At 66.7% G+C, this 48,480-nt stretch carries 50 protein-coding genes, 1 tRNA gene and 2 pseudogenes; 26 read left to right on the top strand and 27 right to left on the bottom strand.

Features of this window, described 5'->3' with window-relative positions; genetic code table 11:
• Positions 1-91 precede the first annotated feature (91 nt).
• The 6 genes from AC3A46_RS15210 to AC3A46_RS15185 are packed head-to-tail and all read left to right on the top strand — an operon-like array spanning position 92 to position 6,230.
• Positions 92-1,702, top strand: coding sequence for a hypothetical protein (locus tag AC3A46_RS15210; RefSeq protein ID WP_487665948.1), 1,611 nt, complete (start codon positions 92-94; stop codon positions 1,700-1,702).
• 2 nt (positions 1,703-1,704) lie between these two features.
• Positions 1,705-3,021: a MinD/ParA family ATP-binding protein gene (locus AC3A46_RS15205; RefSeq protein WP_487665947.1), complete on the top strand. Its 1,317-nt coding sequence runs from the start codon at positions 1,705-1,707 to the stop codon at positions 3,019-3,021.
• 14 nt (positions 3,022-3,035) lie between these two features.
• A complete protein-coding gene (locus AC3A46_RS15200; protein WP_487665946.1) occupies positions 3,036-4,877 on the top strand; it encodes a type IV secretory system conjugative DNA transfer family protein in 1,842 nt (613 codons plus the stop codon).
• Complete coding sequence (locus AC3A46_RS15195) at positions 4,874-5,269, top strand: hypothetical protein (protein WP_487665945.1); 396 nt, start codon at positions 4,874-4,876, stop codon at positions 5,267-5,269. Before AC3A46_RS15200 ends, AC3A46_RS15195 begins: the two co-directional genes overlap by 4 nt.
• Entirely contained in the window at positions 5,266-5,787 is a 522-nt protein-coding gene (locus tag AC3A46_RS15190) for a hypothetical protein (protein ID WP_487665944.1), read from the top strand. Before AC3A46_RS15195 ends, AC3A46_RS15190 begins: the two co-directional genes overlap by 4 nt.
• Positions 5,784-6,230 (top strand): single-stranded DNA-binding protein, encoded by a 447-nt coding sequence (locus AC3A46_RS15185; RefSeq protein WP_487665943.1) that lies wholly within the window; start codon positions 5,784-5,786, stop codon positions 6,228-6,230. The genes AC3A46_RS15190 and AC3A46_RS15185 overlap by 4 nt, the downstream gene beginning before the upstream one ends.
• 393 nt (positions 6,231-6,623) lie before the next feature.
• On the opposite strand, the gene AC3A46_RS15180 is transcribed toward AC3A46_RS15185, so the two are convergent.
• Entirely contained in the window at positions 6,624-7,148 is a 525-nt protein-coding gene (locus AC3A46_RS15180) for a VOC family protein (RefSeq protein ID WP_487665942.1), read from the bottom strand.
• 14 nt (positions 7,149-7,162) lie between these two features.
• On the opposite strand from AC3A46_RS15180, the gene AC3A46_RS15175 reads away from it, so the two are divergent.
• Complete coding sequence (locus AC3A46_RS15175; protein ID WP_487665941.1) at positions 7,163-8,356, top strand: Gfo/Idh/MocA family protein; 1,194 nt, start codon at positions 7,163-7,165, stop codon at positions 8,354-8,356.
• Between the two features lie 55 nt (positions 8,357-8,411).
• On the opposite strand, the gene AC3A46_RS15170 is transcribed toward AC3A46_RS15175, so the two are convergent.
• Entirely contained in the window at positions 8,412-9,056 is a 645-nt protein-coding gene (locus tag AC3A46_RS15170) for a TetR/AcrR family transcriptional regulator (protein WP_487665940.1), read from the bottom strand.
• Between the two features lie 234 nt (positions 9,057-9,290).
• Here AC3A46_RS15170 and AC3A46_RS15165 point away from each other — a divergent pair, with 234 nt between their 5' ends.
• From AC3A46_RS15165 to AC3A46_RS15145, 5 genes and pseudogenes are all read left to right on the top strand, one after another.
• A complete protein-coding gene (locus AC3A46_RS15165; RefSeq protein ID WP_487665939.1) occupies positions 9,291-10,595 on the top strand; it encodes an ABC transporter substrate-binding protein in 1,305 nt (434 codons plus the stop codon).
• Positions 10,596-10,749: 154 nt separating this feature from the next.
• Positions 10,750-11,658 (top strand): carbohydrate ABC transporter permease, encoded by a 909-nt coding sequence (locus AC3A46_RS15160; RefSeq protein WP_487665938.1) that lies wholly within the window; start codon positions 10,750-10,752, stop codon positions 11,656-11,658.
• On the top strand, positions 11,651-12,493 hold the full coding sequence (locus tag AC3A46_RS15155; RefSeq protein ID WP_487665937.1) for a carbohydrate ABC transporter permease: 843 nt from the start codon (positions 11,651-11,653) through the stop codon (positions 12,491-12,493). Before AC3A46_RS15160 ends, AC3A46_RS15155 begins: the two co-directional genes overlap by 8 nt.
• Before the next feature lie 114 nt (positions 12,494-12,607).
• Positions 12,608-12,865 (top strand): annotated as a pseudogene (locus AC3A46_RS15150) (IS30 family transposase); the annotation flags it as partial.
• Between the two features lie 332 nt (positions 12,866-13,197).
• Positions 13,198-13,800 (top strand): IS30 family transposase, encoded by a 603-nt coding sequence (locus AC3A46_RS15145; protein ID WP_487665951.1) that lies wholly within the window; start codon positions 13,198-13,200, stop codon positions 13,798-13,800.
• On the opposite strand, the gene AC3A46_RS15140 is transcribed toward AC3A46_RS15145, so the two are convergent.
• A complete protein-coding gene (locus tag AC3A46_RS15140) occupies positions 13,760-16,906 on the bottom strand; it encodes an AAA family ATPase (protein ID WP_487665936.1) in 3,147 nt (1,048 codons plus the stop codon). The two genes, AC3A46_RS15145 and AC3A46_RS15140, sit on opposite strands and share 41 nt — an antisense overlap.
• A 358-nt stretch (positions 16,907-17,264) precedes the next feature.
• Between AC3A46_RS15140 and AC3A46_RS15135 the strand changes: the two genes are divergently transcribed.
• Positions 17,265-17,669 (top strand): RidA family protein, encoded by a 405-nt coding sequence (locus tag AC3A46_RS15135; protein WP_487665935.1) that lies wholly within the window; start codon positions 17,265-17,267, stop codon positions 17,667-17,669.
• On the opposite strand, the pseudogene AC3A46_RS15130 reads toward AC3A46_RS15135, so the two are convergent.
• From AC3A46_RS15130 to AC3A46_RS15110, 5 genes and pseudogenes are all read right to left on the bottom strand, one after another.
• A pseudogene (locus AC3A46_RS15130) lies at positions 17,604-17,924 on the bottom strand (restriction endonuclease); the annotation flags it as partial. The gene AC3A46_RS15135 and the pseudogene AC3A46_RS15130 overlap by 66 nt on opposite strands.
• Positions 17,925-18,328: 404 nt before the next feature.
• The gene (locus AC3A46_RS15125; protein ID WP_487665934.1) at positions 18,329-19,288 is read right to left on the bottom strand and encodes a hypothetical protein; all 960 of its coding nucleotides are present in this window, start codon (positions 19,286-19,288) and stop codon (positions 18,329-18,331) included.
• A 156-nt stretch (positions 19,289-19,444) separates the two neighbouring features.
• Positions 19,445-21,415 carry a hypothetical protein gene (locus AC3A46_RS15120; protein WP_487665933.1) on the bottom strand — a complete coding sequence of 657 codons (1,971 nt, stop codon included), beginning with the start codon at positions 21,413-21,415 and terminating at the stop codon, positions 19,445-19,447.
• Positions 21,412-21,978: a hypothetical protein gene (locus AC3A46_RS15115; protein ID WP_487665932.1), complete on the bottom strand. Its 567-nt coding sequence runs from the start codon at positions 21,976-21,978 to the stop codon at positions 21,412-21,414. Before AC3A46_RS15115 ends, AC3A46_RS15120 begins: the two co-directional genes overlap by 4 nt.
• Entirely contained in the window at positions 21,965-22,957 is a 993-nt protein-coding gene (locus AC3A46_RS15110) for a hypothetical protein (protein ID WP_487665931.1), read from the bottom strand. Before AC3A46_RS15110 ends, AC3A46_RS15115 begins: the two co-directional genes overlap by 14 nt.
• 334 nt (positions 22,958-23,291) lie before the next feature.
• Here AC3A46_RS15110 and AC3A46_RS15105 point away from each other — a divergent pair, with 334 nt between their 5' ends.
• The 3 genes from AC3A46_RS15105 (at position 23,292) to AC3A46_RS15095 (ending at position 25,475) form a co-directional block, all read left to right on the top strand.
• Complete coding sequence (locus AC3A46_RS15105; protein ID WP_487665930.1) at positions 23,292-23,687, top strand: hypothetical protein; 396 nt, start codon at positions 23,292-23,294, stop codon at positions 23,685-23,687.
• 719 nt (positions 23,688-24,406) lie between these two features.
• A complete protein-coding gene (locus tag AC3A46_RS15100; RefSeq protein ID WP_487665929.1) occupies positions 24,407-24,808 on the top strand; it encodes a hypothetical protein in 402 nt (133 codons plus the stop codon).
• 1 nt (position 24,809) lies between these two features.
• Entirely contained in the window at positions 24,810-25,475 is a 666-nt protein-coding gene (locus AC3A46_RS15095) for an RES family NAD+ phosphorylase (RefSeq protein WP_487665950.1), read from the top strand.
• A gap of 218 nt (positions 25,476-25,693) precedes the next feature.
• Here AC3A46_RS15095 and AC3A46_RS15090 read toward each other — a convergent pair whose 3' ends face one another.
• Positions 25,694-26,194, bottom strand: a complete 501-nt coding sequence (locus AC3A46_RS15090) for a hypothetical protein (RefSeq protein ID WP_487665928.1) — start codon at positions 26,192-26,194, stop codon at positions 25,694-25,696.
• A gap of 207 nt (positions 26,195-26,401) precedes the next feature.
• Between AC3A46_RS15090 and AC3A46_RS15085 the strand changes: the two genes are divergently transcribed.
• A complete protein-coding gene (locus AC3A46_RS15085) occupies positions 26,402-27,100 on the top strand; it encodes a hypothetical protein (RefSeq protein ID WP_487665927.1) in 699 nt (232 codons plus the stop codon).
• 150 nt (positions 27,101-27,250) lie between these two features.
• On the opposite strand, the gene AC3A46_RS15080 is transcribed toward AC3A46_RS15085, so the two are convergent.
• From AC3A46_RS15080 to AC3A46_RS15060, 5 genes are all read right to left on the bottom strand, one after another.
• Positions 27,251-28,897 (bottom strand): SNIPE associated domain-containing protein, encoded by a 1,647-nt coding sequence (locus tag AC3A46_RS15080; protein ID WP_487665926.1) that lies wholly within the window; start codon positions 28,895-28,897, stop codon positions 27,251-27,253.
• 177 nt (positions 28,898-29,074) lie between these two features.
• Positions 29,075-29,365 (bottom strand): hypothetical protein, encoded by a 291-nt coding sequence (locus AC3A46_RS15075; protein WP_487665925.1) that lies wholly within the window; start codon positions 29,363-29,365, stop codon positions 29,075-29,077.
• Positions 29,347-29,715, bottom strand: a complete 369-nt coding sequence (locus AC3A46_RS15070; RefSeq protein WP_487665924.1) for a hypothetical protein — start codon at positions 29,713-29,715, stop codon at positions 29,347-29,349. The genes AC3A46_RS15075 and AC3A46_RS15070 overlap by 19 nt, the downstream gene beginning before the upstream one ends.
• On the bottom strand, positions 29,712-29,951 hold the full coding sequence (locus tag AC3A46_RS15065) for a glutaredoxin family protein (protein WP_487665923.1): 240 nt from the start codon (positions 29,949-29,951) through the stop codon (positions 29,712-29,714). The genes AC3A46_RS15070 and AC3A46_RS15065 overlap by 4 nt, the downstream gene beginning before the upstream one ends.
• 74 nt (positions 29,952-30,025) lie before the next feature.
• Entirely contained in the window at positions 30,026-31,402 is a 1,377-nt protein-coding gene (locus AC3A46_RS15060; protein ID WP_487665922.1) for a ParB/RepB/Spo0J family partition protein, read from the bottom strand.
• A gap of 344 nt (positions 31,403-31,746) precedes the next feature.
• On the opposite strand from AC3A46_RS15060, the gene AC3A46_RS15055 reads away from it, so the two are divergent.
• The 3 genes from AC3A46_RS15055 to AC3A46_RS15045 are packed head-to-tail and all read left to right on the top strand — an operon-like array spanning position 31,747 to position 33,571.
• On the top strand, positions 31,747-32,001 hold the full coding sequence (locus tag AC3A46_RS15055) for a hypothetical protein (protein ID WP_487665921.1): 255 nt from the start codon (positions 31,747-31,749) through the stop codon (positions 31,999-32,001).
• Positions 31,998-32,993: a zeta toxin family protein gene (locus tag AC3A46_RS15050; protein WP_487665920.1), complete on the top strand. Its 996-nt coding sequence runs from the start codon at positions 31,998-32,000 to the stop codon at positions 32,991-32,993. The genes AC3A46_RS15055 and AC3A46_RS15050 overlap by 4 nt, the downstream gene beginning before the upstream one ends.
• A gap of 5 nt (positions 32,994-32,998) precedes the next feature.
• A complete protein-coding gene (locus AC3A46_RS15045; RefSeq protein WP_487665919.1) occupies positions 32,999-33,571 on the top strand; it encodes a recombinase family protein in 573 nt (190 codons plus the stop codon).
• On the opposite strand, the gene AC3A46_RS15040 is transcribed toward AC3A46_RS15045, so the two are convergent.
• The 5 genes from AC3A46_RS15040 to AC3A46_RS15020 all read right to left on the bottom strand — a co-directional run bounded on the left by AC3A46_RS15040 (position 33,568) and on the right by AC3A46_RS15020 (position 36,924).
• Complete coding sequence (locus AC3A46_RS15040) at positions 33,568-33,912, bottom strand: hypothetical protein (protein WP_487665918.1); 345 nt, start codon at positions 33,910-33,912, stop codon at positions 33,568-33,570. The two genes, AC3A46_RS15045 and AC3A46_RS15040, sit on opposite strands and share 4 nt — an antisense overlap.
• Positions 33,913-34,156: 244 nt before the next feature.
• The gene (locus AC3A46_RS15035; RefSeq protein ID WP_487665917.1) at positions 34,157-34,366 is read right to left on the bottom strand and encodes a hypothetical protein; all 210 of its coding nucleotides are present in this window, start codon (positions 34,364-34,366) and stop codon (positions 34,157-34,159) included.
• 29 nt (positions 34,367-34,395) lie between these two features.
• On the bottom strand, positions 34,396-34,695 hold the full coding sequence (locus AC3A46_RS15030; protein ID WP_487665916.1) for a hypothetical protein: 300 nt from the start codon (positions 34,693-34,695) through the stop codon (positions 34,396-34,398).
• Positions 34,692-35,774 carry a hypothetical protein gene (locus AC3A46_RS15025; RefSeq protein ID WP_487665915.1) on the bottom strand — a complete coding sequence of 361 codons (1,083 nt, stop codon included), beginning with the start codon at positions 35,772-35,774 and terminating at the stop codon, positions 34,692-34,694. The genes AC3A46_RS15030 and AC3A46_RS15025 overlap by 4 nt, the downstream gene beginning before the upstream one ends.
• 490 nt (positions 35,775-36,264) lie before the next feature.
• A complete protein-coding gene (locus tag AC3A46_RS15020; RefSeq protein ID WP_487665949.1) occupies positions 36,265-36,924 on the bottom strand; it encodes a ParA family protein in 660 nt (219 codons plus the stop codon).
• Between the two features lie 121 nt (positions 36,925-37,045).
• Here AC3A46_RS15020 and AC3A46_RS15015 point away from each other — a divergent pair, with 121 nt between their 5' ends.
• From AC3A46_RS15015 to AC3A46_RS15000, 4 genes are all read left to right on the top strand, one after another.
• A complete protein-coding gene (locus AC3A46_RS15015; protein WP_487665914.1) occupies positions 37,046-37,636 on the top strand; it encodes a hypothetical protein in 591 nt (196 codons plus the stop codon).
• The gene (locus tag AC3A46_RS15010) at positions 37,633-37,851 is read left to right on the top strand and encodes a helix-turn-helix domain-containing protein (protein ID WP_487665913.1); all 219 of its coding nucleotides are present in this window, start codon (positions 37,633-37,635) and stop codon (positions 37,849-37,851) included. Before AC3A46_RS15015 ends, AC3A46_RS15010 begins: the two co-directional genes overlap by 4 nt.
• Before the next feature lie 6 nt (positions 37,852-37,857).
• Positions 37,858-39,075: a tyrosine-type recombinase/integrase gene (locus tag AC3A46_RS15005; RefSeq protein ID WP_487665912.1), complete on the top strand. Its 1,218-nt coding sequence runs from the start codon at positions 37,858-37,860 to the stop codon at positions 39,073-39,075.
• A gap of 197 nt (positions 39,076-39,272) precedes the next feature.
• The gene (locus AC3A46_RS15000; protein WP_487665911.1) at positions 39,273-40,205 is read left to right on the top strand and encodes an IS481 family transposase; all 933 of its coding nucleotides are present in this window, start codon (positions 39,273-39,275) and stop codon (positions 40,203-40,205) included.
• Positions 40,206-40,390: 185 nt separating this feature from the next.
• Here AC3A46_RS15000 and AC3A46_RS14995 read toward each other — a convergent pair.
• The 3 genes from AC3A46_RS14995 to AC3A46_RS14985 form a co-directional block, all read right to left on the bottom strand.
• Positions 40,391-40,463 (bottom strand) — tRNA-Arg (locus AC3A46_RS14995).
• 113 nt (positions 40,464-40,576) lie between these two features.
• Complete coding sequence (locus AC3A46_RS14990; protein WP_487665910.1) at positions 40,577-40,969, bottom strand: MmcQ/YjbR family DNA-binding protein; 393 nt, start codon at positions 40,967-40,969, stop codon at positions 40,577-40,579.
• A 32-nt stretch (positions 40,970-41,001) separates the two neighbouring features.
• A complete protein-coding gene (locus tag AC3A46_RS14985; protein WP_487665909.1) occupies positions 41,002-41,631 on the bottom strand; it encodes an asparagine synthase in 630 nt (209 codons plus the stop codon).
• A gap of 101 nt (positions 41,632-41,732) precedes the next feature.
• Between AC3A46_RS14985 and AC3A46_RS14980 the strand changes: the two genes are divergently transcribed.
• Complete coding sequence (locus AC3A46_RS14980; protein ID WP_487665908.1) at positions 41,733-42,581, top strand: SDR family NAD(P)-dependent oxidoreductase; 849 nt, start codon at positions 41,733-41,735, stop codon at positions 42,579-42,581.
• Positions 42,582-42,733: 152 nt separating this feature from the next.
• Complete coding sequence (locus AC3A46_RS14975; RefSeq protein ID WP_056368652.1) at positions 42,734-42,931, top strand: hypothetical protein; 198 nt, start codon at positions 42,734-42,736, stop codon at positions 42,929-42,931.
• A 69-nt stretch (positions 42,932-43,000) separates the two neighbouring features.
• On the opposite strand, the gene AC3A46_RS14970 is transcribed toward AC3A46_RS14975, so the two are convergent.
• The 5 genes from AC3A46_RS14970 to AC3A46_RS14950 form a co-directional block, all read right to left on the bottom strand.
• Positions 43,001-43,945 carry an aldose 1-epimerase family protein gene (locus tag AC3A46_RS14970; RefSeq protein ID WP_487665907.1) on the bottom strand — a complete coding sequence of 315 codons (945 nt, stop codon included), beginning with the start codon at positions 43,943-43,945 and terminating at the stop codon, positions 43,001-43,003.
• Between the two features lie 152 nt (positions 43,946-44,097).
• Positions 44,098-45,609 carry an L-arabinose isomerase gene (gene araA, locus AC3A46_RS14965; RefSeq protein ID WP_487665906.1) on the bottom strand — a complete coding sequence of 504 codons (1,512 nt, stop codon included), beginning with the start codon at positions 45,607-45,609 and terminating at the stop codon, positions 44,098-44,100.
• Positions 45,610-45,626: 17 nt separating this feature from the next.
• Positions 45,627-47,249 carry a xylulokinase gene (locus AC3A46_RS14960; protein ID WP_487665905.1) on the bottom strand — a complete coding sequence of 541 codons (1,623 nt, stop codon included), beginning with the start codon at positions 47,247-47,249 and terminating at the stop codon, positions 45,627-45,629.
• Positions 47,246-47,989, bottom strand: a complete 744-nt coding sequence (locus AC3A46_RS14955) for an L-ribulose-5-phosphate 4-epimerase (protein WP_487665904.1) — start codon at positions 47,987-47,989, stop codon at positions 47,246-47,248. Before AC3A46_RS14955 ends, AC3A46_RS14960 begins: the two co-directional genes overlap by 4 nt.
• Before the next feature lie 108 nt (positions 47,990-48,097).
• Positions 48,098-48,480: substrate-binding domain-containing protein (locus tag AC3A46_RS14950; RefSeq protein WP_487665903.1), on the bottom strand; the 383-nt coding region annotated here is incomplete at its 5' end.

Here is a 48,480-nt window from a genome sequence, read left to right as displayed (position 1 = left end):
CGCGGGCGGGCATGGAGGCGCAGATCCTGTACTGCCAGCAGGCCGAAGCGCTGATGGTGAACGCGATCCCGGTCGGGTTGGGGATGAAGTGATGACCCGCCACGCCGCCACCTTCACCCCCACCGGCCTCACCCGTAAGGAGCGCCGCGACCTGCAGAAACAGATCGCCGACGCGCAGCAGGAGGAGAAGCCGGCCGCCTCGTCGCGGCGGGATCGGAATCTGCCGGAGCCGGCGGTGCCGGGACCGTTCGGGCCGGGGATCACGCAGGGCGGGTACTGGAACGTCGCGAAGGCGTGGATCCCGACGCATCAGGCGACCTCGCAGCACATCGCCGGGATCTACCCGTTCGTCGCCGACTCCGGGCTCGGGCACCGCGGACCCATCCTCGGGGTCGACCTCAACGCCGACGCGTTGTGGCACTTCTCGCCGTGGGAGGCGTACGTCGACGCCACCGAACGCGGCACGTTCTCGACCAACATCCTGGTGCTCGGGGCGTACCGGGGCGGGAAGTCCGCGACCGTGAAGACGCTCGTCACCCGCTCCATCGCGTTCGGCCACCAAGTCGTCGTCCCCTCAGACCCGAAGGGCGAATGGGTGACCGTTGCGGAGGCGATCCCCGGTGGCCGGGTGATCCGTCTCGGTGGTGGCACCGGCACCCGCCTCAACCCGCTCGACCGGGGCCCGCGGCGCACCGGGGCGTCGGATGAACAGCACGAGCAGATGGTGAAGCAGCGCCGCATCGGCACCCTCATCGCCCTCATCGAAATGACCCTCGGCAACCGGCTCACCGCCGTCGAGCACGCCGCCATCCTCGACGCCCTCGACCGCTGCATCACCCGCACCGGCGATCGCCCCACCCTCCGCGGCGTCTATGAGGAGCTCGGGCATCTGGCCGGCGACACCACGGCGGCGTTCCGCGCCGCGGACGGTGCCATCCAGCCGCGGTTCGTGCTGCGCCGGTTCGTGGAAGGCGACCTGTCCGGTCTGTTTGAGGACGAATCGACGGTGGAGTTCGACCAGGACGCCCCCATCGTCGTTACCGACACCTCCGAGCTCTTCGCCCGCGGAGACTTGGCGGCGCAGCTGACGCAGGTGTGCTCGACCGCGTGGATCCAGGCGGTGATCTCGGATCGTGCGGCGCGGCGGACCCGGTATGTGGTGCGGGAGGAGGGGTGGCGGGACATGACGTCGCTGGCGTCGTTGCAGATGTTCCAGCAGTGGCTGAAGCTGTCGAGGCATTACGGGATCAGCAACATCGTCATCCTGCACAAGATGGGCGACCTCGACGCGGTTGGCGAAGAGGGATCGTTGGAACGCTCGCTGGCGTACTCGATCGTCGGGGACATTGAGAACAAGTTCATCTTCCGCGTGAACCACCAAGAACAGACTGCGCTGCGCACCCGGCTGAACCTGCCGGCCCCGCATGTGGAGATGGCGAGGCAGCTGCGGAAGGGCGAGTTCCTCGCGTACGTCGGCCAGTACTCCTACCTGGTGGACTGCTTCGCCACCTCCACGCCGTGGGAGTACGAGCTGTTCGCCACCGACGACGCCGTCAACCCCGCCGACCGCGACGACGCCACCGTCCGGGTCATCGACACCGGCGCGCTCGACGACTACTGGCCCCAGCCCGCAGACCCAGCCGACAGCACCGTGGACGGCTGGCTGACCGCGGAGAGCCGCGACCTGACCGAGGAGCTGTGATCATGACTACCGTCGCTCACCCCCGCACCTATGCGACCGTCACCGGTCCGACCGCGACCTTCATCGCCACCGACGGACACACCGAACCGGTCACCGCCACAGGGGACGAAGACATCCGCCACGCGGTGATCCGTCGCGCCAGTGACGAGGCTCGCCGCACCGGCACCCCGGTCGAGCTCGTGACCTCCGGCGACCGCGGGCAGCACCGCCTGCTCGTCGACCCCGCCGGCGACCTCACCCTCCTCCCCACGACAGCAGAAGTCGAGCCCGGCGACGACGAAGGGTTGGACCTGGGGCCGTATCAGGACATCGACGACACCATCGCGACGGAACGTGGAGAGGAGGTGAGGGAACAGGCTTCGCAGCCGGAAGCACTCCTCGCAGGTTCCGCGCCGGCTGCGGAGTCCCCCCGCCCCACCTTCCTCACCCCCACCACCGACACGCCACCCCACCCCACCGGGTGGCGTGGTGTGCTCGCCGGCCTCGGCATCACCGTCCGCCCCTCCGCCGCCGAGACGCGGCGGGCGGAGGAGCGGGTGCTGGTGGCGCGGCAGTGGGCGGGGTGCCGCACCCTCGCTGTCGTGAACGGCAAGGGCGGGGTCGGTAAGACCATGACCACCACGATGCTCGCCGCCGTCTACGCCCGGGAGGGTGGCGGGAATGTGTTGGCGTGGGATAACAACGACACCCGCGGCACTCTCGGCTGGCGCACCGAGCAAGGCCTGTACGACACCACGCTCCGCGACCTGCTCCCCGCAGCCCCCGGACTCCTCACGCCCGCGGCGGGGGTGTCGGACATCAGCCGGTTCGTACACCACCAGGCCGCGGACCGGTACGACGTGCTCCGCTCCAACCCGGAACTGCTCGCCACCGACCAGCGGATCGGCGCCACCGATTTCGACTTGTTGATGCAGGTCGCGGCCCGGTTCTACCGGATGGTGATCTTCGATTCCGGCAACGACGAATCCGCCGAACGCTGGTTGCGGATGATCGACTCCTCCTACCAACTCGTCCTGCCCACCCTCGCCAACCCAGAATCCGCCGAATCCGCCGCCCTCCTCCTCGACGCGCTCCGTGGCCGGGACGACCGCTCCGCCGCCCTCGCCGACCGTGCCGTCGTCCTCGTCACCCAATCCGAACCCACCGGCACCACCGCAGCCCGCCGCATCGCCGACGGGTTCACCGGGCACGTCCGCGCCGTCCACACCATCCCGTTCGACCCGGCCCTCAAAGCCGGACCACTCCGGTTCGACACCCTCCGACCCCGCACCCGCGATGCGTGGCTCAGTGCTGCCGCGTCCGCCGCCGAAGGCCTCTAAAGGCGGGGTGACCGGTGAATCAGAGCATCCTTGGCAAGGCGGCCGCGATCCTGATAGTGGCAGCGATGCTGCTCGCGCTCGCGTTCGGGTTCATCGCCGAAGCCACCACCTGGCTCACCTGTGGGACCCGGCCTGCCCCGGTGAACCTGTTCTCCGGTCTGGCGCTCGCCGTCACCGGCAACCCCGACAGCTACATCCCACCCGCCGGATGCACCCTGCCGGTCGCGATCATCCGCATCGCTGATGTGGTGGCGGTGTTGCTGATCGGCGGGCTGGCGGTGTGGGGGCTGGTGGCGGTGCGGCGGTACCGGGAGTCGGATCGGGCGTTCATCACCGACCTGCGCACCAGGCCGGGGTTCGCCACCGCCTCCGAGATCCGGGATCACCTCTCCGCCAAGGCCGTCCTCCGCCGCGCGCACCAGCTCCGTCCCGATATTCCGAAGCCGACCGCCACCGACGTCGGCTGGCGCGTCGGCAGGTCCCGGGGGCAGGACGTGTACGTGTCCATCGAGGACTCCGTCGCGCTCGAGGGTCCGCCCCGATCAGGGAAGGGGTACCGGGTGCTGATCTCGGCGATCCTGGACTGGTCCGGCCCGCTCATCACCACGTCGACCACGAACGACAACCTCACCGCGACGATGCGGATGCGGCAGACCCGCGGCCAGGTGCACGTGTTCGACCCGCAAGGACTCTCCGGCATCCGCCACCCCCTCCGCATCTCCCCCATCACCGGCTGCGAAGACCCCCTCGTCGCCATGCAACGCGGCACCGCGATCATCACCGGCACCGCCCTGGGCGCCTCGCGGACCAACGAGGAGTGGGCGCAAGCCTCCGGCGTCGTCCTCGGCCGGCTGCTGCACGCCGCCGCCGTCGGCGACAAGACGATCGCCGAACTGTACGACTGGGGCACCAGTCCGGCGCAGACCCGAGCCGCCGTCGACATCCTCAGAACCGACGGCACCCCCGGCTGGGGCGACAGCCTCGACGCCACCATCTCCGCCGACGAGAAACTGGTCTCCTCCATCTGGTTCGGAGTCCAAGGCGCCGTCGCCCCACTCGCTGTCCCGCAGATCCGCGACGCCCTCCTCCCCCGCCCCGGCGATGAGGTGTTCGACCCGCGCGAGTTCCTCGACAGCGCCAACACCCTGTACTTGATCGGGTCGTCGTCCGGGGCCTCGGCGATGGGCGGGTGGCTGGGCGCGGTGCTGGATGACATCGTCGAGGTCGCCCGCACCACCGCTCTCGCCTCCCCCGGCTCCCGGCTCCCGCACCCGCTCGGGCTCATCCTGGATGAGATCGCGAACATGTTCCGGTGGGGGAACCTGCCCCGCATCATGGCCGACGGTGGCGGCCGCGGGATCTGCACCTTCATCGTGCTGCAGGCGCTCTCCCAGGCGGAGACGTCTTGGTCCCGTGCGGAAGCGGACACCATCTGGGCCGCCGCGACCGCGAAGGTGCTTCTTGGTGGTGCCAGCCATGTCGGTCATCTCCGCGACATCGAGTCGCTGCTCGGCACTCGCGACACCCGCCGTGAGCAGCGGTCCTGGTCGACCCGGGAGACCGGGCATTCGACCAGTGAGCATCTTGAGCGCCGCGCGCTGATGTCGGTCGATGAGATCCGCCGGCTGCCGCCGAGCGTCGGGCTGCTGGCGTACCGGAACCGCCGCAGTGTGCTGCTCGACCTGGCCGGGTGGGACGAACGCCGCGACGCGCACATCGTCCAGTCCGGCAAGCGGGCGACCGAGCAGGAGCAGCGGGCCGTGTTCGACACGAATGCCCGGGTTCCGAACTCCCGGACCTCCGACGTTCCGGAGTTCGAGAGTGCGGAGCCGGTGGAGGGGGTGACAGAGGCATGAGCAACCGTCGCCGCCCGGCGCTGTTCAATCTGTATCGGAACGAGTTCCTGCGCTCGAAGGCGTGGTTCGCTCGCCGCGACCGCTGGTTCACACACCACGCCACCACCGGGCAGCCACTCACCTGTGCCGGCTGCGGGCGGGCGGCCACTCGCGGCCAGCTCGAGCTGCACCACCTCGACTACCGCGGGGTGAGACTTCTCGACGGCGCCTGGAGCGCCGGGGAGGCGGACGAGGACCTGGTGGCGATGCACCCGTACTGCCACGACTTATTGCACCGGCTCATCGACCGCGACGCCGTCCTCGCCCGCAACCGCACCCGCCGCACCGCCTCCCATCTCGCGCTCACCCGGCTGCGGCAGAAGCTGCAGCCCGACCACGGGGATGCGGCATGACCGATCTGCCCCCGCCGCCGGACTACGACGACGCTGTCGCGAACGACGTCTCCGGGTACGACCCGAACCAGCGGTACGGGCCCTCCGACCCGCTCGGCGCGCACATCATCGACTGGCGCACCCTCCCCGACCACAAGGCCGCCGACGCCTGGGACGCGCTGCGGGACTGGGTGGAATGGTTCACCGTGCGGTACCGGATCTCCGAATCCGTCGTCCCGGCCTGCTGGTACAAGCACGGCCAGCTCGTCGAAGAACTCTCCGCCCTGCACACCGCGCACACCGTCGCGTTCGACACCACCGACGCCGGCTTCGGCCCGATCGGCTGGCACGAACGCCTCAGCCTCGCCCTGCCCCGCATGGCGAAGGCGTACTCCGGCGGCTGCGCCCGCGGACACGACCCCCTCAAACCCCGCTCATGGGACGGGATCACCGATGAGCAGGAATGGGACGCGTGGACCAGAAAGGCCCACGCCCACCGAGACACCACCGGTGTCTCTGACAGGAAGGAAGAAGGATGACCACCAGGATCCCCGTCACCATCGAGGGCAACCTCACCAGTGACCCCGAACACGGCAACGCCGAATCGGGCAACGAGTACGCCCGGTTCACCGTCGCCATCAACGACCGCCGCCTGAACGAGACCACCAACCGGTGGGAAGACGTCGGCACCGTGTTCCACCGGGTCGTCGTGTTCAACCAGCAGGCCCGGCACGTCGCCGACTCGCTCCGCAAAGGCGACAGCGTGATCGTCGCCGGCGACCTCCGATTCGGCACCTACGTCGACAAGGAGACCGGACAGTCTCGAGAGACCCGCGACATCGTCGCAGACAACGTCGGTGCGTCTCTGAAGTTCGCCGACGTCAGCGTCGACCGTTCCCCAAAAGCTAACGGCCCCGCAGCAGACGCTTCGGGGCCGGTAGCGACACCGGCCTCGTACGCCGGCGCCGAACTGTCACGCTGACCTGAACCAACAGACAAGCGGGGCGAGAGTCAGTTGTGAACTGGCCCCTGAATGTCGGACTGGCCAATTGAGAGCCTAAGCGCGAGGGCCTGATCTTGGTACTGCACCGAGCTCAGGCCCTTGAGCTGGCTGGCTGCACTTCTACAATCAGCACAGGCTCCACACCGCAATCGGCGCACCACCTCTCAGCAGACTTAACAACCTGCCTGGACATCACACCTAGACGCGCTCATCGCCAACATCTCGACCGGATCACCGTAACCATCCCTCCCAGGGGAACGTGATCTGCGAGCCTATGAGCGGCTGTCTCGCGGCCAGACGGAGTGTCGTCGCCGCAGCGACTGATCCGATCAGTGCCCCTTTGCGAATTCGGCGCGGCGTGCGGAGTGGTCGTCAGAACCGGGACCAGTCGAAGGACGGCTTGATGTTCAGGTTCACGCCGAGCGTTGACTCCGTGTCGACAACGGTCCAGCCCTCGTCGCCGCGCATCCCCACCACTCGCAGGTCATGTCCCGACGAGGCCAGCTGCGCCACGACGGCGTCGTGAGCGAGCCCGACGTCGAATCCCAGGTGGTGCACGCCGTTGCCGTGTTCGTCGAGGAACTCGCGGAAAGTCGATGCGTTGTCGTCCGGCTCATGCAGTTCCAGAATGAACCCTCGCTCGACGCACTTGATCATCGCGAACTTGATCCCGTAGCACGCCTGCGCGCCGCGATAGCTCTCCGTGGCCTTCGGGGTCGCTTCGAAGTCGTAGATGGTCGGCCGTCTTATGCCGAGAACGTGAGACCACCCGTCGACAGCCTTCTCGATGTCATCGACGACCAGCGCGATCTGGAGAAACGAGTTCAGGGGGAGCGGCTCGCTCACATCAATATCCCTTTCGATAGAGGCCCGGATCCAACTTAGCCTACCGAGCACTCGGTCTGTATAGGATGGTTTTCCATCACTCTTCGTCGCACCCTTCAGGTGTCGACGAATCATCAGACGAAGGAGCAGAAGTCTTGGTTGGAATCGGCTTGGTCGGGGCGGGACTCATTGGGGATTGGCACGTGAGGGGTACTCGGGAGTCGGGGGTGGGGGAGGTGCGCTCGGTCTACAGCAGAAACTTCGAGCGCATATCCCGGTTCGCGGCCGATTGGAATATCGAGCACGCCGCTCGCACCTACGACGAGATGCTGGAGCGATCCGACATCGACGCAGTGATCGTGTCCACGCCGACCGATACGCACAAAGAGTTGACGTTGAAAGCGATCGCCGCCGGAAAGCACGTGCTGTGTGAGAAGCCTCTTTCGCTCACCGCGGAGGACTCGTTGGAGATGGTCGAGGCCGCTGAACGGGCCGGCGTGTTTCTCGCGTGCGCGTCCGCGCGTGGCCGATCCGAAGAACATCAGAAGGTCGCACATAGCATGATCGAGCACGGCGAGTTGGGAGACGTCTACCACGTGCGCAGCACGGACTGGCGGCTTCGAGGGCGGCCCGGACATCACATGTATCACGGAATGCAGTGGTGGATGGATCAGAAGCAGGGTGGAGGCGGTGTTCTCATCGACAACGGCGTGTACATGATCGATTCCGCGATGTGGATGCTCGGTTTCCCGAAGGTCGTGTCGGTTACGGCACAATTGCGCCAGGCGACGGAGGTTCCGCCGCCTGGAGGAATGTTCCAAGACGTCGAGGATCACGCGTTCGTGTTCATCCAGTGCGAGGACGACAAGTCGGCCTTCATCGATGTCGCGTGGGTCTCGAACATGTATCAGGCGAACGGGATCAGCATGGACATCCACGGAACGAAGGCCGGGCTGCGGTCCGGCGTCGAGCCGCTCGTGAAGATCACGAGCCGTGTTGCAACCGCCGAGGAGATCGAGATGGAGGGCAGCGAGTACACCGCTTCGCACCCGATCCAGGAAGTCGTCGTCACGAGTCGGCATCGCGAGCACACCCTGGACACTCAGAGCCACACGAGGGGGGTCACCACCGACTTCGTGCTGGCACTCGACGCGGGCAGACAGCCGATGACGTCGGGGCGCGAGGCGCTCGAGATCATGCGCATCGTGGACGCTGCGTACGAATCCGCCGCGCGCGGGACCAGCGTCGCGCTGGCCCCGGTCGGGCGGGTCACGGTCTGAGCCGTGCGAGACACGTCGGTCGTTATGGATGCTGCGACCGACGTGTCTGGTCCTCTCACCCGGCGGCGTCGGACTCCGAGTGGGATTGCCGGCCTCGTTCGAGAAAGACCTCGAGGATGTCCGCGAAGAGGTCGAAAATCCGAGCTCGGTCCACGGTCGGATCCAGGAGCCACTGAAACTGAAGGCCGTCCAAGGTGGCGATGATAATCGCCGCGATGGCGGTCGCTTCCTCGTCGGAGAGCGGTGTGCCCGGCGAGACGGAGCGCAGAACCGCGGCGTGGCTCGTGCGCGCCCGCGAATACCGCTCGAGGAAGTAGTCGTGTGCCGGATGGTTGGCTGAGACGCTCTCGCCCAGAAGTACGCTCATGACCCGCCTGTCCAAGGGATTCGCCTGGTCATGGTTGGTCAACTGCCGCAGCCCGTTGAGATAGTCGCTCGTCGACGTACGTGTCCCGATCACTCGTTCGCCCGCATCCTGTTCGGACAACAGCGCGACGAGGAGTGCCGCTTTAGAAGGGAAGTGGTGCAGCAGGCCCGGTTGACTCAGCCCCGCAGCCTTCGCCACCGAGGCCAATGAGGTGCCGCGGTAACCACCCTCTGCGAAGAGACGTTTGGCGGCTCGCAGGATATCTGCCCGGCTATCGCCACCTCGTTGCGTCGATGACCGCATCCCCTCCGCTGGCGCACTCGGCTTCTTCATCTGTCCTCAATCCGGTCTGAATACTTCCCGGCGCGTCCGCGGGAGCCTTCACCAAGCTACCGGGTGCTCGGTATCTGGTGTCAGGTTCGATCGTCGCGGTTCGTTGCAGACACGTTTCCGCGCGGAAAATTCGACCGGGTTGGGCGTTTGCAAAGTTCTATTCGATGGATAATGTTATCACCTACCGAGTACTCGGTCGTGTCATGGTTATCAGTTCGACAGCAAGGAGCAGTCATGAAGCGCATCACGCGGACAGCCGCGATCGCCACAGCCGCAGTACTCACCGCGGGGATTACCGGGTGCGGCTCAGGCGGCGGTGGAAACGCCGACGATGTCAGTCTGACGTGGTGGGCGACGCAGCAGACCGGGGCGCTCGCAGATTCGGAGATCGCCTGGAGCGAGGCGGCCGCGCGATATGAGGATGAGACCGGTGTTCACGTCGAAGTAGAGGTGATCCCGTGGGCCGACCTCTATAACCGGATTCTGACGGCGGTAACTTCGGGAAATGGCCCCGATCTGATCAACATCGGGACGACTTGGGTCGGCACGCTGGACGATGCCGGAGCGCTCGCGCCCCTGACTGATGCGCATCTCGAGGAGCTCGGGGGCAGTGAGAAGTTCATCCCGTCGGTGTGGGAAGCGGCAGGCATTCCCGGGAGAGAACACACGGCTGTGCCGCTGATCGGGAGCGTGCACTCGCTCTACTACAACACGGCACTCTTCGATGCCGCGGGTATCACGGAGCCACCCGCGACGTGGGACGACTTCGTCACGATTGGCAAGCAACTCACCGTCGACACCGATGGCGACGGTGTCATCGATCAGTGGGGCTTCACCCATCGAGGTGCGGCGGGAACGACGAACACCCAGCGCGCTTTCGCCCTCGGGCGTCAGGAGGACGGCGCCCTATTCGACGACGAGGGACACCCAACGCTGACCGACCCAGGGCAGGTGGCGGGCATCGAACGCTTCATCGGGTTCATGACGACGGATGGCATCATGGCGCCCAGCGACGCCGAACTCGACCAGGAAGCCGACACCATCGACAAGTTCGCCACAGGACAGGCCGCCATGATGATCTCGCAGAACCCCACGGAGTCGTTCGTGAGCCGCGGATTCGACGACTGGGCAATCGCTGCGATGCCGACCGTCGAGGGGAGGGAAGAGTTCCTCAGCCCGATCGGTGGGACGAACATCGCCGTGTTCGAGAACTCTGAATACCAGACCGAGGCGTTCCAGTTCATCTCGTTCCTCACCTCTCCGGAAGAACAGGCAATCCTTGCGGCAGCGTTCGTGGATCTACCCGTCGTCTCAAACGCTTTCGATCTCGAGCCTCTGGCGAGCAGTGACGACCGCACCTTGGACACGCGCCGCGACGTCATCACGAACGGCGGGCTGGCCTACCCGCTCGCGCCCATCATGGGTGATGTCGAGATCGCCCTCGGAAATGCCATGAGAGAGGCGTTCCAGGCCTATGCGACGGGTGGCGACCCCGATGTCCTCGGCCGGCTCGAAGCAGCACAGAACTCGTTGGACTGACATCGAATGAAGGGGAGGCGGGTATGGGCCCGCCTCCCCTTGACTTTTGGGAGCCTCCATGAATACATCAACGGCAACGTCTCCGCAGACCTCACAGGACACGCCTCGTCGTGTCTCGGCGCGCCGCGAGTCCTCCCTGCCACGACGCACGGGGATGAGTCGCTCGAACGCTCGTCTTGCCTACATTCTGATCTCGCCGACCATCTTCTTCGGTTCGCTCATCCTTCTCATCCCCCTTGTCGTCGGCGTCTCCATCTCGTTCCTCGGTCTCGATCGGCGGACAATCCGCGAGTGGTGGACGGCGCCCTTCGTCGGGCTTAGCAATTTCATGGAAGGACTCGACCCTTCCACCGAAATCGGGTCGCAGTACTTGGCGACCGTGGGACGAACCGCCATCTACGTCGTGGTCGTTCTCGGAATCTCGTGGGCGCTGGCTATGGCGGGCGCGGTCTTCCTGAACACGAGTTTTCGTGGTCGCGGCCTCTTGCGGACGGTCTTTCTAGCGCCTTACGCCATTCCGTCCTACGTCGGAACTCTGGCGTGGGCCTATATGCTCAACCAGAACGACGGGATCGTCAACCGCGTGCTCGTGGACGAGCTTCACCTGCTTCCCGATCGACCGTTCTGGCTGATCGGGGACAACGCGTTCCTGTCGCTGATCGTGGTCAGCATCTGGTCGCTGTGGCCGTTCGCCTTCCTGATGCTGCTGGCCGCGCTGCAGAACTTGCCGACCGACGTTTACGAGGCGGCCGCACTCGACGGTGCCTCGAATTGGATGCAGTTCTGGCAGATCACTCTTCCATTGCTCCGGCACGCCAACGGTGCTCTCCTGCTCATTCTCGGGCTCTGGCTGTTCAATCAGTTCGAGGTGCCGTACGTGCTGTTCGGCCCTTCGTCGCCCGACTCCGCGCTGCTGATCAGCCCGCTCATCTATCAGAATTCGTTTCAACGCTGGGAGTTCGGGATCGGCGGCGCGATGAGCACCATTCTTCTCGTCGTTCTTCTCTTCGTCTCGGTCTACTTCATCCGCCTCGTTCTTCCGAAGGAGCCGAAGAATGCGTGAAACTCGTGGGTTCAAGGTGGCGCGGGCCATTACCCTGACGCTGCTTTCCGCATTCGTGCTGGGACCGATCCTTGTCATCGTGCGGACAGCTGTCAGCCCGTTGTCGGGTGCGTGGGATGGCGACTCGCTGTGGATTCCGACCGCGATCACCATCCAGCCGTTCGTCGACATGTGGACGACGGTGCCGCTCGCTCAGTACTTCCTGAACTCGCTGATCGTCGCGAGCGCGGCGACATTCCTGTCCGTGCTGCTGTCCATCCTGGCGTCCTACGCGATCGCGCGGCTGTCGTTTCGAGGGAAACGGCCGTTCAGCATCGTGATCCTCTCCACGCAGATGTTTCCGGGAATCCTCTTTCTTCTCCCCCTCTTTCTGCTCTTCACTCAGATTCAGCAAGTGATCGGCCTGCAACTGAACGGAAACTATGTCGGTCTGATCATCACGTACATGACGTTCACTCTGCCGTTCTCGATCTGGATGCTCGCGGGCTTCTTCAGCTCGATACCGCAGGAGTTGGAGGAGGCGGCGATGGTCGACGGTACGAGTCGGGTCGGGGCGCTCTTCCGGGTCGTGATCCCTGTCGCGCGGCCGGGCATCATCGCAGTAGCGATCTTCTCGTTCATTACCGCGTGGGGAGAGCTGCTCTTCGCGTCCGTGCTCTCGAACAACGCCACCCGCACGCTGCCCGTAGGGCTGCAGGCCTATTCGAGCGAGTCGGACGTCCTCTGGAACCAACTGATGGCGGCGTCGCTGCTCGCCTCTCTCCCCATCCTGATAGCGTTCCTGCTCGTCCAGAGGTATCTCGTCGCAGGGCTGTCCGCGGGCGCGATCAAATAGCGTCCCGCGCGGTGCGTGATCGCGGGTGGTTGAGTGATCGTCGCGACGAGAACGATCAGAAAGGTGTTCTCGTATGTCGTCTCGTCGTGTTCCGAAGGGCCGCGTCGTCGGCCGATGACGGAGAAGCGTCACCGCTTCTTGGAGCTGCGAGCGGAGGGCGGGACGTTGCGTGGTGCGTGTCGCGAGTTGGAGATCCACCGATCGACGGGCCAGACGTGGAAGAGCGGAACGACGGTGCGGCGCAAGGATGGCACGGTCAAGTTTGTGCAACCCCTCGAGCCGCTTGCTGTCCGCGTGATCTCACCTCGGTTCCTGTCGGAGGACGAGCGGAGGCAGATCGGTGATCTCGCGAGCCGCGGCAACGGTCCGACCGCTATCGGCCAGCTGCTCGGACGAGCCCCCTCCAAGATCAGCCGAGAACTGCGACGCAACCTGCACCCGGCGGGGTACTACCGGCCGTTCCACGCGCACGCGGCCGCCGCAGCCCGCCGACATCGCCCGCACCCGCTGAAGCTGATCGCTGATCCGGTGCTGAAGGCTTCCGTGTTGGGCAGGCTGCGGGAGCGGTGGAGTCCGCACCAGATCAGTCGGGCGCTCCGGCACGCGCACCCCGACGAGCCGGCACGGCGGGTCGCCACTGAGACGATCTATCAGGCGATCTATCGCTTCGGTACCGGGATCCTCCGCAAACCAGCGGGTCCCCGTTGCGGACCTGGCGTGATCATCGTCGTGGTCACGCGCGCCAAATCCGTGCCGGGCAGCGGTTCGCGCAGCCCAGGCTGTCCGTTCACAGTCGCGTCTGCGAGCCCACCGATCGGTCCGAAGCGGGACACTGGGAGGGCGACCCCATCGTCGGACCACAACCGCTACGCGATCGGTGCCCTGGTGGAACGGCAGACCAGCTACGTGAAACTGCTGCACCTGCCGCCGCCACAACTCGCTCAAGCTGCAAGCCGAGCTGGTGCGCGCGTTCGGTGAACTGCCGGAGCCGTGTTGCGCCGGACATTGACGTGGGATCAGGGCACGAGATGGCCAGACACCTCGACATCACCGCCAACACTGGCGCGCGAATCTACTTCTGTGATGCGGCGAGTCCCTGGCAGCGCGGAAGCAACGAGAATGCGAACGGGCTGCTCGGCCAATACTTCCCGAAGCCCACCGACCTCTCCGTCCACACTGCCCGCGACCTCACCCGCGTCGAGTCCGAACTCAACCGTCGAATCGTGCTCGGCGACCGAACTCCTCAGGACCGAGTCAGAACAGCTGTCACAGGCGCAGAGAGTTCGCCGCTCGAGGTAACGACGTAGCGGGAGATGCTGCGGGCGACTCCCGCGCGACGTTCTCGGTGCGGTGCCGCGCGGGGTCGAGCCCAGCCCGGATGCGACGTTCGGTCTTGGCGACGTCGAGCTGCCGGGCTTGCTCGCGCTGTGTACGGACGAGGTCCGCGTGGTCGCGGGTGCGGGATTGGTACTCGTCGGCGAGCCGGCCTCGATCGGTGTGGAGCGCGCCATCAGATTCGACAGGCCGGCCGTGGTCGGTCGCGGCGTCGCCGGCGATCCGGGCGTCGAGATCAAGGAGCGCGCGCCACGTGTCGTGCAGCCATTTGGTGGCCGCGTCGACCTCGCTGCGGCTCGTCGCCTCTCGCCGCTGGTACTCGGCGTGCACGCGGTCGATGTCGCGAACGTGGCCGAGGGGTCGTCGGGTGTGGTCGGTCCACGGGGCAGACGCCGGTAGGCGGGCGGCGCGGCTCAGCTCGGTGCGAGCGGCACGAAGCGAGTCATCGATGCTCACCTCGGGGATGCCGCGGAGCATGCTGTCCGCGATCCGGTCCCGCGCCGCCGCGTCGGTGCCGGCGATCGCAATCGCCTCGTTGCGGCTGCGGCCGCGGGTCATCCCGACGTAGAGCCCGGACGCGTCCACGCCAGGGCCGACGACGGCGGCGTCGGTGGTCTCCCCCTGGATGCCGTGCACCGTGGCCGCGTAGGCGAGGTGAACGTGGCGGGCCGCATAGTCGGTGGTGACGGTGCGGGTGTCGCCGCTGTCGGAGGTGCTGACCAACTCCAGGCCCGTGGGGGTGATGTGGCGGATGATCCAGACGGCACGGTTCTCGACGCCGGCGTAACGGTCGTTGCGGCGGGTCTGCACCACGTCACCCTCCAGCAGTCGCTGCTCGTCCCGCCCGACCCCGATTCGATGCAGGGTGAGCTCGCCGGCATCGACGCGACGCTGCTGGATGGCCTCATTGATCGCGTCGGCTTCATCGTTGGTGCCGGTGACCAGCGCGACGCGGTGGTGGTCGCGGGTCCACCGGAAGTACGCCTCGACCAGCACGTCGCGCGCCTGCACATGATCCACCACCCGATGGATCAAGCCCCGGGAGTCCAGCTCTGCGGCGACCGCGAGGGCGGCCTCCTTGGACGCGGGTTCCCGCATCCGCAGCGTCAGCGCGGCGTAACCCGAGTCACGGAACCGATGCACAGCGGTGAGTTCGACGACGGCCGTCGCACGCCAGGTGAGGGCGGCCATCGCGCCGGAATGCCCGACCGGGCGGGCCTGCAGGTGATCGCCGACCATCGCGATCCCGGCGCTGGTGTCGGCCGCGATCGTCGCGAGCGCATTCGCGGTATGCAGGTCGATCATGCCCGCCTCATCCACCACGATCCGATCCCCCGCCGCCAGCAGGAACCGTCGTGGTCCCTCGTACACGTATCCCGTCGCGGTATCGAGGTCGCCCGGAGCCAGCCGGGTCCACACCTCGGCGCCGGCGTCGTCGCGACCCCACCGGTAGCCGTGATCGGTCAGAAGAGCATGCAAGCTCGACGCCGTGGTGCCGAGCTCGCGACCGGCGACCGATGCCGCCTTCTTCGTCGGCGCCACAACGACCATCGCCTTCCCACGACGGGACAGCGCGGTCTTCGCGACACGCAGCATGGTGGTCTTTCCCGCACCCGCAGGCCCGGTGATCGACACGAGGCGATCGGTGCCCGCAATCGCCGCAGCCGCCTCCACTTGCTGACGGTCCAGCGCGACCTCCTCTCGCAGGATCTCGCCCGCTACGGCGACCACGTCCCGCTCGGGTGCCGGGGTTCCGGCGTGGGTGAGGGCGTCCAGTCGGGCGGCGAGTTCAACCTTCAACGCCGCGGTGGCACTCGCCATGTACCCCTTCACATGGGCGGCCCGGCCGCCTTCCTCCGGCAGGAGGTCGACGGTGAACTCGACGGCGCGGCGCTGGACCTCATCGATCACCGGTTGCAGGTCCCGACGCGCGCTGACGACGCCCGACGACGCCAGCGCGCGAGTCGCACCGGCGCGCAGATCGAACAGGCTGAACCGTCCCCCGCACGCTGAGGAGCGGGCGTCCGCGTCCACCACGGCGCGCGCCGCGAGCAGGCCGAAGTCGAGTTCCTCCAACGTGACCGCACGCACCGGCACCGCGGCTCGAGGCTCGCGCAGGGTGGGGTCGAGGGTGACGAGTTCGTCGGTGATGAGGCGTTCCCAGGCGGTCTCGTCGATGGTATCGGGCTTGTTCGGGCGGGCCTTCGCCCACGCCAGCCGGTCGATCTGTTGCAGCTGATCCGGGCTCGGATCCTGACCGGGATGCTCCGCTCGCCACGCGGCGAGCAGCATCGCCCGGTTCGCCTCGATCTGCGTCGACCGCCGGGACAGCGGCCGCACCACATGCGCCAACTCCGCGATCTCGCCCTCGGCGTTCAGTGTGTAACCGTGGCGGGCCAGCGCGTGCAGCCAGTCCGGGTCGGTGCGGGCCGCGAGTTCCCCCTCCGCGTTGATGACGGTGTGCAGCTTCATCGCGACCCGGGAGTCCACGTTGGACCACTGCCCGTCCTGGCCCAGCACCTTCACACTCAGCCACAGGTGCCGGTGAATGTGCGGGTCCAGCGCCCGGGAGCGCCGGTGCTGCAGTTCGATCACCTCCACCCGGTGCAGCGCTTCGCGGTTGCGGCCGCCCGCGCCGCGACGGGCATTCAGCTCCGCCTGCCAGGTCGTGATGATCCGATCCCGCAGTCGGTCCTGCAGCGCCTCGAACGCAACCGCCAACTCCGGATGGATGAGGGCGCCGATGCTGTACGACTTCGGCGCATTGATCGTCCCATCCAGGATCAGATCCGCGTCCGCGGAACGCAGATCCCGCCCCCGCCGCTCCCCCGTCACCGGGTCGCAGCCATCCACCCACCGCCGCAACGCGGCCTCGTCCAGCAGGTCCGTCCGGATCAAGCCGGCCTCGACCGTGAACCGGGTCACGCCCGCCGAGCCATCGCCCCCGTATCCGGCGAGCGCATCCACGCCGGCCGATCGCAAGTGCGAGTCACACGACCCCTTCAACGCGTACGAGATCGCCTGCCGAACCCCGTGCGATTCGACACCCTGCTTCCACCGCTCGAGGCCACCCCGCATTCCACCAGAATAGACCCAAAGTGCTTAACTCGAAACGACTTCCACAGAAAGTGCCTGCGTGCATTCCGATTTTCTTGGTCGCACTTCCTTTTCGTGGCGCTCGTCGCTCGTCGCTCAACGCTCATCGCTCGGGAGACTCTCGTCAGCGCGGGCTTCGTCCGTGGCGCGCGGCGTCTGCGGAATTCGACCTGGCGTTCGCAAACGAAGCCTCCATCGCGCACCTCATCGATCCGGCTATCCGCAACCACACCTGCCACGGCTCCGATCGCGCCGCCGCCCTCCCCTGGCGCCTCGAGCAACGACCACCTTGCGGTGGCGAGCCTGCGGTCGTGATTCGCCCTTGAGTAGGGTTCGAGGGGTGAAGAACCTCCGGCTGGTCCGTTCGTCGTCCCTGAGCCACGCCGAGTACGCAGATGCGTCAATCGTCCGAGCGGACAGCGAGGTGCTCTTCCTGGCTGGCGCGTGCCCGCTGGACGAGCAAGGCGTTGTCGTCGCTCCCGGGGATGTCGCGGCGCAGACGCGCAAAGCCCTCGAGAACATGGATACGGTCCTCGGGCGATGTCATGTCTCTCTCGAAGACGTCGCCTTCGTCCGTGTGCTCGTAGCGACAGACCAGCCGGAGAGCCTCGGCGTGGCCTGGGCAGTCGTGCGTGAGCATTTTGGTAGCCACGACGTGCCGGCCACGTTGCAGGGCGTATCAGTACTCGGATACCCCAACCAACTGGTCGAGATCGAGCCGGTCGCTGCTAGATCGCCGCGCTGAAGCGGACCGGCTAGCGTCCAGGCAGTCGCCCTTCGTGCGCCACCGTGCGGCCGAGGGCATTGGCGCCTTCGATCGCGGACGGCGCGTGAAGTACCGCAGCAACGGAAGGCCGGCCTCATCAGCGAACTCGATCGCTGCCCTCGCGTACGAGCCACTCGTGAAGAACATCGGACGCCGATCCAATACTCCAGCGGCACCGCACCATTCCCGTACCGCTGCGACCCCAACGGAACCTTGATAGTGCTTCACCTGGACCGAGAGTAGGCCCCGCTGATCACGTCCACTCCGCCGTCCGCGACGTACCGCGTGACGTCCGCGTCACGCGCCCGAGAGCCCCCTCATCCATTCGGCTACGAACAACTCCGCTTCGCGAGGAGTTGCAGTAGCACCGATTCCATCCGGTATCTTCCGTCGATGCCAAGTCGGTTCGGAGTATCGATCTGAAACACGAGCTTGTTGCGGCTTCTCAACGTCTTGGGCTTCCCGACGCGAGGCTTGACTCCGCAATCGGGCGTCCCGCTCCCGGAGCGACTGTTCCCAGCGAGCTTGCTGCTCCGGCGTGAGTGATTCCAGAGAGTGGTGCGATTTGGCAGCGTCGCTCAGTTACCGGGGGCAGGTAGGGTCGATCACACGGTTCGGGTTCGGTCGGACTCTAGCCGTCAGTGGCCGAAACGAGACGGCGCCGTTGGCGACGGGATTAGCCCGGCCGCCACCGCGGCTGTGAACTTCACGACCGCGCTGGCGCGCGTGGCGGCGGGTATCGAGCGGATGACGTTCTGACGATCGTCATCGTTCAAGAATGGACCGGGGGTCGCACCGACCCAGTCGTGAACAGCCCGGGACCACGCTTCGGTTGACTCAACCACCACGTGCGCTATGACCCGAGCGTATGAGTCAGGAGTGCTCCATGACGTCGTGATCGACGCGTGCTCTCCGTGCGCGACGGCAGAGAGCGCCGAGTAAAGTGCGCTCGCGCGCGGGATCTCGTCTTTGACACGCTGTGAGTAGTTGAACCGGACTTTCGCGCGGGCGCGCTTGGGTCCTCTACCAACGAAGACCTGCGCAACATCGTCCTGGGCGACTCCGTGCTCGTTCACCCGCAGCTCGATCTTGACGTCGGTCCCGGGCTGACCCAACTGCTGCTGAAGTTTGTCCCTCAGTCTCCTCATGGCAGCCGCATCGTCAGGTCTAGAGGCGGCGATGCTGTTCTCGACTGCGGCGAACATTGCCGCGTAGCCACGCGCCGCACGCTCGTTCGAAGACAGGCCCGGATGCACGATCCAGGCGCCGGACGCCGCGACTTCCGCGATAGCGCGCGCAATCACCATCGCCGGCAACGGAAGGAACGTGTCATCGTCGAGGAGACGCTTCAGGCCCGCGAGGTGCGTCACCAGAGCATTCGTCGTCGCCTCAACGTGCTCAAGGATCTGCTTGAAGGCGAGCAGATGCTCGTCCTTGACTGCGCGGGCTTCGTCCGCGCCGTAGGGACTGGTGGGAGACGTTGCCGCGATCCGATCGTTCATCTTCGAGGAGACGCGCTCAGCGTGTGCGAGGCACTGCGAGACCAGCCTTCGAGCAGCGTTCGCGGCAAGTTGAAAGCGCTCTTCGTCGTCGGCCACGAGACTCATTGTGGCGCATCAGTTCTCAACGCACTGCCGGAGGCTCATGAGTCGCTCGACGCGAGCCTCCAAGGGAGTCCGACCGCTGGAGTCGCGCCACGAACGAACGCTGACGGAAGGCCTTCGGCCGGCGAGGGGTAGGGGTCGCCGACTGGGTCACTCGATGGCGTCATCGATCAAGCCGAACGGAGGCACCGCGCGATTGCCCGAGAACCGCACCACAATGCTGCCGGTAAGTTCAGGCGGTGGTGAGTTGTCGACCAGGATTGCTTGAGCGCCTCGACCCGCCGCACTTAGCCATGCCGCCAGGTGCGCGTAGACGTTATCGACGAGCTTCGCATCAGCGAAATCAGCGTCATCCGGCCCGGCTCTATGCCCGAGATTCTTCTGCGGGCTGTCGATGACAAGCAGGCCTGGGAGCAGCGCCTGCCGCTCCCAGCTGATCTCCCAGAGAGCCATCGCCCACGCCAGACTGATTAGGACGAGCCCGCCGCTGCTGGCCTTCGTGTAGACCGCACCTCGCACGTGCGGGATCAGCTTGTCGTCGAGCCAGGCGTCCCCCTTCAGCTTGGGATAGCCGAACTCGTCGAGAATCTTGACGAACCTTTGAGACAGCTCCTTCTTGACTTCGGCGCGGTCCGGTCTCGTGCTCAACTCTCGTTGCTCCCGCCGAAGCCGCGTGACGGCGCCCTGCCGCAAATCACGCTGACGTTCCGCTTCTTCGACGCGGCTCCAGAAACGCACCCCGACCTCAGCACGCGCGACGCTGGATTCCGCTGCACTGAGATCTCGCATCAGCCGGTCTCGCCCTGCCAGGAATGGAGCCGGCAGCTCCGCCGCCTTGTCGAGTTCGGACGCGATGTCCTGAACCGCGACGCGCGCCGAGTCTGCTCGCGCCTGAAACACGCGCAGCTCTGACTCGAGCCGATCCAGGTATTCAGTCAGCTCGTCCAACCGCTGACTCGTGGAACGTAGCTCCCGTCGCGACAGCAAAGTGCTCGATTCCGCCACGGACTGCTCGTCAGATCCACATAATGAACAATGTCCGTGATCGAGACTGACGTCCCGTCCTAGGTTCGTCAAACATGCTGGGCACACCTCGATCCGCAACGGATCGAAGACTTTCTCTGCCTCGGTGAGGAACGTCAGTTTTCGCTTGTCGTCGGCGTATTGGAGTGCGAGCGCCCGAAGCCGGTCGATGAGACTTTCGCGCAAACGAACGCGCTCCCACGCCTCGGACTCGAAGCGCTGTTGCTGTGTGAGGCGGTTCCGAAGATCCGACAATCCATACTGCGCGGCCGACTCAACGCGGTCGGTCTCCGTGACTCTTGCCTTAAGCGCGTCCCTAGCGGCGACGGCTTCGTCAAACAGAATTGATGCGCCCGTAGGACCGAGCGGGTACTCCTTGTCTACGACAGAAGTCAGGGCCCGAACTGTGGATTCAGCTTCACGCAGGGCCTCCTCGGCCCGTCGAAGACGCTGAGTGGCCAGCCCCAGTTCTTCGTCGGACACTTGAAACGCGAAGTCGATGGTCTGCTGAAGTTTGTACGCGACAACGGGGTTACCGTTCTCAACCAACAGGTTTTGACTATCAAGTCGCGAATTATGGAAGAAGATCAAACGCGACAGGTCTTGGAAGCTGAACGCGTGCGTATCGGCGTTTGGATTGGCTGCGCTAGTGTTCAGTCGGGCGCCGGCCAATCCGAGAGAGTCCATCAAGAAGTATGAGAGGGAATCCTCAGATCCGGGCTTTTCGAGTTGATACCTCTCCTCGATCGCGCCCCCGACGAGCTCGATAGGCGCATTCCAGACTGACGCAAACTTCGACGGGGTTCCCACCGTCGTCCTCTGAATTGTGTAGACCTCGCCGTTGAGTGACACCTCGAGAGCTGCGCTCGTAACGTTGTCCCGCATTTCCTCGTGATCGGGAAAGTCGTCGCCGCCTAGCAGGTAGGCGACGTACTCGATGACACTCGTCTTGCCCGTCTGTGACGCCCCGGCGATGATCCCCAGCGAGCGAACGGAGTCGGCCCTAAGGAAGCTGACCTCGTATGTCCGGGGGTTGGAAATCGTTCCAAACAACCTCAGTCGGCGGATGCGAAGTCCGGTAAGCCCATCCGCGCTCATGACTCTCCAATTTCTGGGTGAACGACGTCGTCGAAGAGATCCAGCATCAGCCAGTGAGTTCCTGCCCATCTAGCGCTCGCGTCGCGTAGAGCTCTATCCGACAGTTTGCTCAAGCGGACAAGCACGATCTCTGCCGCGAGCCGATAAGCATCCGCGTACGCCGTTTGCAGTTGCTCGGCAGCAGCCTCTCCGGCAACAGTGATCGCGAACGCTTCCTCTCCAATCGCGATGAGTCCGCGCGCAACGAGGAAAGCGAGATCCGCGCGAATTCGCTCCCGGCGGCTCACAAAGCGGTGACCAAGCGACGCGTAAGAGAGTTGGCCCCGGGTATACCCGACGAGCTCAAGCCGGAGCGTGTCCCGCTGATCGGCCACGTCGTCCCCAGACAACACCGCAAACGGGTTGGCAGTGAAGAAATCGTAGGTAGCCACCCGGTCCGTGGTGGTCATCTGAACGGCCACTCGCGAAGCAACTGAAAACGCGAGAAGTAACTGCGCGGTGCGGAACGAGACGTGTCCATCCAAGTCGAGGGTGGGTATGAGCCCATCTTCAAGCGTCTCCACGTTCGATCACCTCCGCCACAACATCGTGGCCGCTGGGGCCGATGTGCTCCTCGGCAGCCTGCCGCCAGTTCAACACCCAGCCAGCCCGAACATGCTCCACCAGCCGATGTGCCATCCCCCGTCGGTGTGCCGGACGCAGTGGCAGACCTTCCGCCGACGGCAATGCGCTGGCCGCTGCCGTCACCGCGGCCACCAGCCCAGCCATTCGACCACTCTCATCGGCGGCGGGGCTGGCGAGGTTGAAGGCTGACTCCCACTCTCCGTGGATATCCAGTTCGATCTCGTTGAGTGCGCTCAGTTCACCGGGAACCGCTCGTGCTGCAACATCCCTCGCCATCGCCTCCGCCGCAAAGAAGTAGCCCTTCGCAGCGTCAGTCTCGAGATGCCCAGCGAGGTGGAGTTGCCTAACGAACAGGGCTCCCTCCAGCCCACTGAGGTCGCCCGCCACCTTCACCTCCACCGAGCCTGATGGCGTGCTCGCTTTTGGGAAGTATTGTTCGCGAACCCAGGCGGCGTCGGGTCGCATCAGCTCCCGTCGCATGCGTCCACCGTTTTTCAGCTCAATGACGATGCCCTTGTGCTTCCTACGCTTCCCTGCCGCCCAAGTGTCGAACCACTTCTGCTCCTCGGGCGGTAAGACGGAGGGTACGCAAAGCGTCCATGCCGCGACAGTGAACGAGTTCTCGTCAGCCTTCTTCATCACCTCGTTGAATGAGCTTCGAATCTGTCCACGCTGCGACTCGCCCCAATCGAGGAAGAACTTCGACTGCCAGACCACCATTTGCCCGTTGAGAGCGCCCACATAGGTGTCTATGCCCCAGTCGCTACCGGATGGGGCAGCGACCTCTGACGCTGCCGGCACCTGCACTGAGACAAGGTCTGTGACCAGAAGCTGAAAACGTTCGCGAGCACCGGCAAACGTCTTGCTGTCCTCAAGGAATCGCCGGAAGAGCACGTCAGGCGCCGCTAGCTCGTCCATGCGCCCCCGTCGCCAGCCAACTGGCTCTGCCCCCCGTATACCCCGGGCCATTTGGCCCTGAGCATGAGACTAGCGAGTCGTGTCATTGGGCACGGACACCATGCGGGCGGGCTTCTCGGATCCGGTCGGCATGACTGCCCTGAAGACTCCGCAAGAATGGCGCGCCTCAACAGACCCGTCCCATCGGCGGCTAGGCTCCCGATGACTCCGTCACGCGAAGCGCCCAAGGGGTCGGGAGCCTAGCCGCCGATGGGACGGACGAAACCCCGGCGATATGGCTAGGCCAGTGATCGTTCCGGGGTCTTCGTAGAAGAGCTTACGTCATCGAGGCTGAGTGTCAACCGCATCCGGCCCCTTCAAGACCGACATGCACAGCGAACTACTTCCGCGTGTCACAGCAGAGCGCCTCGGTTCCTATCTTCGCGCGAGCGGTGGTGATGTCCCCGATGCGTTCGCCTCCTACGAGTGGGACATGCGGGCTGTCGCGAGCGTCATGGAACTCACATCGATGGTCGAAGTCCTCGCGCGCAACGCGCTCGATCGAGAGCTTCGAAACTGGGTGCATCGACGCCGAGCCGGCGCATCCTGGCTCGACGTCGCGGCCCCGATTCGCAAGGATCAGCGGACCTCCAGAAGGCGCGTGACCGAGCGACTCGACAAGTTCGGCGACCTGAGGTTTACGGTCGTGTCATCGCTGAACTCCCGCTCGGATTCTGGCGCTATCTCGTAGAGCCTCGATATCTGACAGCACTGCACTCTGGGTTCCGGCAACCCATCGGGCGTTCCCAGTGGGTGACACCGGCCTTCGCAGCCGACAGAGGAACATTGCGTTTCGGATGCAGCAGCTCAACTTCGTCCGGAACCGCGCGGCTCATCACGAACCGATCCACGCACGAGATCTGAGTAGAGATCTGCAGTTCGCTCTGGATCTCGCCGCGTGGATCTCACCAGCGGGGGAGGTCTGGGTCAACGCAACGTCATCGTTGCCGTCGATCATTCCAAACAAGCCGCAGTGGTAGTGCGATTCGGGCGGTCACGGGCCGGGGGTATCAAGGTGATTTCGAAGTTCGACCGCGCGGTGCGACCCACGAACGCCACCATTGGACGGGAGTCGCGTGAAGGTCTTCATCAGTTGGTCCGCCGCGCTCCGATCGCGCGTGGGCGAGCTCGTCCCCTCTCAAACAGCGGGCGGCGGAGCCTCGCCAGGGTACTTCGGACCAGAGATGACATCACCCGGCTAGCGTTCCTCGAGGCACGCTCCGCCCGGTTCAGCGGGCGTTGCGCGTATGGGACACCACCGACGTCGTGAGCTGCTATCGAGGCGACGAACGTCGCACACTTCAGAGCGAGATATCATTGACAAAACTGCGACAGAACAACGACGATGTATCAGACATCATGAAGCGCTCCGCGCGACAAACGTATCCGCGGTCAACAGAGAGACTCATCATGCCCAAGATCAGTGCCACCGTCCCCGCCGGCTCAGCCACGACGCCAACACGGACGAGCTCGCACAATAGATCGATCGGCAACGGGGCCGATGACATCCTTCGCACTCTCGTCAACGGCCTGGGCAAGAAGGCCGTGGCGGCCATCTTCGAGAAGGACGTCAGGACTATCGATCGCTGGTTGAAGTCGACGGCTGGCCTTGGAATGGACAACGAGCGCCTGCTTCGCGACAGCTTCCAAATCTTCTCTTTGATCGAGGAAGCTGACGACGCGCACGTGGCGAGGGCGTGGTTCCTCGGGATGAACCCGAATCTGCGCGATCACTCCCCGATTGAAGTGCTGGCAGAGGGCCGCGCTCGCGAGGTTGTCGCTGCCGCGCGCGTCTTTGTGAACGGAGCCTGACCTGCCAGATCCTCAGATCGCGAACTTTCCCGCTTCGGCCTATCGCGTCGGCCGCGCCACCGGACCAGTTCACTTCAGCGAGATCGATGCGCTCGACGCGGAACTGGCTGACGTTGGAAACCGCTTCGATGTCGTCGGCGGCGGAGTTTTGTACTGCTCAAGCACGCGTCTTGGCGCCTTCAAGGAAGTCTTGGCCGACTTTCGTCCGGCGGCATCAAGTGCAGGGTTCCAGCCACTGTCGACCGAACACTTGATGGCGGTTGGCAGCGTCCCTGCGAGTTGGCGTCACGCGCGATCGATCGTCGAGTTTTCACTCGACAATCCGCTGCCGTTCCTGGATGTCGAACGGGATGAGACGCTCACATACCTCACCGGCGCGTTGGCAGAGGAGCTTGAGCGCCTCGACATTGAACTGCTCGACTCGTCTAACGTGCGCGGACCCAACCGACTGCTCACGAGAGCGATTGCGCACTGGGCCTACACGCAGGTCGATGAGAACGACGAGGCCGTGTACTCCGGGATTCGCTATTCATCGCGGTTCGAGAGCCACGAGTGCTGGGCGGTCTTCGCGGGAGTCCAGCTCGGGTCGGTATCGACTTCGCCGATCTCACAGCACGACCGCGATGTAGAAGCAGTTGCTCGGGCATTCAACTTGTCAGTCCATTGACGTCGGTCGCTTCGAGGACCCACACCGATCGGCGCATTAACTCGCGGGTCACTTTGACACCGCACCGATGATCGCTCGAATAGGTCGTCGCAACGCGCAACGAACGTGGACGCGGGGGCGCCTGAGCCCGACAACTAGTGCTCCCCAATCCTGCGGCACAGGTTGGATGTTCGCGAGGGTTCCGCTTCCGTTCCACGCACGCTAGGGGATCGGCGAGCCTACGACCCGTTAGCGTGGCCAGCGGTGAGCCGCACCCGCGCGGCTTCCACCGTTTCGCGTATGGACTTTGGGAGTCCTCGCAGTTCTTGCCAGAGCCACGACACGTACAGGATCAGCGGCGCAAGGAGGAGGGTGTAAAGCCCGACCTGCATCCACATGGCTGCACTCTGTTGCCCCGCGGGTGTCAGGACCGCGAAGAGCGCGATCGAACCAGCGAAAAGCAAAGCGCCAAAGATAGCCGACATCCACCCGATCCAGCGGAGAGCTCGAATCGTCCGTGGCGGCGCGACGACCCCCTGCGCGACTCTCATCGCGAGGTGTGTCCGCGCGTTCACCAGATCTGACCACCCCGACTGATCGGCAGGCATCGTCTCGAGGATTGAATTGATTGCGGCCAAACGCTTGAGATCCGCCGGTTCGCCGCGAGAAATGAGCAGTTGAACGGCGATGGTCGCGAGGGCGCCAACGCCTGCAGCAACTATCGGAACTAGATTCCCCATGGTGGCAATCTAGGGCGCTCGTCCGACAACGCCGTGCGCCCGGGCGCAATTGTCCGGGCACCGGCCCGACCGCACTTACTGATCAGTCGGGTTCGTCACCGGACGACGACCGGCGGGGACGCTCCGCCCGGGCGCACATCGTCGCCAATCTCGATGTTCGACCCTCTGGCTACCGTGCGAATACGACGACGTATGGGGGTTGTGGGCATGGGCGAGGTTCCTGTTGCAGTCTCGCGGCTCGGCGACAAGGAGTCGCGCGCAGCGCAGAGCGCTCGCGCGGTGAAGTGGCTCTTCGCTCAGCCAGGAGGACCGATGGTAGTCGTGACGCCGCGGGGTGCCGTGGACAGCGTGAGCATCAATCGACTGATTCAGCAGCCGAGAGTGCACCACCACGCATGGCGCGGATTTCACGGTGGGCCCTTCGACGGGCAGCGGGTGCTCTACGCCTGGACCGATCGCCAGCACCTAAACGACCTGTGGAACACCGATGCCGACGCGATCGTCGTCATCGAATGGGGCATCAACGAGACGGCCGAGTGGATCGACGACGTCAATCCAATCCAGCTGTTCCCCGGCGAAACGATCGAACCGTCGCCACGCGGGAAGATCGAGTTCGAGCTTGAGCCGTTGCCGAACGGCGTCGACCGCATCCTCGAATACGTCGCCGGCATGGCCGCCGGATATTCATCGGGCCTGAAATGGAACGAGGAAGACAAGCTCAAGGCCGACAGGATGAACCGTCCCGATCGCTGGGCCCCGATTACCGTCGACCAGGTACGAGCGAAGTGCCGTGACCCCGGAATGCGTGGAGCAGACGTCGACACCATTGCAGGTTTCCTACAACGCCGGAAGGACGGCAGACGCTTCAACGTGCAGTCGTCCTATCGCACGTTCCAGTTCAACTGATTTGAGCGGCGGCACGCCACCGTCCCTCGTCTCGACACAACATGTCGAACGAATCGTCAGACGCCGCTTCGTTGAAGTCGCGACGGCGGCAGCCGCGAACGACGACCTCCAGCGCGCATCGCCCAAATGAGGATCGGCGGGAGCAGCCGTCTACGCCTGCGGAGCGATGGAACTCCGGTACTCGGCAGCCGCGGGGTCCAGAGTGAACTCGAGCACCTCGACGTTGTGCTCCCTGAGTGCGGTGAGAACCTGCTCCGGGGTTGCGCGGAAGTACTCGCGCCTGAGGTTCACCTTGTTGAGACGCTGGTCGGCGAACTCCTGATGCAGCATCGTTTCGATAGCGACTGCATCGTCTGCGAAGAAGAGGGCGTGCACGTCGAATCGGAACGGGACGGACGCATCGCCGAGCTCGTTCACGCGATCCATGGGATCAAGTCGTCTCGTGAGTCCGATCTTCACGACGTCGGGGCCGAATGCACCGATGTTGCTGATCACGTACACGTAGCCGGCGCGGATGTTCGCTGCGCGGTAATCGACGTTCTCGATGGCGTGCTCGACGTCGTCGAGCTTTGCACGCAGTCGCTCGGCACCCTCGACATCGCCGTTCGCCTCGAGAGCGGCAAGGGCATTCAGATAGTGCGTGCGCTCCTTCTGGAGGCGTTCCTTCTCCCGCGCGAGTTCCTGCTCCGCCTTCTTCTGCTCACGCAACTCATCACGCCGCGCGCGCTCCAACTCCTTCTCCACCTGCAGAGCCTGCAGATGACGGCTTGCGAGTTCCAGTTCCTTCAAGCGCAACCGGTGGTAACCCGACGTGATGCGGAGGTCGATCATCGTCCCCAGGCGCTCCACCTGAGTGGAAACGGTGGAGAGACGCTTCTGCGCGGCATCCAGGTTGCCTGCGCGCACTGTCTTGATGCAGTTCTCCGCTTCGGCGTTGTACGCGCGAAGAAGGAGCTTGGACATGTCGTTGACGAACTTCCGGCCCTTGGCGGCGCTGTTGTTGAAGGTGAAGTTCGATGTGGCGGCAGTCGCGTCGCCGACCCGCACCAGACGCTTGATCTCGGAACGCACGGATTCGAGTTCGGTCGCGAGCGCGACCGATGACTCAGCAGGGTTCTCGAAGTCGAACAGGCCATACTCCTGCAGGTGCGCGGTATCGCGAAGATTCACGATCTCGTCCTGAACCTGTGCCCGCTCGGCCTCAGAAGCGCCCGCTTCAGCCCGAAGTCGCGCAAGCTCCTGCTCCGCGGCCGAAATCTGGTGGTGAAGCCCGCGCTTGATGTCGTCGAGTTGGCTGACGTCGTTGAGGCCGTACTGCGAGATGAGCGCTTCGAGGCGTTCGTTCTCCGTGATCAGCGACTCAGCCTGCTTCTTCGCACCGAAGAACGAGACCTTGCGCGACTTGGCGTCGCCGTCGGCGGAGACCTGCTGCGTGGGAGGTGTCGAGACACCGTTCTGAGCGGCTGCAGACTCACGGGCGCTTCGGCGCGAAGTGGGCGCGTCCGCCACGGTAGCTTCCTCCGCGATTTCGACATCTGTAGCAGACGGCATGGGGTCGGTGCTCTGCGAACCGTCCGTGAAGACGTGCTCCGTCCATGCGGCGCCGTTCCAGTAACGTCGCTCATGCCTGGCGGTGGGATCCGGGAACCAGCCCGCAGCGATCTCCGTAGTGTTACTCATCTGTCCCCCATCGTTGAAAGCCGTCGCTGGCGTCAGGTGGCGACCCCACCCCAAAACGGGCGCCACCAGCGAACCTATCAACGCGAACCGACACCACCAGCTGGCATCACGGGTCACGCGGGAACGGAAACGGACGCGGCACCGAAGTCGCGTGCCCGCGCGGCCGCCTGCGCCTCCGGCGCGCGATCCTGGACTGCTTCCGCACAATGCCCGTATGAGGATCTACTACTGGGATTCGCGGCGGACGGCCATGTGCTGCTCGTGCCACCAGGTGTTGCCTGCGTCGTGAGAACCTCAGCCGTCCCAGGTGAACGCGTCGCCGGTGATGTTGCTGAACTCCCATCTGACGCGGCGACCGTCGGCTTGCACGCCTTTCAGTTCGATTCGAGCACCGTGGTCGACTGCCCCCAGGATGACGTGCTCGGCGGCGCGTGGGCAGAACCACACGATCCGCCAGCCGGCGTGCTCATCCCAGGTGCGGACGGTCGTGCCGAGCGGGGTTCCTGTGGTGTCGACGAGGACGTCCTGGATTCCTCGGCCGGCGATGATCCAGCCGAACGTCCAGGTCAGCTCGCTTCGGACCACTGGCCGGTTGATTCGCTATACAGCTGGTTGTGCACGGTCCAGCGGCCGATCAAGCGGCCGAACAGTGCCAGTTCAGCGGTGAGTTCAGGTGCGGGACCGTCGGCGACGAGGCTGCGTAGCAGGCTCACGGTGTCACCGTACCGGTGGCCGGCGGCAGCCTCGGGGCCTGTGGGCGCCGGCGTCGTATCAGTTGGCACGGGCCGCGCGGGGTGGGTGTTGCAGGCCCGGAAGTCCCAGTAGTCGGCGTCCGCTTCGACGCGGAGCCAGTCTTTCTCGAGGGACCCGAGCTGGGCGCGCAGCGCGTAGGCCTCGTGCGCGGCTTCGAGCCAGAGGTCGATAAGCGTGGTCATGTCCGGGCGATTCGGTCGATCTGGTCGGGACGGAACCCGCTCCAGTGGTCGTGCTCGTTAACGACAACCACGGGAGCCTCGGTGTAGCCGAGTTCGTCGACGACGAACTCGCGCGCGGCGGGCTGCTCGCGGATGTCGACCTCGGTGAAGCGCACGCCCTTGCTGGTCAGGACGTCATTGGTGAGTTTGCAGCGCTGGCAACCCGGGCCGGTTGTATAGACGGTCACCGTGTTCATGACGTGCTCCTTCCGTGAGTTCTTCTTGGATGTGACCGGGTGGGCGCCGACGTTCGACGCCCACCCGTCTGCGGCTACTCGGTGGGGGTGGCGTCGGTGAGCATGGCGGCGATGCGTTCGACGGGGCACAGCGTGTAGCCCCAGCTCTGGAGGGTGCGCAGGTACCACGCGGTATCCGCGCTGGGTGCGCGCCAGGTGTTGCGGCTGGTGTTCTGCTCGATCCCACCGAGCACGACGGCGAGGGTGACGTGCACGGCCCGGTTCGGGTGCGCGGTCAGGTACTCGACGATCTGGTCGCCGTTGTCCGCGCCGTCGATCCCGAGCAGCATCTTCGCTGTCGTCGACCCTCGGGTGAGGCCGTCGGCGATCTTCCACCGGGCACCCGTAAGGGCCTCAGCGATCACGGTCTGCGCGTTCTTCGGGGTCGTCTTTCGGGCGAGGAACTGGGCGAGCCATTCGCGGCGCACCGCTTCGGCGGCATCCCACTGCCTGTTGTTGGCGATCAGTTCCTTCCGCTCCGCCTTCTGCTCGTCGGTCATCGGCCCCGACTGCGTACCGCCGACCCCGTAGCCTGCCTCTTCGCGGACCGTGAGCCCGAGCGCGGCGGGGTCATCGAGGTAGTACTCGGCTCGCGCCTCTCCCCCGTAGTACGTGGCGACGTACACGGCGACACCGGACTTGCCTTGGATGGTGTCGGGGTCGACGGGATCGTCGTCGGCGGTGCGGAGCATCCGCACCCGGTACGGGGCGGTGTGGTGGTCGCTGGGGCGTTCGTGGAGGATCCGGTGGCCCTTGGCGGCTTCCTCCTGCTCGACCTTCTCCTTCGCCTCCCGCGCGACCCGGTCCTGCCGTGCCCGCTCGACCGCGACCGGGAAGTACCCGGGATCCGTGGTCGCGATCTCGGTCAGCTCCGCAACGGTGTCGGTGTCGCCGTCGAACTCCAGCAGGATCGCCGCCTGGTCCAGCGTCAACCCGCCCTCGGCGACGGCATCGGTGGCGGTGGTGCTTTGGGCGACGGCGAGGCCGGTCTTGACCCGGTCGCGTGTGGTGCCGGTGCGCTTGGCGATCGTCGTGGCGGAGAGTCCTTCGAGTTCGAGGGCGCGCCAGGCTTGGATGCGGTCGGCGTCGGTGAGCGCTTCGCGCTGGTCGTTCTCGATCAGCTGCTCCACGATCCGCCGCGCCGTGTCGTCATCCCCTGCGTCGACGACATAGACGGGGACGGTGGAGGTGCCGGCTTCCCGGGCGGCGAGGGTGCGGCGTTGTCCGGCACGAACATGCACTCCCCCGTCCTGGTCTCGCCATGCCAGCAACGGGGTGAGCACCCCGACCTGTCGGATGCTGTCCACGAACCCGGCATCGAGCGGCGCCGCCGTGCGCACGTTGGTCTCGACGAGGAGCGTGCCGGGGTCGACGTGTTCGACGGTCCCGGTGGGGGTGGTGGTGATGGTCATCTCTCTCTCCCTGTCGTTGTTTGCCGGGAAGGCACGAAGTGCCTGTCAGGGAGCGCGACGCGGCGTGCAACCCGAAGGGCGGAGGGGGAGAGAGTTTCGGCGCGAAATAAGGGAGCTTGCGACCGCGTGCCGAAAGTCTCGGAGGAGCCGGCAGCGTCAGCTGCTTGCGCGCAGCGGCGCCGACCGTAGACTGCCGCAGGCTTCACGGCGAACAACGCCCGCGGACGCGGGCGGACAACACTGACAGCCGCTCGCGGCTGGCCGATCGAACCTGGCGATCAACGCCAAAAGAAGTGGCACACCCTTTTTGGGGCACTCGGTACGATGGGCGTCGAGGAGGGTCGATGCCCGGAGCGACCTCGCCATGGCGAGTCAACGATGTGGTCACCTACGACCGGATGCGCGACGCCGCCACGACACTGTCCGCGCTGCTGCTCGCGGTCGCGAACGGGGCCGATCCCGAGGCGGAGCGGGCACGGGTCGAGCAGGCGGGGTGGCGTCGCGAGGTGGCGGCTGTCGACGGGTACGACCGGGCGGCGGTGACCGATCTCGCCGAGCGGATCGACCGTCGCGTGCGTGAGCTCGAGGCAACTCCGTGAGCACAGCGACCCTGGACGACGCTGCCCGCGAGGAGATCCTGCGGCGCGACATCCTGCCGCTGTACTTCCCAGGCCAGGAGGCTGACCCGACTCCGACGTTCACGCTGCTCGCCGGGCAACCCGGCTCCGGGCGTAGTCGTGCGGCTGCGCAACCGCGCGGCGAATCGACGCCCGGGCTCGTGGTGCTGAACAGCGCCGAGCTTCGCGCGTTCCACCCGGCCTTCTTCGACTCGGGCGCGGACTCCTCGGAGGTGGCCCAGGTGGTCGCCGGGTGGCTGAGCGCGTGCATCCGCTACGCCCGTGAGCATCACCGGTCGGCTGTGTTGGAGGGGTCGTTCGGCAACGTGCCGGCCGTGGTCGGCACTGCCGAGCGGTTCGCGGCGGAAGGCTTCACGACCCGCCTGGTGGTGGTGGGATCGAGTCGGGCGGAGAGCTTGCTGTCGGTCACTTCCGGCTACCTACGTGATGTGCAGGCCCGACGCCGGGCAACGCTGCCCCGCAGGGCTGAGCACGACGACGCGTTCCACGCGACCCGGCGGCTGGTGGAGTCGGTGGAGCAGTCCGGCGGGGTGGACCGGGTGACGGTGGTCGCCCGCGACGGCCAGCACGTGTTCGACGCGCCCCGCACCGAACCGGGGTTCGCCGGGGCGGGGGCGGCGTTGGCGGCGGCGCAATCGGCGCGGATGGGTCGGTTCGATGCGACCCAGTGGCTGAGCGAGCTGCACCACCTCACCGGCTTCGCCGTCAGCCTGCGATCGATGCCGGACGGGGTCGGTGAGCTGCTGGTGAACCTGCACGAGACGGCGCTGCGGGAGGTGATCCCACGGTTGCATGTCCCGGCGGGCGGGAAGTTTACGACCGCGATCGAGCAGAAGACCGTCGCCGCCCTCGTCACCCTCCGACAGTCCGTCACCCCGGCGGTGGGGCCGATCGATATCGCCGCGCCCGTGGTCGTGCCGGGTGGTCCGGAGCGTGGGGGCGTGTCGCGGTGACGCGGTTGGTCGGCTACACCCGCCAGCTCGCCCCGGAGCTCGACACAGCCGCCGATCTGGCGGCGTTGACGGCGAGCGGGGCGGTGCGGGTGTTCATAGACGACGGGACCGCCGATCCCCGCAAACGTCCCGCGCTGACTGAGTGCCTGGCGTTCCTCGAGGCCGGCGACCTGCTGGTGGTGCCGAGCGCCGCACACTTGTCACACGCCGTCACCCATTTCTCCGCCACGGTCACCAAGCTCGACGCGCGCGGTGTGGGATTCCGTTCGTTGACGGAGCCGGCCTTCTGCACCGGCGCAGACCACGCGATGGACCCCGCGCAGGTGCTGGCGGCGGTGGAGGGGCTGCGGCGCCGGCTGGTGAGCCTGCGGACTCGCGCGGGGATGGCGTCGGCGGCGGCCACCGGGAAACGGCCGGGCCGGCCGACAGTGATGACGCCGGAGAAGGTAGCGATGGCGGTGGAGCTGCGCAACCTGGATCGGCCGATCACCCACATCGCGAGGGTGCTCGGGGTGAGCGCCAACTCCGTGCAGCGAGCCCTCGCCCCACTCCCCCGCGATCCGAACCCGAGAAGTTAGCGGTCCACGCCCGACAGTTGCGGCTGGCTATCGAGGTCGAGCCAGCCGCGCACGATCTCTTCGTGAGCGCGGTCGTCGTCCCAGTCAGGTTCGGTGAGCGCCCACCGGTGCATCAGCCTCGCCGCGGTGTGGGTGTGCCTGCCCGCGTCGAGCACCTCCGCGAGCGCTTCCGCTTCGGGGAACTGCAGGCTGCACACCAACTGGTCGTCATGGCCGGCCAGTCGCTGATCGATGATGCCGGCGAGCCGGTCGACGGTCTCTTCGAGCCGGTCCCACGCGACGATGCTGTCCGGGTGCGCTCCCACCCCCTGGCGGGTGGGGGACGTCGTTGTCGTGTTCATGATGGTTCCTTCTCTCGTGACTTCGGTGGCGCCTTTCCTGGCAGTGGCGTCGTGTGCGAGCGGAGGGTGCGCAGTGCCGGGACCGTGGAATACCGGAGGCCCGGAGCCCTGGCGGAGGGGTGAGGCTATGCCGCGAAAGCCCGGAACGGAGCACCCGGAGGGAGCTACGATGACCCGCCAGGAAGGCCCCGGCCTGTGGTGACCCGCCTCCCTCGCCCCTGATCGGCAGTCCCGACTCAGTCGGTCAGCCTGGTGGGAAGGTGGAGGTCGCCAGCGCGGTGGCGAGCGCCGCCGCGACAACGGCACACAGAGCCGCGGCGCCGGTGGAGCGGGCTGCCTGGATCGGGTGCCCGCGGATGAGTTGTCCGGCGGCCATCGGGAGCAGCAGGACCGCGAGGGTGGAGGCGATCGCGGTGGCCGCAACCAGGGGCAGCATCTGGGTGAGGATGCTCATGATGGGTTCCTTCCGGCGTTGCGGCGGTGTTAGAGGTTGTCGAAGGAGGTGTCGCCGCTCAGCGCGGCGAGGTGGCGGATGAAGGCCTGCCTGTCCGCGGTCGGGGTGGTGATCAGGACGTGGATCGTGGCGCGCAGGTCGGCCAGTTCGTCGGTCGGGAGTCCGGCAAGTGGGGCAAGGCACCAGTCGAGGTCTTCGGAAATGGTCCAGCCGGGTTCGTCGGCTTCCTTGCGCGAGTGCCACATGAAGGCGCAGGTCGCGACCCGGTACAGGGCGGCCTCGGCTTCGGCGGGGTCGAGCATGATCGTCTCTCCGGTCGGGGTGGTCATCGGTTCATTCCCATCGTGGTGTTCGGGTTCAGCATCGGGTGCGGCGCGGCGGGGTCGGGGTCGAGGTGGTGTCGGCGCCGCGGCGGATCGCGGTGGCGAAGGCGGTCGTTGACCTGCTTGCCGATCGCGTCCAGGCGGGCATCTTCGATCGCCTGCCGTTGATCTCGACGCGTCGGTTGCCGGGCGGCCTGCCACCGACGCGCCTCGGCGATCTGCCTACGGCTCGCGTAACTCCCGTCGGTGGCGAGCGTGTGTTCAATCCGGGCACGCTGGCTGTCACGTTCGAACGCCGCGACCAGCTCCGGCGGCGTCGACTGCAGCAACTCCACAGGAGAAGCAGGCTTCCGCCGCATCGCGGCGATCTCGTCTGGCGTGCGCTCCCGGGCGAAGAACGCGTCGGCGGCGGCAGCATTGACGCGACGTTCCGCGGCACTGATCGTGCGGGTCCGGCGAGGCGGGAGCCCGGCGTCCCTGCGACGCTTCTCGCGGTCCTTCCATGCCCGATTGTTGGCGAGTACCTTCTCGCGGTTCTCGGCGTAGTAGGCCCGCTTCTTCGCCTTCAGCTCGTCGGCGTGCGCGGCGTAGTACGCCCGCGCGGCGGCGCGTTTCGGTTCCGGGTTCTCACGATGCTGCGCACGGAGTTTCGCGTTGTACTCGTCCTTGTGGGACTCCCACCAGCGGCGCTGCGCCTTGGCGCGCATCGCCCGGTACCCGTCCGGGTCCTCCGCGCGCTTACGGGCCTGCCACTGCCTTGTGTATTCGTGGTGCTCAGCCTTGTGCGCCTCGTAGTACTTCTTCGAGCTCACCCGCTTCGACTTGCGTCGTCGCTGTTCGGCCGCTTTCCGCGCGGTGTACCCCTTCATGTATGCCCGCTTCTGCGCGGCCACTTCCTCACGATGCTCCGCGTTGTAGGCGGCGCGATATGCGCGGATGTGTTCCTGGTTGCGTTGCCGCCATGCCCGCTGACCCTCGCGGACGCGCTCAGCGTTGCGTTCCCGGTAAGCGCGGCGCGCCTCCCGATTCTGCTCAGCCCCGTTGGCGCGCTCCTCCTCGGATGCCCTCTCCCGACGCAGGCTCATCGCATAGCCCCTCGGGGAGCGGCAACGGTGACGTGAGGTTCGGAGTCCGGAACTCCTGGAACTCCCGGAGTCCCGGACTTTGGAAGTTCGGGAGCCGGATCATTCCGCGGCGTCGGGTGGTCGCCGCTCGCGGTGACGCAGGCCGCGGTCCCTGTCGATGCCGGAGTTCGGAGGTTCGTGAATGCCGAGGTCACGGAGTTCCGAAGTTCGTCCTCGGTCGAGCCGTGCAGTTGATCGGCGTGCGCGAGGAGCAGATCGATCGCGATCCGGATAAGGGTGTTCTCCGTGATCCGCTCCGCTTTGAAGCGACGGCGCTTCATGACCACATCGGCCACAGCGGCGAGTGCGGTGAGCTGGTCGTCGCGGAGCCGCGCGTCCTTCCGAGACAGCCGCGCGAACATCGCCACCGGCACCTCATCTGGCGGCACCTCAGCCGCCACACGCGCCCGTGCGCCGCTGAGCCTGCCCGCGAGGTCGACCTTCGCCACCGTCACCACGCTCCCGCGGGCGCCGGCGACAGGAGCTGCTCGAGTTCGCGGGCGATCGCGGCGATGTCGGCGATCGGTCCTTCGGTGCGGCGGTTGCGGCGCAGACTCGTGACCAGCTGGCCCAGCACCGGCGCATCTGACTGAACCTTGTACTGCCGCAGATGCGCCGCCAGCCGTGGCACCCCGAGCTCGGAGTCCAGCAGCCGCTGCCAGGTCTGCAGCTGGTTCGGCACCCGCGGGTCGATCCGATTCAGCAGCACCCCATGACGCAGATGGCGGGGTTCGATCAGTCGGCTCAGCGTACGGAGAGTGGGCTCCACCGCGAGCGGCTCAGGCGTGACCGGCACGAGCACGTAGTTCGCGGCATCCAGCACCGTCTCCAACACCGCGGTGTCCTCGGGACTGCCCGGTGTATCCACCAGCACGATCTCGTAGTCGGCTCGCAACTCCTGCAGACGGCTCAGCATGCTGGGGTGCTGGCTGCCGGCGAAGTCGAACGGCAGCCGTTCGCGGGCGTTCTCCGCCCACCACACCGTGGACTGCTGCCGGTCCACATCGACCACCAGCACCCGATGCCGACGCGACAGCTCCGCACTCACCTGCATCGTGACGGTCGTCTTCCCGACCCCGCCCTTCTGATTCGCTATCGCGATCACCTGCATCACGGACCTCCGAACTTCAAAACCGTGGAATCTAGAATTCCTTTGACATCAGTACATCGCTTAGTCGTATAGTTGGCAAGAGGCTTCGTGGAATGCCGATGCGGTTAGGCAAACTAAGGGGGTGAAGGTCGACGTGAAGACACTCGATGGCGAAGAAATGACGGGGCGCGCAGCCACGCAGCCGGTCGGGTCCGCATTGCGCATTGCCCCGGCGTTCGTCGCGACAACACGTGATGAGGACGCGGGCGTAGAAACCACGATCGAAGCGGCGTACAGCGCGGAGCGAGGTCGCTACGTGATCACCACGATCCTCAATCGGGCCATCAGCGACGACTTCAGCGACTACCGGCTACGCCACACGGCGCCGCAGGCGATCCTGCAGACCGCGATCCCGCGATGCATCACGGTCAAGCTGGAGGATGGACCGGGCGAGCGTTGGCTCACCGTCTCCGACCTGACGTCATCAGCGGACGGACGCATCATCCCTCCATGGATGGCTGCCGCCGTCGTCAAGCGAGGCGTCAAGGACGAACGGTGGGACGTGGTCGAGATCCTCTACGGCACGGCAGCGCTCGCGGACGGGTCCCCCGTCAAGCTCATCTCGCTGGAACTGGACGTCCCAGAGCGCACCGCGCAGGACTGGATCCGCAGCGCCCGCGCCGCAGGGCGCATGGAAGGGCTGGAATCGAATGTGGGTCGGCCGCGCGCGTGACCACCGTCACGACGACGGGCCAGACCGTCGTCGCCGTTGACCATGTCACCGCGGCCGCCGCGCTCGGACTGAGTCCTTCCCGGCTCCGCCATCACGTTCGACTCGGCGACATCACTCCACACTTCTCCGGCCGCAAGCCGCTCTACCTGGTCACCGATCTCGAGCGCTTCATCGAGCATCTCCCCACCCACCCGGAGCAGCTACCGTCGGCGTGACCCCGAATGCCCAAACGCAGAGACCACGGCCAGGGCGGCCTGTACTACCTGAAGAGCCGCGACCTCTGGCGCGGCGTCGTAGATGACGGCTTCAACCCTGACGGCAGCAGACGACAGCGGTACGTTCACGCCAAGACCCGCGAAGAATGCGTCAAGAAGCTCCGCAAGCTCATGCAGCAGCTCGCCGAGCACGGCCAACCGCTGGACCACCGCACCCGGGTCAGCGACCTCGCTGACAGTTGGCTCGAGGAAGCCGGCGACCGGCTGAAGCCGAAGACGATGCAGGGCTACCGCTCCCACCTGGCCACGAGCATCATCCCTATCCTCGGAAAGCGGGTCGTGGCCGAGCTCCTTCCCACCGACGTGCGGCGACTGCACAGCGCCATCTTCGCCCGCGGCGTCGGACCCGCCTCCGTCGCCGGCGCGCACCGCACCCTGTCCGCGATGCTCGGCTACGCCGTCGAGAACGGGATGATCAATCGCAACGTCGCGGAGGCCGTCGACCTGCCGAAACAAGCGCCCGCCGCGCGAGACTCGCTCACCAGACATGAGGCCGCCGCACTCATCGCTCTGGGAGACCCGAGATGGAATCTCCCTCTCCTCTCCGGAGCACGCGACGGCGAGATGCGCGGTCTTCGACACAACGATCTCGACCTGGACCACAACCTCGCCCACGTGTCCTGGAACCTCGTCGAGGTCACCTCGCTGCACGGCTGCGGCGGGACCTGCGGCTTCAAGGTCGCAGGACGATGCCCGCAGCGGATCCTCGACATCGCTCCCAGCCTCGAATACGAGCTACTCGAAGGCCGCTGGGCGCTCGTACGCCCGAAGTCCTACAAGCCGCGCGTCGCACCGCTCACCCCCGAGGTCTCCGCAGCACTTCGGACGCACATCGAGAAGGACAGCGACCCGAACCCTCACCACCTGGTGTGGCATCGACCTACGGGGAAGCCGCTCACGAATGAGGCCAGCAACACCGCGTTCCGAGCAGCGCTTGCTGTTGCCGGGATCAAGCGACCCGCAACCACGCACTGGCTCCGCCACACCTACACGACCATGGCCGAGCACGCGGGCATCCCGTGGGTCGTGTACGCCGGCATCTCCGGTCACGGGTCCGAGGACATCTCCCGGAAGTACACACATCAACTCGAGCAGGAAGCTCGCGCCGGCATCGCCACACTCGCCAGCTACCTGAACCCGCCCCGGCCCGACACTCTCGCCTGACTCTCCCGCACACGCCATCCGCGCGGACGAAGGCGCCATGCCTCTGTTGCAGAACCTGGCGGTCCGGCAATCGAAGTGTCAGGGATCTCCTGATGCAGAACTAGCAGGCATGTCCTGACGCTTCCCCGCAGGAGGGTGTCGTCTAAAACTGACGGAGGTTGTTGACAGTTGGGTCTTCCGATTGGGAGGAAGATTCCATGTCAGATCGAGAGCTCGAGCGGCGGGCGAATCACAAGCTCGCGGTGCTGCGGCATGTCGAGGAAGTCAGCTTCAACGTCGCTGCCACCTGCCGTTACTACGGGATCAGCCGGCAGGCGTACTACAGCTGGAAGCGACGATACGAGGCGGAGGGGTTCGAGGGGCTGAAGGACCGCTCCAGCGCCCCGCACCACCAGCCCACGAAGACCGACCGCGATGTGGTCGAGAAGATCCTGTGGTTGCGGCAGCAGTACCACTTCGGGCCGCAGAAGATCTCGATGTACCTGGCGAGGTACCACGACGTCACCATCAGCGAGTCCGGGGTGTGGCGGATTCTGCACAAGCTCGGACTGGGCAGGTTGCCCACCTCGCAACGCTACAAACGCACCCAGACCCGGTGGAAGCGCTACGAGAAGCAACGCCCCGGACACGCGCTGCAGGTCGACGTGAAGTTCATCGAACCGTTGGGGCAGAAGGGCAAGAAGAAGCGGTACTACCAGTACACCGCGATCGACGACTGCACCCGCATCCGGATCCTGCGCGCCTACGAACGCAACGACCAGAAGACCGCGATCCAGTTCATCGACCACGTCCTGGCCAAGCTGCCGTTCCAGATCGAACGGGTGCAGACGGATAACGGTGCCGAGTTCGGGCAGGCGTTCCACTGGCACCTGCTCGACAAGGGCATCGACCACGTCAAGATCAAACCCCGCACGCCACGCCTGAACGGCAAGGTGGAACGCTCGCACCGGATCGACTCCGACGAGTTCTACAAGCTCCTTGAGGGCGAGGTCCTGGACGACACCCGGCTGTTCGCCGAACGACTCCAACAATGGGAAGACCACTACAACTACGATCGACCCCACGGCGCCCTCGGCGGCCAAACACCCTACGAGCGCCTCAAACAGAAAGCAGCGGCCCCACTGTCATAGGGCTTCGTCAGTTGCACACGCAGGAGGGTGTCGGGGCCCGGATCTAGTGCACACATAGGTGCACACATACGTGTGGTGTGCTGTGACGCCATGTGGCGTCGTCGCCACTCGCGCCGCTACCCGCAGAAACAAGAAAAGCGCCGGTAAACCGGCGCTTTTCTCAAGGTTACTGTCTCAACACAGTGTGCGCCCGAAGAGACTCGAACTCCCAACCTTCTGATCCGTAGTCAGATGCTCTATCCATTGAGCTACGGGCGCATGTTGCTCGCTCTCGCGCACAACGTCGTCAAGAATACCTGACGGATGCGCGCCGCGCGAATCGGCGGCGGGATGCTGGTTTCCCGGGCGTGTCCGCACGCATCAGCGCTCCCCTACTCGCCGTCGAGAGCACGCAGCTGTCGTTGCAGCGCGACCTGTCGGTACGAGGTGTCGATGAGCTCGGCGAGGAGCTCCCAGTCACCGGCATCCGGTTCCACACGCAGCGCGAGCCACCCGTACGCGCCCTCGTAGGGCGGCACGAAGACGTCGTCACGCTCCAGCAGCACCGGACGCTCCAGGTCGTCGGGGATGAACTCGACTGCTCCGGCGTCGTCGTGGGCGGCGCCGACGATCGCGAACTGGCGCTTGCCCGCTCGGAAGGTCGAGCGGCCGTGCGCCGGCACCTCTGCCGCCTCAGGGTAGGGCAGGCAGAGGGCGCGCACCCGCTCGGTCAGCGGATGATCCAGAGGAAAGCGCATCGGATGCGGAGGGGCTGCGTCGGCCACGGCTCGAGGCTACGCCCGGGCACGGACACGCGTCAGGAGTCGAGCTCGCTCACATCGATGCCCGAGATGCGCGGCGAGTGTGGTGCGGGCTCGGCCGGGGGCGCAGCATCCGTCTCCGGATCGTCCTGATGACGCTTGTGGGCGGCCAGGCGCGGGAGGTCGACGAGGCGGATCGACTGCATGCGGGCGGCGCGCATGCGGTCGTAGTCGGGGTCGAGCTCGGGGCGCATGCCCTCGACCCGCAAGCGGCGCTGGAGATTGGCCTCGACGTCGCCCCACGCGGCGTCACGCGACTGCTCGATGAACGTGCGCACGACGTGAGGGTCGTCGGCCATGCGCCGGAGTGCCGTCGCGACGCCGGCGTACTGCCGGCCGCGCCGGCGGAGGTTGCGGGTGTCGCGGTCGCGGTAGTCGTGCGTTCCGTCGGGATCGGTGAACTTGCCCCACGCCTTCTTGCGCTGACGCTTCACGAGCGCGGCAGCCTGCTCCTGCTCGTCGGCGAGGCCGAGAAGAGTCTCACGCGCGAACGGCGTGAAGGCCACCACGTCGAACGCTTCGCCGTGCGCGATCGTCTCGACGAGGATGCGGTTGCGGATCGCCAGGCGGGCGGCGGCGGACGCGATGGACACCCCTTCGGCGATCGCCTCTGCGGTCTTGCCCATCGAACCTCCCCTTGAAGGCTAGCGTCCGTCGGGCACTCCCGAGTCAGCGAGAATCGTATGCGCGGCTCGTCGACGGCGACGACCGGACCGAGAGGCATCACATGGCGAAGCGGCCACCCCTGGATGTGCGCGGGCGCACCACCGTCATCACCGGCGCCGCCGCGGGCATGGGTGCCGACGTCGCACGGCAGCTGGCCGCGCGCGGAGCGCGCATCGCCCTGCTCGACCGCAACCCCGAGGGCCTCGCCGCGGTGGCCGCCACCCTCGACGGCACCGGGCACACCACGCACGTGATCGACCTCGCCGACGACGACGCGGTCGCCGCGGCCGTGGCGGAGGTGGAGGCATCCCATCCGCGCATCCAGGCGCTCGTCACGTGCGCCGGATCGTCGATGCTCGGCGACATCGATCAGGTGACCATGGCCGAGATGCGCTGGCTCATGGACGTGAACCTGTGGGGCACCGTCAACGTCACCCAGGCGCTGCTGCCCGCACTGCGGCGCGAGCCGGCCGCCCACATCACGCATCTCGTCTCGATCTACGGGCTCGCGGCTCCTGCGGGGCGCATCCCCTATGCCATGAGCAAGTTCGCCGTGCGCGGGTTCACCGAGTCGCTGCGTCACGAGCTCGAGCGCTCCACGATCACCGTCGGCGCGGTCTACCCCGCGGGGGTGAAGACCGGCATCATCCTGCACGGCCGGTACGCCGCGGCGATCGATCCCGCGGTCGCCCAGCGCGCGGCGGCCGCTCAGGCCGCGATGTACCACACCGAGCCCGCCGACGCCGCGGCGCGCATCGTCGAGGCGACGATCCGCCGGCGTCCGCGCACGATGATCGGCCGGGAGGCCCGCCTGGTCGACGTGCTGGCCCGGGTCACGCCGACGCACTACTGGGCGCCGATGCGCCGCCCGCTCCGCGACGCGATCGACACCACGACGCCGGTCCGCTGACGCCGCCGCGCACCCGCAGATCCCTCCACGGCGCGCCCGGGCGGCAGCATCCGTCCGTCCGTTTATCAACTGGTACGCGCCGAATCAAGCCCCTGCCTCCCCTCGGGCCTCGCGCGTAGCGTCGGTGTCATCCCTCATGAGAGGAGAGATCGATGGGATTCATGGAAGACGCGAAGGAGACGGCCAAGGCCGTCGGCGAGAAGATCCAGGACGCGTGGGAAGACACCACCGATCGAGTCGGGGACAAGGTCGACGAGATGAAGGCTGATGCCGACGTCAAGAAGGCCGAAGCGGAGCGCGACTCGGTGAAAACGCGCAACGAGATCAAGGAAGACCTGCGGGACAGCTGACCGCAGAACGATGAAAGCGGAGCCGACCGGGGGGCCGGCTCCGCTTTCGCCGCGTCGCGTGCGAGCGGCTCAGTCGATCGCGGCGATCCGCCACGACGCAGTGACGGATGCCTCGGGCTCGATCTCGATGAGCCCGGCGTCGTAGTCGTACGCCCCGGCGTTGAACGCGTCGGGCGCGCACGTCATCGGCTCGACGGCGAGGCCGAGGCGGCTCTGCGCGGGGTCGGGCTTGTCGGCGGTGTGGACCTGGACCCACGGGCACGCGGCATCCCACGACATCTCGACACCCGAGCCTGCGGGACTGGTCACGCGCACCGTCGCGGTGCCGTCGGCGTCGCGGATGAGGCCCGAGTAGGCGTGGTCGATCTCGGCCGCGCCGATCTCGCGGGCGGAGCGGAAGTCGAAGCGCTGCGGGTCGTCGGCGTCGACGGCGACGAGGTCGGTCGGGATCAGGCGGTCGGGCGTGACGGCCAGCACCTGGGCGGCGGGCAGCTCAAGCGTCCAGCCGTCGACGCGGCCGTCGCCGGCGACGAGGTACGGGTGCGGGCCGGTGCCCCACGGGGCGGGCTCGTCGCTCTCGTTGTGCGCCGTCACCGACTGCGTGAGCCCGTCAGGGCCGAGCGAGAACGTCGTGGTGACAACGAGGCGCCACGGGAAGAACGTCTGCGGCTGGATGACGGCCGCCAGGGTCACATGGTCGGGGCCCTTGTCGATCGCCTCGAAGTCGAGCCACGTAGCGAGGCCGTGCAGCGCGTGCGAGCGCGCGGGCTCGGTGAGCGGCAGCTGGAAGTCGCGGCCGCCGAACGAATAGCGCCCGTCGACCACGCGGTTCGGCCAGGGGGCGAGGGTCGCGCCGCGATGCGCGGGACGGACCTCGTCGGCCTCGAACGGCACGACGAGGTCGCGACCGCGATACGTGAGCGAGCGGAGCGTCGCACCGACGCTCGCCACGACGGCTTCGTAGTCGCCGGCGCGGAGTGCGTGCTGGGTTCCGGATGCGGGGGGACGTGCCATGAGGGCTCCTTGCGGATCGGGGATGCCGCCACCCAGAGTAGCGGCGCGGCGTGAGACGTCTCGAACCAGGGATTCGCGCTGAGACCGAGGGCGACGCCCCGGGTTCGTGCGGAATCCCCGGTCTCGTCGAGACCGGGGATTCCACGCCGGGGTCAGAAGCCCTGGGCGAGGCGGTAGTAGGCCTGGTTCCAGCGCAGCTCCCGCTGGAAGCCGCGCACCGTGGTGTCGTCGTCGATGACGACGAGCTCGGTGGCGGCGATGTCGGCGAAGTCGCGGAAGACGTCGATGCCGACCGCCGTCGTCATGACGGTGTGGTGGGCGGCGCCGGCGGCGAGCCAGCAGGCGGCGCTCGTCGCGAAGTCGGGAGCGGGCTTCCACACCGCGCGGCCGACGGGCAGCTTCGGCAGGTCGGGGGCATCGACGTTCTCGACGACGTTGGCGACGAGACGGAAGCGGTCGCGCATGTCGCTCATCGCGACGACAAGTGCGGGGCCGGGGTCGGCGGTGAAGACCAGGCGCACCGGGTCCTCCTTGCCGCCGATGCCGAGCGCGTGCACCTCGAGGCGCGGCTTGGCGGTCGTCAGCGACGGCGACACCTCGAGCATGTGAGCGCCGAGGATCCGCTCGCTGCCGGGTACCAGGTCGTAGGTGTAGTCCTCCATGAGGCTCGCGCCGCCGGGGAGGCCCGCGCCCATCACGTTGGCGACGCGCACCAGGATCGCGGTCTTCCAGTCGCCCTCGGCGCCGAAGCCGTAGCCCTCGGCCATGAGGCGCTGCACCGCGAGGCCCGGGAGCTGCTTCAGTGCGCCGAGGTCCTCGAACGAGGTCGTGAAGGCGCCGAAGCCGCCCTCCTCGAGGAAGGAACGCAGCCCGAGCTCGATCGCGGCGCCATCGCGCAGCGACTGGTAGCGGTCGCCATCGGGCAGCAGCTCTTCCGCCACGTCGTATTCGGCGAGGTACACGTCGACAAGCGCGTCGATGTCGCCGTCGGTCTGCGCCTCGACGGCGGCGACGAGCTCGTTGACGCCCCACGTGTTGACCTGCACGCCGAACCGCAGTTCGGCCTCGGTCTTGTCGCCCTCGGTCACCGCGACGTAGCGCATGTTGTCGCCGAAGCGCGCGAGCTTGAGCGAGCGCGAGGCGGCCCAGCCCGCGGCGGCGCGCTGCCAGTCCTCGATCTGCTGCAGCACGACGGGGTTCGACACGTGGCCGACGACCGTCTTGCGTGCCACACCGAGGCGGGTCTGGATGTAGCCGAACTCCCGGTCGCCGTGCGCGGCCTGGTTGAGGTTCATGAAGTCGAAGTCGATGTCGTTCCACGGCAGCTCGACGTTGGCCTGCGTGTGCAGGTGCAGCAGCGGCTTCTGCAGCGCGTCGAGGCCGGCGATCCACATCTTCGCCGGGCTGAACGTGTGCATCCAGGCGACGACGCCGATGACCTCGTCGCGGGCGTTCACCTCGAGGGCGAGGCGGCGGATCGAGTCGGAGTCCTTGAGGACGGGCTTCCACACCACCTTGACGGGCAGGCCCTCGAGGCCGGCTGCGACGGCCTGGGACTGCTCGGCGACCTGGCGGAGCGTCTCGTCGCCGTACAGCGTCTGGCTGCCGGTGACGAACCAGATCTCGTAGGCGTCGAGCGTGGTGGACAGGGGCGTGCGGGTCATCGTGGGTCCTTCGTGGGTCAGAGGGCGGAGACGGCGGCGGCTTCGACGGCGAGGCCGGCGCGATAGCGGTCGAGGTAGGCGGCGAACCCGGCGACGTCGGCGGGGTCGGGTTCGGCGGTGGCGATGGCCGCGTCGGCGAACACGCGGTCGTCGAGGAAGGAGGCGAGGGTGATTCCGGATGCTGCGCCCGCAGCATCCTCGTTCCTCACCGCCCGTGCGTACGCGGCGAGCACCGCGATGCCCCACGCGCCGCCCTCCGAGGCGGTGTCGCCGACCGACACGGGCGCACCGAGCGCGCCCGCGAGGAAACGCTGGGCGACGCCGGCAGTGCGGAACATGCCCCCGTGCGCGAACATGCGGTCGAGGGCGACACCCTCCTCCTCGAGCACGCGCATGCCGAGCGCGAGCGTGCCGAACACGCCGTAGAGCTGCGCGCGGATCGCGTTGGCGAGGGTGAGGCGGCTGTCGGGCGTGCGGACGAAGAGCGGACGCCCCTCGGTGAGCCCGGCGATCGGCTCGCCCGCGAGGTGGTTGTACGCGAGCAGCCCGCCGCCGTCGGCCTCGCCGTCGAGCGCTTCGCGGAAGAGGGTCTCGTACACCGCGTCATCGGACAGCGGGGTTCCGGCCGCCTCGGCGAACCGGGCGAACATGCCGGCCCACGCCGCGAGCTCGCTCGCGCCGTTGTTGCAGTGCACCATCGCGACGGTGTCGCCGACGGGGGTCGTGACGAGGTCGAGCTCGTGGTGCACCTCGGCGAGCGGACGCTCGAGCACGACCATCGCGAAGATGCTCGTGCCGGCGCTGACGTTGCCCGACCGGGGTGCCACGGCGTTGGTCGCGACCATGCCGGTGCCCGCATCACCCTCGGGAGCGCAGAACGGGATGCCGGGACGCAGGGTTCCGGACGCGTCGAGCAGCGCGGCGCCCTCCGGCGTGAGCGCGCCCGCCGGCGCACCGGCGACGAGCGACGCGGGCAGGAGCTCGGCGACGTGCGCGACCGGCAGCCGGTCGGCCGCCAGCGCGTCGTAGCGTGCGAGAAGGTCGGCGTCGTAATCCTGTGTCGCCGAGTCGATCGGGAACATGCCCGACGCGTCGCCGACGCCGAGCACCTTCTCGCCCGTCAGTCTCCAGTGCACGTAGCCCGCGAGCGTCGTGACGAACCGGATGTCGCAGACGTGCTCCTCGGCGTCGAGCACGACCTGGTGCAGGTGCGCGATCGACCAGCGCAGCGGGATGTTCACGCCGAAGGCATCGGTGAGCTCGGCGGCAGCCACGCCCGTATTCGTGTTGCGCCAGGTGCGGAACGGCGCGAGCAGCTCACCGGCCTCGTCGAACGCGAGGTAGCCGTGCATCATCGCCGAGACGCCGATCGCCCCGAACGAGTCGGGCGCGACGCCGTGGCGCTGCTGCGCGTCGGCGACGAGGTCGGTGTAGGCGGCCTGCAGGCCGGACCACACGTCCTCGAGGGAGTAGGTCCAGAGGCCGTCCTCGAGCCTGTTCTCCCAGGCGTGCGAGCCGACCGCGAGCACCGTCGCCGGATCGTCCGCGTCGACGAGGCAGGCCTTGATGCGGGTCGAGCCGAGCTCGATGCCGAGTGCGGTGCGGCCTTCGCGGATGGCCTCGGCCGCAGCATCCATCATCGCTCGCCCTCTTCGCGACGCTCGTCCGAACTCTGCCCGTACACGTTCTGATACCGGTCGTAGAGGCTGTCGATCGCCTCCTGCGGGATCGGGATCAGCGGGCCCGCCTCGCGTGCGTAGTGCACGGTGCGGGCGACGTCTTCGACCATGACGGCGGCCTTCACCGCGTCCTTGGCGGAGACGCCGATCGTGAACGGGCCGTGGTTCTGCATCAGCACCGCGCGCGAGCGGTGGCCGGTGAGCGTCTCGACGATGCCGCGGCCGATCGAGTCGTCGCCGATGATCGCGAACGGACCGATCGGGATCGGCCCGCCGAACTCGTCGGCCATCGCCGTGATGACGCAGGGGATCTCCTCGCCGCGCGCCGCCCACGCGACGGCGAACGTCGAGTGCGTGTGCACCACTCCCCCGACCTCGGGCATGTGGCGGTACACGTAGGCGTGCGCGGCGGTGTCGCTCGACGGGCTCCGCTCGCTGCCGAGGCTGCCCGGGACGACGTTGCCGTCCAGGTCGCACAGGATCATGTTCTCGGGAGCGAGGTCGTCGTACGAGACGCCCGAGGGCTTGATGACGAACAGGTCGGCGCCGGGCACACGACCCGAGACGTTGCCGCCGGTCCAGACGATCAGGTTGTAGCGGACGAGCTCGGCGTGGAGCGTTGCGACGTCGGCGCGGACGGCGGCGATGGATGCCTCGACCTCCGGGCTGATGGCGGGTGTCGCCGGTTCGGGGCTGGTCACGGGGTCCTCCGTCGGGTCTCGTGTGAAGCGGGCGGGCCCAGCGGGCCTCGGTCGTCTATGTTACCGGTAACAACAACGATTCGCACCGTCGTTTTCCCGCCGTCGAGGTCAGCGCGGCGGCGCAGTCGAGGCCCGCACGACGAGACGCGGCGGAGCGGGGGCGGATGCGGCCTCCCCGAGCACCTCGGCGACGGCGCGGCGCGCCTCCCCTCGGAGGTCGAGACCGACCGTGGTGAGCGCCGGGCGGTAGTACGCCGCATCCGGGTTGTCGTCGAAGCCGACGATGCTCACGTCACCCGGCACGTCGACGCCCGCCTCGCGGAGCCCGGCGATCAGCCCGAGGGCCATCTGGTCGTTGGCCGCGGCGATCGCGGTCGGGCCGCGGGCCGAGCGCACCTCCGCCACGATCTCGGGGGCCAGGGCGGCCCCGTCGGCCGCCGTCCAGTCGCCGCTCCAGCGCGGGCCCGGCTCGACTCCGGCGTCGGCGAGCG

The organism is Microbacterium sp. Soil_C_42 (assembly GCF_057656735.1).
The sequence above is the reverse complement of the archived record's forward strand: the minus strand, read 5'-3'. Positions and strand labels throughout refer to the sequence as shown.

Excerpts from the sequence above, each read along its gene's own strand:
- AC3A46_RS15210 (WP_487665948.1), top strand. The coding sequence starts at position 92 with ATGACCCGCCACGCCGCCACCTTCACCCCCACCGGCCTCACCCGTAAG.
- AC3A46_RS15205 (WP_487665947.1), top strand. The coding sequence starts at position 1,705 with ATGACTACCGTCGCTCACCCCCGCACCTATGCGACCGTCACCGGTCCG.
- AC3A46_RS15195 (WP_487665945.1), top strand. The coding sequence starts at position 4,874 with ATGAGCAACCGTCGCCGCCCGGCGCTGTTCAATCTGTATCGGAACGAG.
- AC3A46_RS15190 (WP_487665944.1), top strand. The coding sequence starts at position 5,266 with ATGACCGATCTGCCCCCGCCGCCGGACTACGACGACGCTGTCGCGAAC.
- AC3A46_RS15185 (WP_487665943.1), top strand. The coding sequence starts at position 5,784 with ATGACCACCAGGATCCCCGTCACCATCGAGGGCAACCTCACCAGTGAC.
- AC3A46_RS15175 (WP_487665941.1), top strand. The coding sequence starts at position 7,163 with ATGGTTTTCCATCACTCTTCGTCGCACCCTTCAGGTGTCGACGAATCA.
- AC3A46_RS15170 (WP_487665940.1), bottom strand. The coding sequence starts at position 9,056 with ATGAAGAAGCCGAGTGCGCCAGCGGAGGGGATGCGGTCATCGACGCAA.
- AC3A46_RS15165 (WP_487665939.1), top strand. The coding sequence starts at position 9,291 with ATGAAGCGCATCACGCGGACAGCCGCGATCGCCACAGCCGCAGTACTC.
- AC3A46_RS15160 (WP_487665938.1), top strand. The coding sequence starts at position 10,750 with ATGAGTCGCTCGAACGCTCGTCTTGCCTACATTCTGATCTCGCCGACC.
- AC3A46_RS15155 (WP_487665937.1), top strand. The coding sequence starts at position 11,651 with ATGCGTGAAACTCGTGGGTTCAAGGTGGCGCGGGCCATTACCCTGACG.
- AC3A46_RS15140 (WP_487665936.1), bottom strand. The coding sequence starts at position 16,906 with ATGCGGGGTGGCCTCGAGCGGTGGAAGCAGGGTGTCGAATCGCACGGG.
- AC3A46_RS15120 (WP_487665933.1), bottom strand. The coding sequence starts at position 21,415 with ATGAGCGCGGATGGGCTTACCGGACTTCGCATCCGCCGACTGAGGTTG.
- AC3A46_RS15110 (WP_487665931.1), bottom strand. The coding sequence starts at position 22,957 with ATGGACGAGCTAGCGGCGCCTGACGTGCTCTTCCGGCGATTCCTTGAG.
- AC3A46_RS15100 (WP_487665929.1), top strand. The coding sequence starts at position 24,407 with ATGCCCAAGATCAGTGCCACCGTCCCCGCCGGCTCAGCCACGACGCCA.
- AC3A46_RS15090 (WP_487665928.1), bottom strand. The coding sequence starts at position 26,194 with ATGGGGAATCTAGTTCCGATAGTTGCTGCAGGCGTTGGCGCCCTCGCG.
- AC3A46_RS15085 (WP_487665927.1), top strand. The coding sequence starts at position 26,402 with ATGGGCGAGGTTCCTGTTGCAGTCTCGCGGCTCGGCGACAAGGAGTCG.
- AC3A46_RS15070 (WP_487665924.1), bottom strand. The coding sequence starts at position 29,715 with ATGACCACGCTTATCGACCTCTGGCTCGAAGCCGCGCACGAGGCCTAC.
- AC3A46_RS15065 (WP_487665923.1), bottom strand. The coding sequence starts at position 29,951 with ATGAACACGGTGACCGTCTATACAACCGGCCCGGGTTGCCAGCGCTGC.
- AC3A46_RS15060 (WP_487665922.1), bottom strand. The coding sequence starts at position 31,402 with ATGACCATCACCACCACCCCCACCGGGACCGTCGAACACGTCGACCCC.
- AC3A46_RS15055 (WP_487665921.1), top strand. The coding sequence starts at position 31,747 with ATGCCCGGAGCGACCTCGCCATGGCGAGTCAACGATGTGGTCACCTAC.
- AC3A46_RS15040 (WP_487665918.1), bottom strand. The coding sequence starts at position 33,912 with ATGAACACGACAACGACGTCCCCCACCCGCCAGGGGGTGGGAGCGCAC.
- AC3A46_RS15035 (WP_487665917.1), bottom strand. The coding sequence starts at position 34,366 with ATGAGCATCCTCACCCAGATGCTGCCCCTGGTTGCGGCCACCGCGATC.
- AC3A46_RS15030 (WP_487665916.1), bottom strand. The coding sequence starts at position 34,695 with ATGACCACCCCGACCGGAGAGACGATCATGCTCGACCCCGCCGAAGCC.
- AC3A46_RS15025 (WP_487665915.1), bottom strand. The coding sequence starts at position 35,774 with ATGAGCCTGCGTCGGGAGAGGGCATCCGAGGAGGAGCGCGCCAACGGG.
- AC3A46_RS15020 (WP_487665949.1), bottom strand. The coding sequence starts at position 36,924 with ATGCAGGTGATCGCGATAGCGAATCAGAAGGGCGGGGTCGGGAAGACG.
- AC3A46_RS15005 (WP_487665912.1), top strand. The coding sequence starts at position 37,858 with ATGCCCAAACGCAGAGACCACGGCCAGGGCGGCCTGTACTACCTGAAG.
- AC3A46_RS15000 (WP_487665911.1), top strand. The coding sequence starts at position 39,273 with ATGTCAGATCGAGAGCTCGAGCGGCGGGCGAATCACAAGCTCGCGGTG.
- AC3A46_RS14985 (WP_487665909.1), bottom strand. The coding sequence starts at position 41,631 with ATGGGCAAGACCGCAGAGGCGATCGCCGAAGGGGTGTCCATCGCGTCC.
- AC3A46_RS14980 (WP_487665908.1), top strand. The coding sequence starts at position 41,733 with ATGGCGAAGCGGCCACCCCTGGATGTGCGCGGGCGCACCACCGTCATC.
- AC3A46_RS14975 (WP_056368652.1), top strand. The coding sequence starts at position 42,734 with ATGGGATTCATGGAAGACGCGAAGGAGACGGCCAAGGCCGTCGGCGAG.
- AC3A46_RS14970 (WP_487665907.1), bottom strand. The coding sequence starts at position 43,945 with ATGGCACGTCCCCCCGCATCCGGAACCCAGCACGCACTCCGCGCCGGC.
- araA (WP_487665906.1), bottom strand. The coding sequence starts at position 45,609 with ATGACCCGCACGCCCCTGTCCACCACGCTCGACGCCTACGAGATCTGG.
- AC3A46_RS14960 (WP_487665905.1), bottom strand. The coding sequence starts at position 47,249 with ATGATGGATGCTGCGGCCGAGGCCATCCGCGAAGGCCGCACCGCACTC.